The organism is Streptomyces sp. NPDC039736, assembly GCF_055596485.1.
Genome location: NZ_JBVIUQ010000002.1, coordinates 1 through 57,671, shown reverse-complemented (window position 1 = coordinate 57,671; position 57,671 = coordinate 1). Strand labels below are relative to the sequence as shown.

Annotated in this window: 44 protein-coding genes, 8 tRNA genes and 1 riboswitch; of the genes, 26 read left to right on the top strand and 26 right to left on the bottom strand. The window is 72.6% G+C overall.

What is annotated here, in order from left to right; genetic code table 11:
- From ACZ56L_RS05200 to ACZ56L_RS05170, 7 genes are all read right to left on the bottom strand, one after another.
- The gene (locus ACZ56L_RS05200) at positions 1-612 is read right to left on the bottom strand and encodes a response regulator transcription factor (protein WP_345220615.1); all 612 of its coding nucleotides are present in this window, start codon (positions 610-612) and stop codon (positions 1-3) included.
- Entirely contained in the window at positions 609-1,943 is a 1,335-nt protein-coding gene (locus ACZ56L_RS05195; protein WP_471061811.1) for a sensor histidine kinase, read from the bottom strand. Before ACZ56L_RS05195 ends, ACZ56L_RS05200 begins: the two co-directional genes overlap by 4 nt.
- Positions 1,944-2,000: 57 nt before the next feature.
- The gene (locus ACZ56L_RS05190; protein WP_471061808.1) at positions 2,001-2,819 is read right to left on the bottom strand and encodes an ABC transporter permease; all 819 of its coding nucleotides are present in this window, start codon (positions 2,817-2,819) and stop codon (positions 2,001-2,003) included.
- A complete protein-coding gene (locus ACZ56L_RS05185; protein ID WP_471061805.1) occupies positions 2,816-3,784 on the bottom strand; it encodes an ABC transporter ATP-binding protein in 969 nt (322 codons plus the stop codon). The genes ACZ56L_RS05190 and ACZ56L_RS05185 overlap by 4 nt, the downstream gene beginning before the upstream one ends.
- 171 nt (positions 3,785-3,955) lie before the next feature.
- A tRNA-Gly gene (locus tag ACZ56L_RS05180) sits at positions 3,956-4,031 on the bottom strand.
- 77 nt (positions 4,032-4,108) lie between these two features.
- Positions 4,109-4,180: transfer RNA gene (locus ACZ56L_RS05175), tRNA-Gly, on the bottom strand.
- 166 nt (positions 4,181-4,346) lie between these two features.
- On the bottom strand, positions 4,347-4,664 hold the full coding sequence (locus tag ACZ56L_RS05170; protein ID WP_345220606.1) for a histone-like nucleoid-structuring protein Lsr2: 318 nt from the start codon (positions 4,662-4,664) through the stop codon (positions 4,347-4,349).
- Between the two features lie 344 nt (positions 4,665-5,008).
- Here ACZ56L_RS05170 and purS point away from each other — a divergent pair, with 344 nt between their 5' ends.
- The 7 genes from purS (at position 5,009) to purM (ending at position 12,982) form a co-directional block, all read left to right on the top strand.
- Entirely contained in the window at positions 5,009-5,260 is a 252-nt protein-coding gene (gene purS, locus ACZ56L_RS05165) for a phosphoribosylformylglycinamidine synthase subunit PurS (protein WP_266651644.1), read from the top strand.
- On the top strand, positions 5,257-5,961 hold the full coding sequence (gene purQ / locus ACZ56L_RS05160; protein ID WP_345220601.1) for a phosphoribosylformylglycinamidine synthase subunit PurQ: 705 nt from the start codon (positions 5,257-5,259) through the stop codon (positions 5,959-5,961). The genes purS and purQ overlap by 4 nt, the downstream gene beginning before the upstream one ends.
- Entirely contained in the window at positions 5,958-8,231 is a 2,274-nt protein-coding gene (purL, locus tag ACZ56L_RS05155) for a phosphoribosylformylglycinamidine synthase subunit PurL (protein ID WP_471061798.1), read from the top strand. Before purQ ends, purL begins: the two co-directional genes overlap by 4 nt.
- A 116-nt stretch (positions 8,232-8,347) precedes the next feature.
- Positions 8,348-9,199: a sterol carrier family protein gene (locus tag ACZ56L_RS05150; protein WP_471061795.1), complete on the top strand. Its 852-nt coding sequence runs from the start codon at positions 8,348-8,350 to the stop codon at positions 9,197-9,199.
- Positions 9,200-9,347: 148 nt separating this feature from the next.
- The gene (locus tag ACZ56L_RS05145) at positions 9,348-10,211 is read left to right on the top strand and encodes an META domain-containing protein (RefSeq protein WP_468692330.1); all 864 of its coding nucleotides are present in this window, start codon (positions 9,348-9,350) and stop codon (positions 10,209-10,211) included.
- Positions 10,212-10,330: 119 nt separating this feature from the next.
- On the top strand, positions 10,331-11,857 hold the full coding sequence (gene purF / locus ACZ56L_RS05140; RefSeq protein ID WP_345220590.1) for an amidophosphoribosyltransferase: 1,527 nt from the start codon (positions 10,331-10,333) through the stop codon (positions 11,855-11,857).
- Positions 11,858-11,905: 48 nt separating this feature from the next.
- Positions 11,906-12,982 (top strand): phosphoribosylformylglycinamidine cyclo-ligase, encoded by a 1,077-nt coding sequence (gene purM / locus ACZ56L_RS05135; protein WP_345220587.1) that lies wholly within the window; start codon positions 11,906-11,908, stop codon positions 12,980-12,982.
- Positions 12,983-13,177: 195 nt separating this feature from the next.
- Here the strand turns inward: purM and ACZ56L_RS05130 are convergent, their stop codons facing one another.
- Positions 13,178-13,426 (bottom strand): DUF3073 domain-containing protein, encoded by a 249-nt coding sequence (locus ACZ56L_RS05130; RefSeq protein ID WP_345220585.1) that lies wholly within the window; start codon positions 13,424-13,426, stop codon positions 13,178-13,180.
- A 275-nt stretch (positions 13,427-13,701) separates the two neighbouring features.
- Entirely contained in the window at positions 13,702-14,787 is a 1,086-nt protein-coding gene (locus tag ACZ56L_RS05125; RefSeq protein WP_345220583.1) for a Leu/Phe/Val dehydrogenase, read from the bottom strand.
- Between the two features lie 196 nt (positions 14,788-14,983).
- Here ACZ56L_RS05125 and ACZ56L_RS05120 point away from each other — a divergent pair, with 196 nt between their 5' ends.
- Both ACZ56L_RS05120 and bldC read left to right on the top strand, forming a co-directional pair.
- A complete protein-coding gene (locus tag ACZ56L_RS05120) occupies positions 14,984-15,835 on the top strand; it encodes a DUF8083 family protein (protein ID WP_468692323.1) in 852 nt (283 codons plus the stop codon).
- Between the two features lie 622 nt (positions 15,836-16,457).
- Entirely contained in the window at positions 16,458-16,664 is a 207-nt protein-coding gene (bldC, locus tag ACZ56L_RS05115) for a developmental transcriptional regulator BldC (RefSeq protein WP_003949541.1), read from the top strand.
- A 603-nt stretch (positions 16,665-17,267) separates the two neighbouring features.
- On the opposite strand, the gene ACZ56L_RS05110 is transcribed toward bldC, so the two are convergent.
- The 3 genes from ACZ56L_RS05110 to hrpA all read right to left on the bottom strand — a co-directional run bounded on the left by ACZ56L_RS05110 (position 17,268) and on the right by hrpA (position 21,717).
- Positions 17,268-17,501 (bottom strand): DUF6274 family protein, encoded by a 234-nt coding sequence (locus ACZ56L_RS05110; protein WP_471061787.1) that lies wholly within the window; start codon positions 17,499-17,501, stop codon positions 17,268-17,270.
- A 117-nt stretch (positions 17,502-17,618) separates the two neighbouring features.
- Positions 17,619-17,693: transfer RNA gene (locus ACZ56L_RS05105), tRNA-Asp, on the bottom strand.
- Positions 17,694-17,793: 100 nt separating this feature from the next.
- Positions 17,794-21,717: an ATP-dependent RNA helicase HrpA gene (hrpA, locus tag ACZ56L_RS05100; protein WP_345220577.1), complete on the bottom strand. Its 3,924-nt coding sequence runs from the start codon at positions 21,715-21,717 to the stop codon at positions 17,794-17,796.
- A 274-nt stretch (positions 21,718-21,991) separates the two neighbouring features.
- Between hrpA and ACZ56L_RS05095 the strand changes: the two genes are divergently transcribed.
- The 3 genes from ACZ56L_RS05095 to ACZ56L_RS05085 all read left to right on the top strand — a co-directional run bounded on the left by ACZ56L_RS05095 (position 21,992) and on the right by ACZ56L_RS05085 (position 24,093).
- Positions 21,992-22,351: a hypothetical protein gene (locus ACZ56L_RS05095; protein ID WP_468692319.1), complete on the top strand. Its 360-nt coding sequence runs from the start codon at positions 21,992-21,994 to the stop codon at positions 22,349-22,351.
- A 75-nt stretch (positions 22,352-22,426) separates the two neighbouring features.
- Entirely contained in the window at positions 22,427-23,272 is an 846-nt protein-coding gene (locus tag ACZ56L_RS05090) for a DsbA family protein (RefSeq protein ID WP_468692375.1), read from the top strand.
- Entirely contained in the window at positions 23,269-24,093 is an 825-nt protein-coding gene (locus ACZ56L_RS05085) for a cytochrome c biogenesis CcdA family protein (RefSeq protein ID WP_471061782.1), read from the top strand. The genes ACZ56L_RS05090 and ACZ56L_RS05085 overlap by 4 nt, the downstream gene beginning before the upstream one ends.
- 148 nt (positions 24,094-24,241) lie before the next feature.
- Here the strand turns inward: ACZ56L_RS05085 and ACZ56L_RS05080 are convergent, their stop codons facing one another.
- The 6 genes from ACZ56L_RS05080 to ACZ56L_RS05055 all read right to left on the bottom strand — a co-directional run bounded on the left by ACZ56L_RS05080 (position 24,242) and on the right by ACZ56L_RS05055 (position 28,256).
- Positions 24,242-24,778: a TetR/AcrR family transcriptional regulator gene (locus ACZ56L_RS05080; protein ID WP_471062799.1), complete on the bottom strand. Its 537-nt coding sequence runs from the start codon at positions 24,776-24,778 to the stop codon at positions 24,242-24,244.
- A gap of 177 nt (positions 24,779-24,955) precedes the next feature.
- Positions 24,956-26,167 (bottom strand): MFS transporter, encoded by a 1,212-nt coding sequence (locus ACZ56L_RS05075; protein ID WP_471061779.1) that lies wholly within the window; start codon positions 26,165-26,167, stop codon positions 24,956-24,958.
- A gap of 255 nt (positions 26,168-26,422) precedes the next feature.
- Positions 26,423-26,496: transfer RNA gene (locus tag ACZ56L_RS05070), tRNA-Phe, on the bottom strand.
- Positions 26,497-26,516: 20 nt separating this feature from the next.
- Positions 26,517-26,591 (bottom strand) — tRNA-Asp (locus ACZ56L_RS05065).
- 38 nt (positions 26,592-26,629) lie between these two features.
- A tRNA-Glu gene (locus ACZ56L_RS05060) sits at positions 26,630-26,702 on the bottom strand.
- A gap of 81 nt (positions 26,703-26,783) precedes the next feature.
- Positions 26,784-28,256 carry a metallophosphoesterase family protein gene (locus tag ACZ56L_RS05055; protein WP_471061776.1) on the bottom strand — a complete coding sequence of 491 codons (1,473 nt, stop codon included), beginning with the start codon at positions 28,254-28,256 and terminating at the stop codon, positions 26,784-26,786.
- Between the two features lie 504 nt (positions 28,257-28,760).
- Between ACZ56L_RS05055 and ACZ56L_RS05050 the strand changes: the two genes are divergently transcribed.
- The 6 genes from ACZ56L_RS05050 to ACZ56L_RS05025 all read left to right on the top strand — a co-directional run bounded on the left by ACZ56L_RS05050 (position 28,761) and on the right by ACZ56L_RS05025 (position 33,842).
- The gene (locus ACZ56L_RS05050) at positions 28,761-29,111 is read left to right on the top strand and encodes a metallopeptidase family protein (RefSeq protein WP_345220564.1); all 351 of its coding nucleotides are present in this window, start codon (positions 28,761-28,763) and stop codon (positions 29,109-29,111) included.
- Entirely contained in the window at positions 29,108-29,512 is a 405-nt protein-coding gene (locus ACZ56L_RS05045) for a FluC/FEX family fluoride channel (protein WP_471061772.1), read from the top strand. The genes ACZ56L_RS05050 and ACZ56L_RS05045 overlap by 4 nt, the downstream gene beginning before the upstream one ends.
- Positions 29,509-29,883 carry a fluoride efflux transporter CrcB gene (gene crcB, locus ACZ56L_RS05040; RefSeq protein WP_468692309.1) on the top strand — a complete coding sequence of 125 codons (375 nt, stop codon included), beginning with the start codon at positions 29,509-29,511 and terminating at the stop codon, positions 29,881-29,883. Before ACZ56L_RS05045 ends, crcB begins: the two co-directional genes overlap by 4 nt.
- A gap of 192 nt (positions 29,884-30,075) precedes the next feature.
- A complete protein-coding gene (locus ACZ56L_RS05035) occupies positions 30,076-30,678 on the top strand; it encodes a hypothetical protein (RefSeq protein ID WP_468692307.1) in 603 nt (200 codons plus the stop codon).
- A gap of 194 nt (positions 30,679-30,872) precedes the next feature.
- The gene (locus tag ACZ56L_RS05030) at positions 30,873-33,293 is read left to right on the top strand and encodes a DEAD/DEAH box helicase (RefSeq protein WP_471061767.1); all 2,421 of its coding nucleotides are present in this window, start codon (positions 30,873-30,875) and stop codon (positions 33,291-33,293) included.
- A gap of 475 nt (positions 33,294-33,768) precedes the next feature.
- A tRNA-Lys gene (locus tag ACZ56L_RS05025) sits at positions 33,769-33,842 on the top strand.
- 61 nt (positions 33,843-33,903) lie between these two features.
- Here ACZ56L_RS05025 and ACZ56L_RS05020 read toward each other — a convergent pair.
- On the bottom strand, positions 33,904-35,640 hold the full coding sequence (locus ACZ56L_RS05020) for a serine/threonine-protein kinase (protein WP_468692302.1): 1,737 nt from the start codon (positions 35,638-35,640) through the stop codon (positions 33,904-33,906).
- 193 nt (positions 35,641-35,833) lie between these two features.
- On the opposite strand from ACZ56L_RS05020, the gene ACZ56L_RS05015 reads away from it, so the two are divergent.
- The 4 genes from ACZ56L_RS05015 to ACZ56L_RS05000 all read left to right on the top strand — a co-directional run bounded on the left by ACZ56L_RS05015 (position 35,834) and on the right by ACZ56L_RS05000 (position 40,107).
- A tRNA-Met gene (locus ACZ56L_RS05015) sits at positions 35,834-35,907 on the top strand.
- A 152-nt stretch (positions 35,908-36,059) separates the two neighbouring features.
- Complete coding sequence (locus tag ACZ56L_RS05010) at positions 36,060-37,340, top strand: PP2C family protein-serine/threonine phosphatase (RefSeq protein ID WP_471061763.1); 1,281 nt, start codon at positions 36,060-36,062, stop codon at positions 37,338-37,340.
- Positions 37,341-37,572: 232 nt separating this feature from the next.
- Positions 37,573-37,706, top strand: a riboswitch (cyclic di-AMP (ydaO/yuaA leader).
- A gap of 197 nt (positions 37,707-37,903) precedes the next feature.
- Positions 37,904-39,100: a M23 family metallopeptidase gene (locus ACZ56L_RS05005; RefSeq protein WP_471062797.1), complete on the top strand. Its 1,197-nt coding sequence runs from the start codon at positions 37,904-37,906 to the stop codon at positions 39,098-39,100.
- A gap of 53 nt (positions 39,101-39,153) precedes the next feature.
- Positions 39,154-40,107, top strand: a complete 954-nt coding sequence (locus tag ACZ56L_RS05000) for an aldo/keto reductase (protein ID WP_468692296.1) — start codon at positions 39,154-39,156, stop codon at positions 40,105-40,107.
- 18 nt (positions 40,108-40,125) lie between these two features.
- Here the strand turns inward: ACZ56L_RS05000 and ACZ56L_RS04995 are convergent, their stop codons facing one another.
- The 4 genes from ACZ56L_RS04995 to ACZ56L_RS04980 all read right to left on the bottom strand — a co-directional run bounded on the left by ACZ56L_RS04995 (position 40,126) and on the right by ACZ56L_RS04980 (position 45,355).
- On the bottom strand, positions 40,126-41,505 hold the full coding sequence (locus tag ACZ56L_RS04995) for a PrsW family intramembrane metalloprotease (protein WP_471061760.1): 1,380 nt from the start codon (positions 41,503-41,505) through the stop codon (positions 40,126-40,128).
- Positions 41,506-41,575: 70 nt separating this feature from the next.
- On the bottom strand, positions 41,576-42,436 hold the full coding sequence (gene trmB / locus ACZ56L_RS04990; RefSeq protein ID WP_380836807.1) for a tRNA (guanosine(46)-N7)-methyltransferase TrmB: 861 nt from the start codon (positions 42,434-42,436) through the stop codon (positions 41,576-41,578).
- A 150-nt stretch (positions 42,437-42,586) separates the two neighbouring features.
- Positions 42,587-43,795, bottom strand: coding sequence for an L-2-hydroxyglutarate oxidase (gene lhgO / locus ACZ56L_RS04985; protein WP_468692294.1), 1,209 nt, complete (start codon positions 43,793-43,795; stop codon positions 42,587-42,589).
- Between the two features lie 129 nt (positions 43,796-43,924).
- Positions 43,925-45,355 carry an MFS transporter gene (locus ACZ56L_RS04980; RefSeq protein WP_345220539.1) on the bottom strand — a complete coding sequence of 477 codons (1,431 nt, stop codon included), beginning with the start codon at positions 45,353-45,355 and terminating at the stop codon, positions 43,925-43,927.
- 797 nt (positions 45,356-46,152) lie between these two features.
- On the opposite strand from ACZ56L_RS04980, the gene ACZ56L_RS04975 reads away from it, so the two are divergent.
- Positions 46,153-48,273, top strand: coding sequence for an asparagine synthase-related protein (locus ACZ56L_RS04975; protein ID WP_471061756.1), 2,121 nt, complete (start codon positions 46,153-46,155; stop codon positions 48,271-48,273).
- A gap of 111 nt (positions 48,274-48,384) precedes the next feature.
- On the opposite strand, the gene ACZ56L_RS04970 is transcribed toward ACZ56L_RS04975, so the two are convergent.
- Together ACZ56L_RS04970 and ACZ56L_RS04965 are read right to left on the bottom strand one after the other, a co-directional pair.
- Positions 48,385-50,139 (bottom strand): sigma-70 family RNA polymerase sigma factor, encoded by a 1,755-nt coding sequence (locus ACZ56L_RS04970; protein ID WP_471061754.1) that lies wholly within the window; start codon positions 50,137-50,139, stop codon positions 48,385-48,387.
- 534 nt (positions 50,140-50,673) lie between these two features.
- Positions 50,674-51,540 (bottom strand): TetR/AcrR family transcriptional regulator, encoded by an 867-nt coding sequence (locus tag ACZ56L_RS04965; protein WP_471061750.1) that lies wholly within the window; start codon positions 51,538-51,540, stop codon positions 50,674-50,676.
- 356 nt (positions 51,541-51,896) lie between these two features.
- Between ACZ56L_RS04965 and ACZ56L_RS04960 the strand changes: the two genes are divergently transcribed.
- Both ACZ56L_RS04960 and ACZ56L_RS04955 read left to right on the top strand, forming a co-directional pair.
- Positions 51,897-53,261 carry an NAD(P)/FAD-dependent oxidoreductase gene (locus tag ACZ56L_RS04960; RefSeq protein WP_468692286.1) on the top strand — a complete coding sequence of 455 codons (1,365 nt, stop codon included), beginning with the start codon at positions 51,897-51,899 and terminating at the stop codon, positions 53,259-53,261.
- 273 nt (positions 53,262-53,534) lie between these two features.
- Entirely contained in the window at positions 53,535-55,184 is a 1,650-nt protein-coding gene (locus ACZ56L_RS04955) for an ATP-binding SpoIIE family protein phosphatase (protein WP_380836665.1), read from the top strand.
- Positions 55,185-55,188: 4 nt separating this feature from the next.
- Here the strand turns inward: ACZ56L_RS04955 and ACZ56L_RS04950 are convergent, their stop codons facing one another.
- The gene (locus ACZ56L_RS04950; protein ID WP_471061747.1) at positions 55,189-56,484 is read right to left on the bottom strand and encodes an MFS transporter; all 1,296 of its coding nucleotides are present in this window, start codon (positions 56,482-56,484) and stop codon (positions 55,189-55,191) included.
- Between the two features lie 114 nt (positions 56,485-56,598).
- Between ACZ56L_RS04950 and ACZ56L_RS04945 the strand changes: the two genes are divergently transcribed.
- Positions 56,599-57,156 carry a MarR family winged helix-turn-helix transcriptional regulator gene (locus tag ACZ56L_RS04945; protein ID WP_345220525.1) on the top strand — a complete coding sequence of 186 codons (558 nt, stop codon included), beginning with the start codon at positions 56,599-56,601 and terminating at the stop codon, positions 57,154-57,156.
- Positions 57,157-57,671: the final 515 nt, after the last annotated feature.

The window sequence follows — 57,671 nt, the reverse complement described above, 5'->3', positions numbered from 1 at the left end:
CTATACCCAACCCCGCTCGCGTGCGAGACGCACCGCCGCGTGCCGGTTCTCCGCCCCCAGTTTCGACGCCGCCGACGACAGGTAGTTCCGTACGGTCCCCCGGCTCAGCGCGGCCCGTTCGGCGATCTCCGCGACCGGCGCCCCGTGCGCCGCCAGCTCCAGCACCTCGGCCTCCCGCGCGGTCAGCGGCGAGTCCCCGGCCGCGATCGCGTCGGCCGCCAACTCCGGGTCCACATAACGGTTTCCGGCGCACACGGTACGGATGATCTCGGCCAGCCGCTGAGCGCTCACGGTCTTCGGCACGAACCCCCGCACCCCCGCCTCCAGCGCCCTCTTCAGGTGCCCCGGCAGCCCGTGACTGGTCACGATCATGGTCTTGCAGTCGGGCAGTCCGGTGCGCAGCGATGTGGCCACCGCCACACCGTCCAGCCCCGGCATCTGGAGATCCAGCACCGCCACGTCCGGCCGGTGCTGGAGCGCCATGGCCAGCGCCTCGGGCCCGGTCGCCGCCTCCGCGACCACCTCCAGGTCGTCCTCCAGCGCGAGCAGCGCGGCCAGCGCCCCCCGGATCAGGTGCTCGTCGTCGGCGAGCAGTACGCGTACGGCGCTCACGCGGCATCCGCCCCCGCCGCGCCCGAACGCCTGAGGAGCCCCTTTGTGCGGGGTGCCGCTGTTCGCCGGGCCATGCCCTCGCCTTCCTTTCCGGTACGTGCGTCGGTGTCGTCCGGCGCGGACAGCGGAACCTGCGCCCGCACCCGGAACAGGCCGTCCTCGGCGGCCCCCGCGACCAGCGTGCCGCCCACCGCGGCGAGCCGCTCGCGCAGCCCCGCGAGCCCCGATCCGGCGGAGCTCACGGTCGCCCCGGCCGCGGCCCCGTCGTTCTCGACGACCAGCACCGCCCGCACCCCGTCCGAGGTCAGCCGCAGGGTGCAGACCCGGGGGTTCCCGTGCCGCAGGACGTTGGTCGTGGTCTCCCGGACCACCCAGCCGAGCGCCGACTGCACGCCGGGCGGCAGCTCGGCGGCGAGGCCGTCCTCCACGACGCAACTGATCCCGGCGGCGGCCAGCACCCCGCGCGCGCCCTCGATCTCGTTGCGCAGATCGGCCTGACGGTACCCGCGCACGACCGCCCGCACCTCGCGCTGCGACTCCTGCGCGATCCGCTGCACCTCGGCCATCTGCGCCACCGCCTCGGGCCTGCCCCGCTCGGCGAGCTGCACGGCGAGCTCGCTCTTGAGCGCGATGACGGCCAGGTTGCGGCCCATCACGTCGTGCAGGTCCCGTCCGAACCGCAGCCGCTCCTCGGCGACGGCGAGCCGGGCCTCGGTGTCCCGGGCCCGGTCCAGTTGCCAGACCAGCGACATGAACCAGAGCGTGGAGCGGAAGGCGCCCAGCCCGTAGAGGCCGGCCAGGACGATCGTGACCCCGGTGGCCGCGGCGAGGGGGCGGTCCCCCGTCACCGTTCCCACGACGACGCCCGTCAGCACCGCCGACGCGACCGTTCCTACGGTCAGCCGCAGCGCCGTCGACAGGGCGCACAGGGAGACAGCGGTCGTGCTGAGGCCGAACATCACCATCAGGACGTAGTTCGACTCGCTGTCACCGCCCGCACTGAGCCCGCCGGTGGCCTGGAGCGTCACGGCCAGGACGAGGAAGGCGACACCCAGCACCAGGGACACCGCGCCGGTCCGCCACGGGGCCGGCGCGCCGTGCAGCCGGTGGGCGAAACTGCGCCTGACGGCGTGCATGGAGAGCACGGTCTGCACCAGGGCCAGCGCCATTAGCCCCTGCGCCAGTGCGACCGGACCCGGCTCCCGGACGAGATGACCGCCGAAGGGACTCATGACGCCGAGGCACATGAACCACGGCAGCGAGTACATCGTCACCCGCATGTACAGGTCCATCTTCGCGGCCCTGCTGCGCCCCCGCCAGAAGCCCTTCATCCCCGTCTCCGTCCTCGGAACCGGCCCCCGCCCCGGACCGGGACGGTGGCCGATGTCCTACCGCCGCGGCTCCCAGTGGAACCGCTTCTTGGCCGTGTACACCGACAGTACGGTCCAGGCCGCCACGACGACCACGTCGCCCAGCGCCCCGGCCCAGGTCAGCCCGCCCGACCAACCGCCCCGCATCAGCTCCACCACCGGGGAGAACGGCAGCAGTTCGCAGATCCGTGCGGCGGTGTCCGGCAGCGCCTCCAGCGGGAAGAACAGCCCGGAGCCGAACATCGACAGGAACATCACCGGCGCGATGGTGAGCTGCGCCCCCTCCGCGCTCTTCGTGAACGCCGTGGTCGCGATCGCCAGCAGCACCGCGAGCCCGATCCCGAGCACGATGCCCGCCACCACGAAGAGCACGTTGGACGGCGTCTCCGCGTCCAGCAGCAGCACCCCGGCCGCCAGCAGCAGCACGCTCTGCACCAGCCCCGCCACCAGCGCGGCGACGGAGGTGCCCGCCAGGATCTCGATGTCGCCCTGTTCCCCGGTCCGCAGCCGCTTGAGCACCAGCTCCTCGCGCCGGGTGACGTAGGTGCCGACCAGCGTGGTGTAGATGCTGCCGATCATCACGTACGTCAGTGCCGTCGGAATCAGCATCGTGCCGAGCGACAGCCCGTACTTCTCCAGGTCCATGCCCTTGGCGACCGACAGGGAGGAGAGGGTCAGGACGACCGGCATCACCAGGATCATGACCAGGCTGGCCTTGTTCCGTCCCAGCAGGGTGAGTTCGGCCCGCGCCATGGCCTTCATCCGGCCCGCGGCCGTGGTGAGCGTCGCGGCCGCGGCCGTTCCGGGTGCGCCCTGCTTCAGCGTCGTCGTGCTCATCGCGCCGCCACCTCTTCCTTCGTCGTCGTGTCCGCCGTTGCCTTCGCGTCCCGCGCGATGTGCAGGAAGGCCTCCTCCAGCGAGGCCGACCGCACATCGAGACCGCGCAGCTCCACCCCCGCGGTCTCCGCCCAGACCAGCAGCCCGGTGGCCGCCCGTTGCAGGGCCGGCGTCGTCAACTGGACGTTCCGGCCGGTCAGTCGGTGCTCCGTGACGCCCAGATGCCCGAGCGGCGGCAGGTCCCCCATGTGGTACCCGTCCGGCAGCTCGAAGCTGATCCGCGACGGATGCGCGGCCACGACCTCGTCCACCCGCCCCTCGGCGGCGATCCGGCCCCCGTGCATGATCGCCAGCCGGTCGGCCAGCTCCTCGGCCTCCTCCAGGTAGTGCGTCGTCAGCAGCACGGTCGTGCCCTGCTCCCGCAGCTCCCGCACCAACTCCCAGGTCTCCCGCCGCCCTTCGGCGTCCAGACCGGTGGTCGGCTCGTCCAGGAAGAGCACCTCGGGCCGTCCGAGCACCGCCATGGCCAGGTCCAGCCGCCGCCGCTCGCCGCCGGAGAGCTGGACCACGCGTACGGCGTGACGCCTGCCGAGACCCACCAGCTCCAGCGCCTCCTCGACCGGACGCGCCCCGCTCGTGCAGCCCGCCCACATCCGCGCGGTCTCCAGCACCGTCAACTGGGCGGGGAAACCGCCCTCCTGGAGCATCACGCCGACGTACGGGCGCACCTTCGTGCGCTCGGTGTACGGGTCGTGGCCCAGCACCCGGACGGAACCGCCGCTCGGTGCGGCCAGGCCCTCCAGCAGCTCCAGCGTGGAGGTCTTGCCCGCCCCGTTCGTCCCCAGCAGTGCGAAGAGTTCGCCGCGTGCCACGGAGAAGGAGACGGAACGGACGGCCTCGAACCCTCCGGCGTAGGTCCGCCGGAGCCCCTCGACGTCGATGACAAGCTCTGCGTTGGTGGTCATGTCCCAAGGCTCCCGCCGGCCCGGGTCCGGGGGCAGTGCGCGCTGTCACGACTCCCGATGACAAATGTCATGAGCGGATCGGTCATGAGCGGCCGGTCGTGAGCAGCCGGTCGTGAACGGTCGGGGGAACGCAGAAGGCCCCAGTCGTGACGACTGGGACCTTCTGACTTCTGGAGCGGACGACCAGGTTCGAACTGGCGACCTCAACCTTGGCAAGGTTGCGCTCTACCAACTGAGCTACGTCCGCAAGGGGTGGTGCTTGGTGGTGCTTGCTCACCCTACCCGATGCTCCGGGGCTTCCGGAAACCGGTTCAGGCGATGCAGAGCGGGTGACAGGAATTGCACACTGCGCCTTCCCTCTGGAAGAGGGATGTTCTACTACTGAACTACACCCGCACGCTGCGTGAGGCGAGGCCCTGCGGCCTTGCCCTTCGGCGTGCTCCAGACTTTAGCCCAGGTACCGGGGTGTGATGCAAATCGGTTCCCGCGGCCCCGGGCGGACCGCCCGGAGACCTGTCGCTCCGTCAGGACGCCGTCGTGCGCGGCCGATGGCGCGTTCTCGTCAGGACGCCTCGGTGAACGCCTCGTAGACCTTCTTCGGGATGCGGCCCCTGGCCGGCACCTCCATCCGGTGCGACCGGGCCCAGGCGCGCACGGCGGCGGGGTCGGGGGCCACCGCGGTGTGCCGGTACACATTGCCCGACTTCGCGTGCTTTCGCGCCGCCGCCACGTAGGGCTTCAGCGCCGCGCGCAGTTTCTTTGCATTGGCGGGATTGAGGTCGATCTCGTACGACTTCCCGTCGAGGCCGAAGGTCACCGTTTCCGCTGCTTCTCCTCCGTCGATGTCGTCGAAGAGCGTGACCACTGTGCGTTGAGCCACGGATATCGGTCCTTCCTGGCGGACGAGTACCGGCAGGAGACCGATGTCACCGCGCTGACGTGCGGCGATGGTGGCCTTCCTGCGGGTTTGAAGCAAGGTGAACGCAATGCTGCTTTCCCTTGTATTCCTTTGTACAGGGGGAGGCATTGCATTGTGAAGCCCAGTCAATTCCGTCCGCGTGTCCGAGGGCAATGCGGGGCGCTGCTTTTTTCCCTGATTTTTCCTCGCGCAGTCGGCGCCGATACCGGAACGTGATCGTTCGGGATGATATCTACCCGCGTAGAATTTTTGGGCGGGTACGCTGGGGAAACCGCCTTAAGCACCACACCACACCGGGAGTGCCAGTGGCACGCGTCGTAGTCGACGTCATGCTCAAGCCCGAGATTCTCGACCCGCAGGGACAGGCGGTGCAGCGTGCACTGCCCCGTCTCGGCTTCAAGGGAATCGCGGACGTCCGCCAGGGGAAGCGTTTCGAGCTGGAGGTGGAGGGGCCGGTCGACGAGGCCGCCCTCGCCCGCATCCACGAGATGGCCGAAACGTTCCTCGCCAACACCGTCATCGAGGACTTCACCGTGAAGGTGGAGGAGGAGAAGTGACTTCCCGCATCGGCGTCGTCACCTTCCCCGGCACGCTCGACGACCAGGACGCGCTGCGCGCCGTCCGCCTCGCCGGGGCCGAGCCGGTGTCCCTCTGGCACCGCGACAAGGACCTCCACCAGGTCGACGCGGTGGTCCTCGCCGGGGGGTTCTCCTACGGCGACTACCTGCGGGCCGGCGCCATCTCGCGCTTCTCGCCCGTGATGGACACGATCATCGAGCAGGCGAAGGCCGGCCTGCCGGTCCTGGGCATCTGCAACGGCTTCCAGGTCCTCACCGAAGCCCACCTGCTGCCCGGCGCGATGCTCCGGAACAACCACCTCCACTTCATCTGCCGCGACCAGAAGCTGCGGGTGGAGAACGCGGAGACCGCCTGGACCCTCGACTACGAGCAGGGCCAGGAGATCTCCGTACCGCTGAAGAACATGGACGGCCGGTACGTCGCCGACGAGCGCACGCTCGACGAGCTGGAGGCCGAGGGCCGGGTGGCGTTCCGCTACCTGCCCGACGACGGGGCCACCGGCGCGTACGTGAACCCCAACGGCTCGCTCCGGGACATCGCCGGCATCACCAACGCGGCGGGCAACGTCGTCGGTCTGATGCCGCACCCCGAGCACGCCGTCGAGCCCCTGATCGGTACGGGCCGTACCGACGGGCTCGGATTCTTCACCTCGATCCTGAAGAAGCTGGTCACCGCATGAGCCTCGACACCGTCAAGCACGCGGCCGAGACGCCCGACGTCGAGCTGCCCTGGAAGGAACTCGGCCTCAAGGAGGACGAGTACGCCAAGATCCGCGAGATCCTCGGCCGCCGTCCCACCGGCGCCGAGCTCGCCATGTACTCGGTGATGTGGTCCGAGCACTGCTCGTACAAGAGCAGCAAGGTCCACCTCAAGCAGTTCGGCGAGAAGGTCCCGGCCAACGACGCCATGCTCGTCGGGATCGGCGAGAACGCCGGTGTGGTCGACGTCGGCCAGGGCTACGCGGTCACCTTCAAGGTCGAGTCGCACAACCACCCCTCGTACATCGAGCCCTACCAGGGCGCGGCCACCGGCGTCGGCGGCATCGTCCGCGACATCCTCGCGATGGGCGCCCGCCCGATCGCGGTGGTGGACCCGCTGCGCTTCGGCGCGGCCGACCACCCGGACACCAGGCGCGTCCTGCCGGGCGTTGTGGCGGGCATCGGCGGCTACGGCAACTGCCTCGGCCTGCCGAACATCGGCGGCGAGGTCGTCTTCGACGCCTGCTACCAGGGCAACCCGCTGGTCAACGCCGGCTGCATCGGCGTCATGAGGCACGAGGACATCCACCTCGCGCAGGCCTCCGGCCCCGGCAACAAGGTCATCCTGTACGGCGCCCGGACCGGCGGCGACGGCATCGGCGGCGTCTCCGTGCTGGCCTCGGAGACCTTCACGGATGCATCAGCGGCTGACGCCGCGGGCGCCAAGCCCGCCAAGCGGCCCGCGGTCCAGGTCGGCGACCCCTTCCAGGAGAAGCTCCTCATCGAGTGCACCCTGGAGATCTTCCGGGAGAAGCTGGTCGCGGGCATCCAGGACCTGGGCGGCGCCGGTCTCTCCTGCGCCACTTCGGAGCTGGCCTCGGCCGGGTCCGGCGGCATGCGGGTCGAGCTGGACACCGTGCCGCTGCGCGACTCCTCCCTCTCGCCCGAGGAGATCCTCATGAGCGAGTCGCAGGAGCGGATGTGCGCGATCGTCGAGCCGCAGCACGTCGACCGCTTCCTGGAGATCTGCGAGAAGTGGGACGTCATCGCCACCGTCATCGGTGAGGTGACCGACGGCTCGCAGCTCGAGATCTTCTGGCACGGCGAGCAGATCGTGGACGTGCCGCCGCGGTCCGTGGCCCACGAGGGCCCGACGTACCACCGGCCGTACGCCCGTCCCTCCTGGCAGGACGCCCTCCAGGCGGACGACGCGAACAAGCTGGCCCGGCCGTCCGACGGCGCCGAGCTGCGCGAGCAGGTCCTCAAGCTGGTCGCCTCGCCCAACCAGGCCTCCAAGGCGTGGATCACGGAGCAGTACGACCACTTCGTGCAGGGCAACACGGTGCTCGCCATGCCCGAGGACGCGGGCATGGTGCGCATCGACGCCGAGACCGGCCTCGGCGTCACGATGTCGACGGACGGCAACGGGCGCTACGCCAAGCTGGACCCGTACACGGGCGCCCAGCTCGCGCTCGCCGAGTCGTACCGGAACGTCGCGGCGACCGGTGCGAAGCCCCTCGCCATCTCGGACTGCCTCAACTTCGGCTCCCCCGAGGACCCGGACGTGATGTGGCAGTTCGCCGAGGCCACCCGCGGTCTCGCGGACGGCTGCCTGGAACTGGGAACTCCGGTGACCGGCGGCAACGTCTCCCTCTACAACCAGACCGGTGAGACCGCGATCCACCCGACGCCGGTCGTCGCGGTCCTCGGTGTGATCGACGACGTCGCGCGCCGCACGCCGATGGCGTTCGCGCAGGAGGGGCAGTTGCTGTACCTCCTCGGCGACACGCACGAGGAGCTCGGCGGGTCCGCGTGGTCGGAGGTCGTGCACGGCCACCTCGGCGGGATGCCGCCGAAGGTCGACCTGGCGCGCGAGAAGCTGCTCGCCGACATCCTGATCTCGGCCTCGCGCGACGGAATGGTCGACGCCGCCCACGACCTCTCCGACGGCGGGCTGGTCCAGGCCGTCACCGAGTCCTGCCTGCGGGGCGGGAAGGGCGCGCGGCTGGTCGTCCCGGACGGGCTCGACCCGTTCGTCTTCCTGTTCTCGGAGTCGGCGGGCCGTGCGGTCGTGTCGGTCCCGCGCAGCGAGGAGCTCCGCTTCAACGACATGTGCGGGGCGCGCGGTCTGCCCGTGACGCGCATCGGTGTCGTGGACGGCGACGAGATCGAGGTCCAGGGGCAGTTCAGCATCGCGCTGAGCGAGCTGAAGGACGCGCACGAGGCGACGATTCCGGCCCTGCTGGCCTGAGTCCCGCCGGTTCGGCGTTCTCGCGCGTGCGGCCCCGTCCCGGGGTGACCGGGGACGGGGCCGCACCCGTGCGGTGCGCGGGGCCGCTGTCAGTGGCCTCCTCTAACCTCGGGGACATGGCACAGAACGCTCGCTCCACGCCCGGCCGCAAGAAGCCGCGCGCCTACGACCCGGTGAAGATCCGGGCCGCCGTGCTCGCGCAGTTCGGGCTTGTCAGGGAGGTCGTCGAGGGGCTCTCCGAGGAGCAGCTCGCGCGGCCGGGCGGCGTGGGGGAGCGGTCGGTGCGGGAGCTGGCCGCGCGGGTGCCGACGGCGCTGGAGTCGGCCGTGCGGAGCCTGGCGGAGCCGGCGCGGGGCGCCGCCGAAGTGGGCCTGCTGGACTGGCCGTTCGCCATGGCGAAGCACGGCGTCCGGATCTCCGAGGACGGGGCGGGGAGCGCCCAGGACGCGGAGGGGACGGCCGAGGACACCGCGGGGCCCGCCGCGGACGTGCCGGTCGCCGAGCTGTACGCGAGGGCCGCCGCCGCCGTCGCCGAAGCGCTCCCCGGCGCGGACGGCGACCGCGTCGTCCCCACCCGGGTCGGCGCGATGCGCTTCGCGGACTTCCTGGTCACCCGTACCGTCGAGCTGGTCGTGCACAGCGACGACCTGGCGCGGGCCACCGGCGTCGAGGTCCCGTTCGACCGGCAGGCCCTCGCCGCGTGCACCCGGCTGCTCGCCGACGCCCTCGCGGTGAAGGCCCCCGGAGCCTCCACCGAGGTGCGGATCCCGCCGTTCGCGGTGGTGCAGTGCATCGAGGGCCCGAGGCACACCCGGGGCACCCCGCCGAACGTGGTGGAGACCGACCCGCTGACCTGGGTGCGGCTGGCCACAGGACGTGCACAATGGGCCGCCGCCGTCGAGAACGCGCAGGTCAAGGCCAGTGGCGAGCGTGCTGATCTGATGGGGGTGCTGCCGATTCTGGGATGAGGGGGAACGCCTGCCGCGGGGGAAGTGGAACCGGATCCGCCACCCGTTCCGTCACAGCGGCATGCAGAAGACGCCGAAGCTCACGACGCCGAAGCCCAGTACGCCGAAGCCCACGACGCCGAAGCTCACGAGGCTGAAGTCGCTGGGCGTGCCCGTCACCGCCGCGGCCCTCCTCGCGCTGACCGCCTGCGGTACGGAGACCACCCCGGGCGGCGACAGGAAGAGCGCCGGGCAGGGGGCGGGGCAGGGCACCGTGCAGCCGGACCTGGCGCTGACCGGGGTGCGCTGGACGGTCGAGAGCTCGACGGCGGGCGGCCGGAAGGCCGCCGCGCCCGAGAACACCTTCGTGCAGATCGACGACAAGGGCGCGGTCAAGGGCAACTACGGCTGCAACTCCTTCACCGGACGGGCCACGGTGAAGGGCGACACGGTCACCCTCGACAAACTGCTGTCGACCCAGATGGCCTGTGACGTCCAGGACTTCGAGCTGGCGATGCGCAAGGCCTTCAAGGAGCCGCTGAAGGCCGCCGTGGACGGCGACCGGCTCACGCTGACCACCGCCACGGGCGACACCCTCGCCCTGACCTCCCGCCCGAAGAAGGAGCCGGCGGCCCCGCTCGCCGGGACCAGGTGGACCGTCACCTCCTTCTCCGACCGCAAGACCGTCGACGGCGGTGGCGGCGGCGACGGCGGTGGCGGTGACGGCGGAAGCACCGCGTCCACCGTGCCGGCCGACCTCGCCGGGAAGGCCCACCTGACCTTCGGCAAGGACGGTTCGCTGAGCGGCCGCACCGGCTGCAACTCCCTGACCGGCACGGCGAAGGAGAGCGGCGGCAAGCTCGTCCTCGGACGCGTCGCGACGACCCGCAGGATGTGCCAGGGGGCGGCCGGCGAGGTCGAGAAGAAGATCCTGAAGGTGCTGACCGGCACGGTGTCCTACACGGTGGACGGCCGCGCCCTCTCCCTCACCGGCCCCGCCGGAGCAGGTCTGGAGGCCACCGCCGCCCGCTAGGTCCCGCCCCCCTCGCCCCGGCCCTGACCTGGGCCTCAGCAGGACCGTTTCGTCCCGGGTCAGGGCCCTCGCGCATCCCCAATTCGGACCAGTGCTCGGTCTCGCCTACACTCGGTTGCGTGCCTCGTGGTGATGGACGACTCAACCACGACCTGCTCCCCGGTGAGAAAGGCCCCCAGGACGCTTGCGGCGTCTTCGGTGTCTGGGCTCCCGGCGAAGAGGTCGCCAAGCTCACCTATTTCGGACTGTATGCACTGCAGCACCGGGGACAAGAGTCCGCGGGAATCGCAGTAAGCAACGGGTCGCAGATCCTGGTCTTCAAGGACATGGGACTGGTCTCGCAAGTCTTCGACGAAACCTCTCTCGGCTCCCTCCAGGGCCATATCGCGGTCGGTCACGCCCGCTACTCCACCACCGGAGCCTCGGTGTGGGAGAACGCGCAGCCGACGTTCCGTGCCACCGCGCACGGCTCGATCGCGCTGGGCCACAACGGCAACCTGGTCAACACGGCGCACCTCGCCGAACTGGTCGCCGGTCTCCCCAAGGAGAACGGCCGCGCCACCCAGGTGGCGGCCACCAACGACACCGACCTGGTCACGGCCCTCCTCGCGGGCCAGACCGACGACGACGGCAAGCCGCTGACCGTCGAGGAGGCCGCCGCAAAGGTGCTCCCCCAGGTCATGGGCGCCTTCTCCCTCGTCTTCATGGACGAGGGGACCCTCTACGCGGCCCGCGACCCGCAGGGCATCCGCCCGCTGGTGCTGGGCCGCCTGGAGCGCGGCTGGGTGGTGGCCTCCGAGTCCGCCGCCCTCGACATCTGCGGAGCGAGCTACGTCCGCGAGGTCGAGCCGGGCGAGATGCTGGCGATCGACGAGAACGGTCTCCGTACCTCCCGATTCGCAGAAGCGAAGCCCAAGGGCTGTGTCTTCGAGTACGTGTACCTCGCGCGCCCCGACACCGACATCGCGGGCCGCAACGTCTATCTCAGCCGGGTCGAGATGGGACGCAAACTGGCCAAGGAAGCCCCTGCCGAGGCCGATCTCGTCATAGCTACGCCCGAATCCGGCACTCCCGCCGCGATCGGTTACGCCGAGGCCAGCGGAATTCCGTACGGCTCGGGACTCGTCAAGAACGCCTACGTCGGCCGGACCTTCATCCAGCCCTCGCAGACCATCCGCCAGCTCGGCATCCGCCTGAAGCTCAACCCGCTGCGCGAGGTCATCAAGGGCAAGCGCCTGGTCGTGGTGGACGACTCCATCGTCCGCGGCAACACCCAGCGTGCCCTGGTGAAAATGCTCCGCGAGGCGGGCGCGGCGGAGATCCACATCCGGATCTCCTCGCCGCCCGTGAAGTGGCCGTGCTTCTTCGGCATCGACTTCGCGACCCGCGCCGAGCTGATCGCCAACGGGATGACCATCGAGGAGATCGGCACCTCGCTGGGCGCCGACTCGCTCGCGTACATCTCCATCGACGGCATGATCGAGTCGACGACGATCGACAAGCCGAACCTCTGCCGCGCCTGCTTCGACGGCGAGTACCCCATGGAACTCCCCGACCCGGAGCTCCTCGGCAAGCAGCTCCTGGAGACCGAGCTCGCGGCGGGAGTGGCCGGCACGGCCGCCGCCGAAGCGCTCCGTCGCCCGTAGCCGGCCCGCCACACCCTCGCTGTACGACACGAAAGTTCTCACCTCCCCATGTCTGAGAAGACTGAGACCACCGGTGCCAGCTACGCAGCCGCAGGCGTCGACATCGAAGCCGGCGACCGCGCCGTCGAGCTGATGAAGGAGTGGGTGAAGAAGACGAAGCGCCCCGAGGTCCTCGGCGGCCTCGGCGGGTTCGCCGGTCTCTTCGACGCCTCCGCCCTCAAGCGCTACGAGCGTCCGCTCCTCGCCTCCGCCACCGACGGCGTCGGCACGAAGGTCGACATCGCCCGCCAGCTCGGCGTGTACGACACCATCGGCCACGACCTCGTCGGCATGGTCGTGGACGACCTCGTCGTCTGCGGCGCCGAGCCGCTGTTCATGACCGACTACATCTGCGTCGGCAAGGTGCACCCGGACCGCGTCGCCGCCATCGTCAAGGGCATCGCCGAGGGCTGTGTGCTGGCCGGCTGCGCCCTGGTCGGCGGCGAGACGGCGGAGCACCCGGGCCTGCTGGGCCCGGACGACTTCGACGTGGCGGGCGCGGGCACCGGTGTCGTGGAGTACGACCGGCTGCTGGGCGCGGACCGGATCCGGGAGGGCGACGCGGTCATCGCGATGGCCTCCTCCGGTCTTCACTCCAACGGGTACTCGCTCGTACGGCATGTGGTCTTCGACCGCGCCGGCTGGGCCCTCGACCGGGAGGTGCCCGAGTTCGGCCGCACGCTCGGCGAGGAGCTCCTGGTGCCGACCAAGATCTACTCGCTGGACTGCCTGGCCCTCACCCGCACCGCCGAGGTCCACGCGTTCAGCCACATCACCGGCGGCGGCCTGGCCAACAACCTGGCCCGTGTCGTCCCCGACCACCTGCACGCCACGGTCGACCGCTCCACCTGGACCCCCGGCGCCGTCTTCGACGTCGTCGGCCGGGCGGGCAAGGTCGAGCGCCTGGAGCTGGAGAAGACCCTCAACATGGGCGTCGGCATGATCGCCGTCGTTCCGCAGGAGTCGGTCGACGTCGCGCTGGCCACGCTGGCGGACCGGGGCGTCGAGTCCTGGGTGGCCGGAGAGATCCTGGCCCGCGGCGACCACCGCGAAGGCGCCGGGCTGACCGGCGACTACGCGAAGTAGGACACAGTCGCCCGGCCGTGTCCCACCTGGCCGGGCGCCGTGCCCCACCGGCACGGCGACACGACGCACAGAACCCGGCCCGGGACTCTCGTCCCGGACCGGGTCCGGTGGAACTGCTCAAACCTTATGAAAATGTTCGAGGTGTACGAACGCCAGAACTGCCAAAACCGAACCGGCCGCACCGGAACCGAAGCGTCAAGCGCCCCGGCGCCGCGACGAAGGACCCGACTCATCGTCGTCGTCCACGTCGTTGTACTGCGACGCGTACTGTGCGTACGGGTCGTCTTCCTCGTCATCGTCCTCGAACGGCTCGCCATTCGGCGGCTGTTGCGAAGTCGAAGCGCCCAGCTCACTGGCCAGACGCGACAGGTCAGTCCCGCCGCTGCTGTACTTCAGCTGGCGGGCGACCTTCGTCTGCTTGGCCTTTGCCCGGCCGCGCCCCATGGCTCGACCCCCTCGGTGACGGGGCTCGACGGCCCCAGAGTCTTGACACGCGTTCATGGTTGGGAACGGGCTCTCCGTGAAGAGACCGGTCCGCAGGACTTCAACGGTACCTGCTTCTTTGGCCATACGGTACGCCGCCCGCAGGAGACACCTCGAAGCACAGCCCGCGGGGAGCCCCGTCCCCGCTGGTCAACCGCGATTTTAGCCCCTTCCTGACGCCCGACCCGCCGAGGGGGGTGAGCCATGTCTCCCCCACGGCGGGCCGGGCCCCGCCGTCAGCGCCGGGCGCGCGCCTCGGCCATCCGCTGCTCGGCGATCCGGTCGGCCGCCGCGGCCGGCGGAACACCCTCTTCCTTCGCACGTGCGAAGATTTGCAGTGTGGTGTCGAAGATCTTCGCGGCCTTCTTCTTGCACCGGTCGAAGTCGAAGCCGTTCAGCTCATCGGCGACCTGGATGACCCCGCCCGCGTTCACCACGTAGTCGGGCGCGTACAGAATGCCCCGGTCCTGGAGGTCCTTCTCCACCCCCGGGTGCGCGAGCTGGTTGTTGGCCGCGCCGCAGACGACGGAGGCGGTGAGCACCGGCACCGTCGCGTCGTCCAGCGCACCGCCCAGCGCGCAGGGCGCGTAGATGTCCAGGCCCTCGACCCGGATCAGCGCGTCGGTGTCGGCGGCCACCCGCACCTGCGGGTGCCGGTCGGTGATCCGGCGCACCGAGTCCTCGCGCACGTCGGTGATCACGACCTGCGCCCCGTCCTCCAGCAGGTGCTCCACCAGGTAGTGCCCCACCTTGCCGACGCCGGCGACGCCGACCGTACGGCCGCGCAGCGTGGGGTCGCCCCACAGGTGCTGGGCCGAGGCGCGCATGCCCTGGAAGACGCCGAAGGCGGTGAGCACGGACGAGTCGCCCGCGCCGCCGTTCTCGGGGGAGCGGCCGGTGGTCCACCGGCACTCGCGCGCGACGACGTCCATGTCGGCGACGTACGTGCCGACGTCGCACGCCGTCACGTACCGCCCGCCCAGCGAGGCCACGAACCGGCCGTACGCCAGCAGCAGTTCCTCCGTCTTGATCTGCTCCGGGTCGCCGATGATCACGGCCTTGCCGCCGCCGTGGTCGAGCCCGGCCAGGGCGTTCTTGTAACTCATCCCGCGCGAGAGGTTGAGGGCGTCCGCGACGGCCGCCGCCTCGCTCTCGTACGGGTAGAAGCGGGTGCCGCCCAGGCCGGGACCGAGGTCCGTGTTGTGCAGGGCGATGACGGCCTTGAGGCCGGAGGCGCGGTCCTGGCAGAGCACGACGTGTTCGTGGCCTCCCTGCTCCGAGCGGAACAGGGTGTGCAGGACGCCGTCGGAAGATGCGGTCACGGTGGTGACTCCCAAGTACGAGGCGGTGAAGCCCTCTTGCGGGTGGAGAGGGCCGGTGGGCATGAGCGTAGGGCCTGAGGGCCCGTTGCCGAGGGCCGGTGCCCGAGATCACCCCCTTTCCGACTACCCCCGTGGGACGATTTGCTTCCGGTCCGCAGTCGAGCCGTCACGGCGGCCGTAGGTGAGGAGCAGACGCGTGCCCCTGGCGTCATCGGTGATCGTCCCGTACGTGTCGTCCCTGCGGGTGTACGAACCGCTGGCGGCCTTCCCCGAACCCGAGCGCACCCACTGGGCCCGCTACGCGCGTCGCCCCGTCCTGCCCACCGGGCAGGACGAGCTGCGCGCGGCCCTGGCCGACCTGCTGCCCACCCCGCCGGTCGCGGTGCCGGTGCACGAGAGCGGCGACGCGTACGTGGCCGAGGCCGACGGGGTCGTGGTGGTCTGCCCGTGGCGGACCCGGCTGCGCGGCTGGCAGGCGCTGGAGGAACTGCCCGAGCACTACCCGCCGGCCCTCCTGGACGCCGTGCTGCCCCCTCTCGTACGGCGGCAGGCGAGCGCGGACTACGCGCGCTGGCGGGAGCGGAACCCGGACGCGCGGCCGTGGATCAGGACCTCGGTGTGGCAGGTGCCGGTGCGGTGGTTCGTGCTCTTCGGGGACGAGGAGCGGGAGTTCGCCGGGGCGGACGGCGAGCAGGCGGCGCGGCTGCGCTACCGGACGCCGATGGTGCAGGCCAGGCGGCGGGTGGCCCGGGGCCTGCGGACGCTGCGGCAGCAGGAGGGCGAGGGGCGGGAGGGTCCGCTGGTAACGGGTCTGGTGGACGTGGGGCGGTGGCTGGAGGAGTTCCACCCGCGTTCCCTCGTCGAACTGGATTACGGGGGCCTCACCCACGTGCTCGACGAGACGCAGCTCGCCGGGGACCGGTCGGCGGCGGACGTCGCCGAGGGCATAGGGGCGCTGCGGGCCGGTGACGCGGAGGGCGCGGCGGCGGCGTACGAGCGGCTGGCGGAGCGGTGGCGGGCGGTCAGGCACCGGCAGTTCGCCAACTGAGGCCCGCTCCCCTTCCGGAGGGCGGAGTCCCGTTTCCATGGTGCGGGGGGCGACTTTCGGTCGTTCCGGATGGCTGAATGCTGAATACTGCACACGATTTGAGCAAAACCTGAGCTTTATCTGAACCACACCGTGATGTGGTGCGTGTGACATGTGAGGACGGATGGACAGGTGGGTCGGGACCTACGTCCTGATCCGGGCTTTTGTGTCAAGCGTGACGGACCACACTTATCTGCCCCTTGCGCCCATCCCCCGCCCTCGTGTCAAAATAGGACAAGGAGTCCGGAGAGGGCTCCTTCCGTCCAACTAAGGGCGGAATGCTCGGTATTGCTCGCTATGGGGGGTCTGACGACTCCCGATCGCTCTGTGACTGATCGTCACTGTGACGTAACTGTCCGCTATGGCATGGTCCATCGGCTTCCGTCGCGGATGAACACCTCAGAGGGCAATTCCGTCGGTTTGGCCCACACGGCTGGACGGATGGTGTAGTTGTAGTGCCGAGGACAAGCCGTTCGTCCTATAACCGACTCGGCCCGCGTCCGCCATTTCGGGCAACGCGGGTCAAGGTGCAGAATTTAGAGGAAAGAACCGTGAAGGTTCGGTTCTCCCGAGGAGGCCGCTCATGACCGCTCGCACCCCTGACGCCGAGCCGCTGCTGACCCCGGCTGAGGTCGCCACGATGTTCCGCGTGGACCCGAAGACGGTGACCCGCTGGGCAAAGGCAGGGAAGCTCACGTCCATCCGCACGCTGGGTGGGCACAGGCGTTACCGCGAGGCCGAGGTCCGCGCACTGCTCGCGGGTATCCCGCAGCAGCGCAGCGAGGCCTGAGGCATCGCATTACCTGGCACTACCGCTTCACACGCTTTATTGAGTCACAGCATTCGCGTCACCGCTTTACCCGCAGTAACGGCATGACAGGGCAACACCCCGCAATATCAGGGCAATTCGGACCCGAGTCCCCCAACTCGGGCCGTTGGCCCGCCCTTGCACCACCCCGAGTACCTCTCGGCACGCGCCCGCCCCAACGGGTGGCTGCCGATGATCGCGCCGGACTCCGCCGAGTCCGGCGCGATTTTTTTGCGCCCGGGGCGCACCGGACCCCGCCCGGCCCCGGCCGGCCCCTGGAGGGCCGTGGGCGGCCCCTGTGCGCGCCTCGGGCCTCCGGGTGGCTGTGAGCCGCGCTCCGGGGGCCGGGGTGCCGCCTGCGGCCGTGACCCGGGGAGGGCTCGGGAGGTAATCCGCGGGGAGGTCCGGGGAGGCCGGAGCGGGCCTGCCGAAGAGGGTGCAATTGCACATATTAAATTGACGACTTGTAGGGCGGGGATAAGCGCACCCCGTCCCACAAACTGTTTCCGTGACGCCCGTCACACGACGGGACGCCCCTCACGATGGAGCCTGCCACCGGCGGCGGGTCCGATCCCGGGGCGATGGTCATGGAACAGGGGGACTTTCGTCCTGAGCCGTTCCGTCCTCGTCCTCGGCCGGACACCCGGCTCCGTGCCCCGCTCCGTACTCGTACTCCTCGACGTGCTGCTCGGCCATGGCCAGCCGCAGCAGGCGCAGGCAGACCGGGCACCTCCCGGTGCGGTGCCGGTAGTTCTGGGCCGCCGCCAGGTGGGCGCGCAGCAGGGCCCGTGTCTCGTGCTTCTCCGTGGATGCCGCCATGCGCACCTCCGCCCGACCGGGGACCGAAATCCCTTGGTCTCCGGGGTACCGGTGGCAGGTGCCGCCGTCAAGACGCGCGGAAGCCCCGATCCAAAAGGATCGGGGCTTCCATCACTGCGGTCCTGACGGGATTTGAACCCGCGGCCTCCACCTTGACAGGGTGGCGAGCACTCCAAACTGCTCCACAGGACCTTGCTCCGCAGCCGCTCCGCAGGTGTCTGCGTGTTGCTGCGAGTCAGACTGTACAGCAGGTCAGAGGGTGCAGTCGAACCCGCTCGGACCGGGCGGCCCGCTACGGGGCCGCCGCGTCGATCGCCTTCACGATCCGCTTGTCGGAGACCGGATAGGCGGTGCCCAGGGCGTGCGCGAAGTAGCTGACCCGCAGCTCCTCGATCATCCACGGGATCTCCCGCACCTCCGGCGGCACCGGCCGCCCCTGCGGGAGCTGCTCCAGGAGCCAGGCGTACTCGTCCTGCATCTCGTGGACCTTCTCCATGCGCGCGGTGTCGCGCTGGGCGCCGGTCGGCATCTGCTGGAGGCGCCGGTCGGCGGCCACCAGGTAGCGCATCAGGTGCGGCAGCCGCTTCAGGCCGGTCTTCGTGACGAAGCCCGCGGGCATCAGGGCGTCCAGCTGCCTGCGCACGTCGGCGAGGTTGGCCAGCAGCACGGGGCTGCTGGTCGACTTCAGGCGGCGCTCGCAGGCCTGCCATGCGGCCAGCACCTGCTGGACCTGGCCCACGGTCCGTACCGTCGCGTCCACGAGGTCGGCGCGGACCCTGTCGTACAGCTTCCGGAAGGACTCCTCGTCCCAGGCCGGGCCGCCGTGGTCGGCGATCAGCTTGTCCGCGGCGGCCATGGCGCAGTCGTCGAAGAGCGCCTGGACGGAGCCGTGCGGGTTGCTGGACAGGGCCAGCTTCTGCTGGTTGGTGAGCTTGTCGGAGGCGAACTTCGCCGGGTTCACCGGGATGTTGAGCAGGATCAGGCGGCGGGTGCCGGCCCACATCGCCTGCCGCTGCTCGGCCTCGGAGTCAAAGAGCTGCACGGAGACCGAGGCGCCCTTGTCGACCAGCGCCGGGTACGCCTTCACCGGCTGCCCGGCCCGCTTGGTCTCGAAGACCCTGGTGAGCGTGCCGATGGTCCAGTCGGTGAGGCCGGTGCGCTCGATGGTCCCGCCGCCCGAGCGCTCGGCGGTGGCCGCCGCCGCCTTGGAGAGGGCCTGCCGGGCCTTGGGGCGGAGCTTCAGCCGCAGGGCCTCCAGGTCCTTGTCCTCGGCGAGCTTCTTGCGGCGCTCGTCGACGATGCGGAACGTGACGCGCAGGTGGTCCGGGATGCGGGAGAGGTCGAAGTCGGCCGCGGAGACCGGCACCCCGACCATCTTCTGGAGCTCGCGGGCCAGCGTGAAGTGGATCGGCTCCTGCAACGGGACCGCGCGGTCCAGGAACTTCTGCGCGTAGTTCGGCGCGGGCACGTAGTGCCGGCGGACCGGCTTGGGGAGGGAGCGGATCAGCTCGGTCACGACCTCTTCCCGCAGTCCCGGGATCTGCCAGTCGAAGCCCTCGTCGGTGACCTGGTTGAGCACCTGGAGCGGGATGTGGACGGTCACGCCGTCCGCATCCGCGCCGGGCTCGAATTGGTAGGTGACCCTGAACTTCAGCGCGCCCTGCCGCCAGTGGTCCGGATAGTCGTCCTTGGTGACGCCCGCGGCCTTCTCGTTGATGAGCATCTCGCGCTCGAAGTCGAGGAGTTCGGGCTCCTCGCGCTTCTTGTGCTTCCACCACGAGTCGAAGTGCGCGCCGGAGACGACGTGCTCGGGGATGCGCTGGTCGTAGAAGTCGAACAGCGTCTCGTCGTCCACCAGGATGTCGCGGCGGCGGGCCCGGTGCTCCAGCTCCTCGACCTCGGTGAGGAGTCTGCGGTTGTCGGCGAAGAACTTGTGGTGCGTGCGCCAGTCGCCCTCGACCAGCGCGTTGCGGATGAAGAGGTCGCGGGAGACCTCGGCGTCGATGCGCCCGTAGTTCACCTTGCGCTGGGCGACGATCGGGACGCCGTACAGCGTCACCCGCTCGTACGCCATGACGGCCGCCTGGTCCTTCTCCCAGTGCGGCTCGCTGTACGTGCGCTTCAGCAGGTGCTGGGCGAGCGGCTCGATCCACTCGGGCTCGACCCTGGCGTTCACCCGCGCCCACAGGCGGGAGGTCTCGACCAGCTCGGCGGACATGACGAAGCGGGGCTGCTTCTTGAAGAGCGCGGACCCGGGGAAGATCGCGAACTTGGCGTTCCTGGCCCCCAGGTACTCGTTCTTGTCGGTGTCCTTGAGGCCGATGTGGGAGAGCAGGCCCGCGAGCAGTGAGGTGTGGACGGAGGTTTCCGGCGCGTCCTCCTCGTTGAGGTGGATGCCCATCTGCTTGGCGACCGAGCGGAGCTGGGCGTAGATGTCCTGCCACTCCCGGATGCGCAGGAAGTTGAGGTACTCCTGCTTGCACATCCGGCGGAAGCTGGACGAGCCGCGCTCCTTCTGCTGCTCGCGGACGTAGCGCCAGAGGTTGAGGTACGAGAGGAAGTCGGAGGTCTCGTCCTTGAACCGGGCGTGGTTCTGGTCGGCCTGCTGCTGCTTCTCGACGGGCCGCTCGCGCGGGTCCTGGATGGAGAGCGCGGAGGCGATCACCATCACCTCGCGCACGCAGCCGTTCTTGTCGGCCTCCAGGACCATGCGGGCCAGGCGGGGGTCGACGGGCAGCTGGGAGAGCTTGCGGCCCTGCTGGGTGAGCCGCTTCTTGGGGTCCTTCTCGTTCGGGTCGAGGGCCCCGAGCTCCTGGAGGAGCTGGACGCCGTCGCGGATGTTGCGGTGGTCCGGCGGGTCGATGAAGGGGAACTTCTCGATCTCGCCGAGCCCGGCGGCGGTCATCTGGAGGATGACGGAGGCCAGGTTCGTACGGAGGATCTCGGCGTCCGTGAACTCCGGGCGGGTGAGGAAGTCGTCCTCGGAGTACAGGCGGATGCAGATGCCGTCGGACGTACGGCCGCAGCGGCCCTTGCGCTGGTTGGCGCTGGCCTGGGAGATCCGCTCGATCGGGAGCCGCTGCACCTTGGTCCGGTGGCTGTACCGGGAGATGCGGGCGGTGCCGGGATCGATGACGTACTTGATGCCCGGGACGGTGAGGGAGGTCTCGGCGACGTTCGTGGCGAGGACGACGCGGCGGCCGGTATGGCGCTGGAAGACGCGGTTCTGCTCGGCGTGGGAGAGCCGGGCGTACAGCGGGAGCACCTCGGTGAGGCGCAGTTTGCGTTTGTTCAGGGCGTCGGCGGTGTCGCGGATCTCCCGCTCCCCGGAGAGGAAGACCAGGATGTCGCCGGGCCCCTCGGCCTGGAGCTCCTCGACGGCTTCCGCGATGGCGGTGATCTGGTCGCGGTCGGAGTCGTCGCCCTCCTCCTCCAGGAGAGGGCGGTAGCGGACCTCGACGGGATACGTGCGTCCGCTGACCTCGACGATCGGCGCGTCGCCGAAGTGGCGGGAGAAGCGCTCCGGGTCGATCGTCGCGGAGGTGATGACGACCTTGAGGTCGGGGCGCCGGGGGAGGAGCTGGGCGAGGTAGCCGAGCAGGAAGTCGATGTTGAGGCTCCGCTCGTGGGCCTCGTCGATGATGATCGTGTCGTACGCGCGCAGTTCGCGGTCGGTCTGGATCTCGGCGAGCAGGATGCCGTCCGTCATGAGCTTGACGAAGGTCGACTCCTGGTTCACCTGGTCGGTGAAGCGGACCTTCCAGCCGACGGCCTCGCCGAGGGGGGTCTTCAGCTCGTCCGCGATGCGTTCGGCGACCGTGCGGGCGGCGATGCGGCGGGGCTGGGTGTGCCCGATCATGCCCCGGACGCCCCGGCCCAGCTCCATGCAGATCTTGGGGATCTGCGTCGTCTTGCCGGAGCCGGTCTCGCCCGCGACGATCACGACCTGGTGGTCGCGTATCGCGTCGGCGATGTCCTGCTTCTTCTGGCTGACGGGGAGGGTCTCGGGATACGTGACCGGGGGCACCCGCGCGGCGCGGGCGGCCACTTTGGCGGCGGACTTCTCCGCCTCGGCGGCGATCTCGTCCAGGACGGCCTGCCGGGCCTCCGGCTTGCGGATACGACGGGCGCCTTCGAGACGGCGGCCGAGGCGGTGTGCGTCACGGAGCGAGCTCTGGGCGAGGGTGGCCTGGAGGTCGGCGAGGGAAGTAGACATACCTGGTCCAGGATCTCACTCCCGGTCTGTTCATGGCGAACCCATTTCGGTGGGGGACGATGCGGGTCCTCCGCGGCTCCGGTCCTCTCCGGCCCCCTCCGGTCCTCTCCGGCCCCCTCCGGTCCTCTCTGGTCCTCTCCCAGCCCTCCCCGGTCCTCGCGTCCGGGGGCGCGGCCGGGTGCGCCCGGGGGGCGGACGCCGGCGCGTACCCTCGGGGGGTGGGCGCTGTGACGTCCCGGCAGAGCTCGCTCGTACCCGCCCCCGAGAGGCCCCCGTGTTGTCCGTCGCCCCCCTGAGCCGGCTGATCGCCGTCCTGGTGCTGGCGGTCGGGCTGCTGCTGTGCGGTCCGGCCGGCGCGGCGCCGGGGGCGGAGGGCCGGGCGGCGCCGGCGGCCTTCGAGGTCCGGGACGACGCGCCCGGGTGCAAGCCGGTCTCCGGGCACGGCACCGGGCAGCCCTCCTCGCCGCCGCGCAGCTTCCTCTCGTACGAGCTGATGCCCGCCCTCTTCGAAGCCCCGGGCGCGCAGGCCGCCGCCGCCGTCGACCGGCTCCTGGCGGCCCCGGCACCCGGCCGCGCCCCGCCCCGGGCGGCCCCGCCGACCCCCGTGGACCTCGGCGTCCTGCTGCGCGTCTAGGGCGGACACCGGGCACACCCCTGCCCGTTTCCGCCCCTCAGACAGCCCCGTCAGGAGAACAGCACAGCCATGTCCATGAACAAGACCAGCAGCACCAAGAACAACGGCGGCAGGAAGAACAGCAGCAGGACCCGCGGCGTCCTCATCGGCTCCGGCGTCGTCGCCGCCGCGGTGCTCCTCGGCCTCGCCTCCTACTCCGCGACCAAGCCCGACGACCGCGACACGCCCGGTTCGGTCCTGGAGGTCACCGCCTCCCCGGGCGACGGGGCCGAGGCGGCTCCCGAGACCGGTGTCTTCCCCGAGCTGGAGAAGCTGGCCCGCCGCATCGAGGGCGACCCCCTCGCCCAGGGGAAGGCCGACGCGCCCGTCGTCATGGTCGAGTACGCCGACTTCAAGTGCGGCTTCTGCGGCAAGTTCGCCCGCGACACCGAGCCGGAACTGGTGAAGAAGTACGTCGAGGACGGCACCCTGCGCATCGAGTGGCGCAACTACCCGATCCTCAGCGACGAGTCCGACGCCGCCGCCCGCGCCGCCTGGGCCGCCGGGCAGCAGGGCCGCTTCTGGCAGTTCCACGCCGCCGCCTACGCCAAGGACGCCAAGCAGAAGGGCTTCGGCGAGGAGCAGCTCAAGGCGCTCGCGCGGCAGGCCGGGGTGCAGGACCTCGACAGGTTCGCCGCCGACACCGGGAGCGAGGCGGCGAAGACGTCCGTACGGAAGGACAAGGAGGAGGCGTACGCGCTGCGGGCCACCGCCACCCCGTCCTTCCTGATCAACGGCCGCCCGATCTCCGGCGCGCAGCCCGACCAGGTCTTCGTGCAGGCCGTCGAGTCGGCCAAGAAGGCCGCCGCCAAGAAGCCGGCGGGCGGGAAGGGGACCGCGGAGGAGGGCGCGGCCGAGAAGGGCGCGGAGGGCTCGCGGTGACTCCCGACATCGGTTACTTCGCCGCCTTCCTCGGCGGTCTCCTCGCCCTGGTCAGCCCGTGCAGCGCCCTGCTGCTGCCCGCGTTCTTCGCGTACTCGATCGACTCGACGTCCCGGCTGCTGGCCCGCACCGGCCTCTTCTACCTGGGCCTGGCCACCACCCTGGTCCCGCTGGGCGCGGCGGGCTCCTTCGCCGGGCGGTTCTTCTACGGCAACCGGGGGCTGCTGATCACCGCCGCCGGGTGGCTGATCATCGCGCTCGGGGTCGCACAGATCCTGGGCATGGGGTTCGCGTCGAAGAGGATGGCGGAGCTGTCCGGCCGCATCCGCCCGACCACGGCCCTGTCCGTGTACGCCCTGGGCGCGGTCTACGGCCTCGCGGGCTTCTGCGCCGGGCCGATCCTCGGCAGCGTCCTCACCGTCGCGGCCGTCGGCGGCAGCCCGGTCTACGGCGGGCTGCTGCTCGCGGTCTACGCCCTGGGCATGGCCGTGCCCCTCTTCGTCCTCGCCCTGCTCTGGGAGCGCTTCGAGCTGGGGCGGCGGAGGTGGCTGCGCGGCCGGACCCTCGCCCTGGGCCGCTTCGAACTGCACACCACCTCCCTCCTCTCCGGGCTGTTCTTCGTCGCCCTGGGCGTCCTCTTCCTCGCCTTCGACGGCGCCACGGCCCTGCCCGGCCTGCTCGACGTCGACGACTCCTTCGCCGTCGAGCAGTGGGCCTCCCGCCTGGGCGCCGCGGTCCCGGACTGGGCGCTGCTGGCGGGCGTGGTGGGGGCGATGGGGGTGGGTCTGGGGGTGCGCAGTCGGCGCAAGGGGCCCTCGTAGCGGCGGAGGGACATGGGAAAAGCACGCGGCGGCTTCCTCGTACGCCAGGGGGAGGCGTACGAGGAAGCCGCCGGACTGGAGGCGGCCGTCCCGGCTATGAAGGCTGGGCGGAGGAGCGGGCCCGCTGTCAGGACGAGATGCCGGGCCGTCAGCTCCGGGTGTCCCGCGCGAGCGTCAGCACGAGCCGGGCGGTGCTGTCCACCAGTTCCTCGTCCATCGGTTCCCCGGACACCAGGGCGCGGTAGTAGAGCGGGCCGAGCAGCACGTCCACGAGATGGCCGATTCTCCGGTCGTCCTGAACGGGGAGTCCGCCCCGGGCGATCAGCGCGCGCAGACCCTCCACGTCCCGCTGCCGCTGTTCGCGCAGGAACCCCTCGCGCAGGGCGGCCGCGGTGTCCTTGTCCAACTGGGCCTGCCCCAGAAGGGCTCGAAGCACCTGGCCGGGGGGCTCCTGGAAGAAGCCGGCCACCCGGCGCAGGTGGGCCCGGAGGTCCTCCTCGGTCCCGCCCCCTTCCCACGCCAGGGCCTCGCGGGCGTCGTCGACGAGGGTGTCCAGAAGGATGTCGACCTTCGACTTCCACCAGCGGTAGACGGTCTGCTTGGCGACCCCCGCCCGCTGGGCGATGCCCTCGATCGTCAGTCCCGCGAAACCGCGTTCCACCAAGAGGTCGTCGGCGGCGTGCAGGACGGCGAGCCGGACGCTCTCGCTGCGGTGCGGCCCGGTCCGGCTGACGACGGGCTTCGGTCCGCACTTCTCGTCGGACTTGTGCGTAGTACCGATGGCTGCTCACGCTCCACTTCTTCCGGGCACCGATTCTGACACGGCGGTCCCGGCACGCCGGGGCCGTGCCGGGGCCGCCGCTCAGCTGGTCTTCTTCGTACGGAGCAGACTGAGCAGGACGCAGAGCGACAGCGCGGCGACGGCGGCGCTGAAGGTCACGCCCGCCGGGCGCAGGCTGGTCTGACGGATCAGAACACCGACGCCGACGGCCGGGACCGCCAGCATCGTGTAGAGGATCGCGAAGAAGGTCGAGACGGACGCCCCCCGATGCTGCGGGGCGCTGCGGGTGGTGATGCCGCCGATGCCGTGCCCGATGGCCACGCCGGTCGCCAGACCGTTCACGGCGGCGCCCGCGATCAGCGGAGCCAGGGCCTCGGCGGTCATGGCGGTGGCGATGAGCCCGGCGGCGACGATCAGGCCTGCGCACGCGGCGGGCAGGGCGGCCGCGGGGCGGAGCCGCTTGACGAGAAGCTGCCCGAGTGCGGTGCAGGCGAAGGCGAGGAAGACGACGAAGCCGGTCATCGTGTGGCTCCTCACCTCCAGCACGGTGCCGAGGAACAGGCCCGTCACGGCGGTCAGCACGCCGAGCACCGCGAACCCGGAGCCGGCCGCCATGGCCGAGCGCAGGAAGTCGGAGCGGATCTCGGCCGGGACGTGCAGCGGCTGGAACTGGAGGCTGAAGCCGGACCGGTGCCGGGAGCTCTCGCCCTGGAGGGCCACCCCGGCGATTCCGACGACCGCGAGAACGAGCATCACGGCCCACGGCGTACGCAGCGGGGAGGGGGCGACGTCGGCAAGGATCCCGGCGAGCAGGGTGCCGCAGGCGAGGCCGCCCATGTTGGCGAACAGGGCGAGGGTCGCCGGCTTCACGCGGCCGTCGGGCCCGAGACGTTCGGTGAGCGAGGCGGTGGCCGCCCCTGTCACGAGGGCGGCGGAGAACCCCGAGACGACCCGGGCCACGAGCATGACCGTGACGTTCTCGGCCAGCAGGAACACCACGGCCGCGACGGCCGACAGGAGCGTCGCGGCCAGCAGCACCGGGCGGCGGCCGATCTGGTCGGAGAGCCGCCCGAAGACCAGCAGGCCCAGGACGACCCCCAGGGCGTAGACCGCGAAGACGACGGTGACCGTGAAGGGGGAGAAGCCGAAGGATTCGCCGTAGAGCGGGTAGAGCGGGGTCGGCGCCGTCGTGCCCGCCATCACGATCCAGAAGGCGAACGCGACGCTGAACACCGCCGGGCCGCTTCCCCGGACGCGCGTGCCCGAGGGGGCGCTGACTGATGGATTGCCCACGGAAGTCGCCTTTCTTGGCTGTTCGGGCTGTGCGGAGACCACGGGAGGGCAGGGCGGAGGAACTCGGGAACCGCTCTAGACGAGACCATCCGTTGCGTCTAGTCAAAAACCTAGACCACCCGTTGCGTCTCTTCAATGCCGACTGCCGGACGAGCGGCGCGGAGAGCGCGGCATCGGGTGCGGAGGGTGCGCGGCACGGGGACACCGGGCATGCGAAAGCCCCCGACGGGATCCCGTCGGGGGCTTTCAAGGAGGTGGCTGGGGCCGGGATCGAACCGGCGACCTATCGCTTTTCAGGCGATCGCTCGTACCAACTGAGCTACCCAGCCACTGCGACCGAAATCGCAAGCGGTCCTGACGGGATTTGAACCCGCGGCCTCCACCTTGACAGGGTGGCGAGCACTCCAAACTGCTCCACAGGACCAAGCAATGTGCGAGCACGAGTCTCGCACAGGTGTGGCGTGCCCCCAACGGGATTCGAACCCGTGCTACCGCCTTGAAAGGGCGGCGTCCTGGGCCACTAGACGATGAGGGCTAATTGGCCCGCCTTTGCGCTTCGCAGCGCGTCGGGGACGTCAGAAGCATATGGGATGCCGGGGGGTATCGCCAAAACGGTTTAGCGGGAGGGGACGGAGGGGGTCGGAGCGGGGGTCGCCCCGGGGCGGTTGGTTTCCGGGAGGTGGCGGCTGACCTCGGCGGTCGTCAGGCCCAGGCCGCCCAGGGTGATCTCGTCCCAGGCCTGGAGGCGGCGCGTGTCGCGGTCCAGGTAGAGCAGGGAGGCACGGATCTTCTCGGGCTCGCCCTCGCCCTCCACGGCGCGCAGGCCGCCGCCGCCCGTGGAGCCCTCGACCATCAAGCGGGTGCCCCGGGGCAGGATCTCCGTCTTCCGGGAGTGGGTGTGGCCGGCCAGGGCCAGCGGGACCTCGCCGTCGGTCTGCGCCGCGGCGACCGGGTTGTGGGCGACGGCGATGTCGGCCGGGGTGCCGGCGGCCTTCTGGCCGCGCAGGGAGGCGGCGAGCCGGGCGCCCGCGAGGCGCTCGGCGGGGTCGCCCTGGGCGGCGACGGAGCGGTCCGGGGTGAACTGGGGATCGCCCGTGCCCGCCACGCGCAGGCCGCCGGCGACGGTGACGGCACTGCCGTTGTCGAGGACGTGCACGTTCTTGAGGCGTGACAGGTACGCCTGGGTGGCCGCCGAGTCGTGGTTGCCGCGCACCCAGATGTACGGCGCGCCGAGGTCGGGGATCGGGTCCAGGAAGACGTTCTCGGCACTGCTGCCGTGGTCCATGGTGTCGCCCGAGTCGATGATCGCGTCGATGTCGTACTGCTCGACGAGCGAGCCGATGATGCGCCAGGACGCCGGGTTGAGGTGGATGTCCGAGACGTGCAGGACGCGGTACGTGGAGGGGGACGGCTGGTAGGCGGGGAGGGTGGAGGCGGCGTCGTACAGCTTGGTGACGTTGGTGACCAGGCGGGCCAGCTCCTGCTGGTACACGTCGAACTCGGTGACGATGCTGCGGGCGTCACCGACGACCGAGGGCGCGGAGGAGAGCAGCCCCGAGAACTTCGGCTCCAGCACGGACTTCGGGTTCCAGGTGGCGTACGCGGCTCCGCCGGACGCGGTGAGGAGCGCCAGCGCGAGTCCGCCGGCCGCCAGGGCGCGGCGGGGGCTGCGGTAGACGGCGAGGCCGAGGGCGGTGGCGCCGGCGAGGACGGCGCAGCCGGAACGCAGGGCGAGGGCCAGGGTGCCGGACTCGACGTCCCTGGTGATCTCCTCCTGGAGGCCGGAGATCCGTTCGGGGTGGTTGACCAGGGCGGCGGAGCGCTCCGGGTCGAGCTGGTCGATGTCGACGTCGAGGCGGACGGGGGCGGTGTGGGAGTCCAGCTCCAGGGCGCCCAGGGGCGAGACGTTGATCTTGGTGCCGCCGGTGAGGGAGGGGCGCAGGGTCATGGTGGTGTCGACGGGGCCGACGGGGGTGCGTACGTCCCCCGCGGCGAGCAGGCCGAGCCAGGCGCCCAGCAGCACGACGAGGAGCAGGCCGAGGGGGCGGGCCCAGGGGTGCGGGAGGGGTGCGAGGTCGGCGCGGGCCATTGGGGGCGTATGCCCGCCCCTGCACGGGGCTATGCCGCCCCGGGGCGCGGCGATGCGCCCCTCCCAGGGGCGCGGGGAACTGCGCGACCAGCCACGACGCTCCCGCAGTGAACCGGAGGCAGCCGCGCGGCGAGCGCTTTAGGGGAAGGGGCGGGTCCGGGGCCTCTCTGCCTGAGCGGGAGGGGGCTGCCTGGCCCGGTGCTGGGGCTGAGTTCTCGGCCTTGGCGGGTTCGCGCGTCCGGCGCAGGCGCTCACGCAGGGGGCGGCGCCCGGGCGGGCCGGGAGCGGGAGGGGCCGCCCCCTTGCCCGCCCGTTCCGCCCCTTTGGGGCGGCCCCGTCGCCCAAGGGGGCTGGGGTGGAGAAGCGGGAAGGGCGGCCCCGCCGCCCGAAGGGACGGGGGCAGGGCGGCTGCGGCGCCCAAGGGAGCGGGGGCGGGGGTGCGTCGCCCAAGGGGGTGGAGGCGCAGGGGGATGCGGGGGAGGGGGGAGGCCGCAGAATGGGGGTGTGCTGGAGATGACGCGTGAGGAGTTCGAAGAACTGGTCGCCGAGGCCCTGGACCGGATACCGCCCGAACTGACGCGGTTGATGGACAACGTCGCGGTCTTCGTCGAGGACGAACCCGCCCCCGACGACCCCGACCTGCTCGGCCTCTACGAGGGGACCCCGCTCACCGACCGCGGCGAGTGGTACGCGGGCGTGCTCCCCGACCGGATCACCATCTACCGGGGCCCCACGCTGCGCATGTGCGAGGACCGCGAGGACGTGGTGGCCGAGACGGAGATCACCGTGGTCCATGAGATCGCCCACCACTTCGGCATCGACGACGAGCGGCTGCACGCCCTGGGCTACGGGTGAGCGAGCCCTCCGCCCGTGCCGTCCTCGCCGCCGTCTCCCTCGGCGGCGCCCTCGGCGCGGGTGCGCGCTACGCGGTGCTGCTGGTCTGGCCCGTGCCCGCCGCGGGCTTCCCGTGGGCCGTGTTCGGGATCAACGTGCTCGGCTCCGGGCTGATCGGCGTCCTCATGGCGCGGGCGGAGGAGGGCGGCCTGCCGCCGCTGGTGCGGCCGTTCCTCGGGGTGGGCGTCCTCGGGGGCTTCACCTCGTTCTCGACGTACGCCATGGACCTGGGCGGGCTGCTGGAGCACGGCGAGCTGCTCACGGCCGCCGTCTACGCGCTCGGGACGCTCGCCGGGGCGCTCGGCGCGGTGGCGGCGGCCGCCGCCCTGACCCGCCGGGTGCGGCGCGGACGTACGGCGTGAACTGGCTGCTCGTCCTCGTGGGCGGCGCGGTCGGCGCGCCCCTGCGGTATCTGACGGACCGTGCGGTGCGCGCGCGGTACGGCGCCGGCTTCCCCGCCGGGACGCTCGTGGTGAACGCCGCCGGGAGCCTGCTGCTCGGCCTGGTGACGGGGGCGGTCGCGGTCGGGGCGGCGTCCGGGGCCGTGCACCTGCTGGTCGGGACCGGGCTGTGCGGGGCCCTCACGACGTACTCGACGTTCAGCTGGGAGACGCTGCGGCTGGCCGAGACCGGCCGGCGGCTGTTCGCGGCGGCGAACGTGGCGGTGTCCGTGCTGGTCGCGCTGGGCGCGGTGACGGCGGGAGCGGTGCTCGGGCGGGCCCTGGGCGGCTGATGCCGCGGACGTGCGGTGGTACGGGTGTGACGGCGCGGTGGTGGTCGCGTGCCCGCGCGTGTCCCCGGCGGGGCCCCGGGAGTTGAGAGGGGCAGACCCCAACTCGCCGTTACGGCTCCGGGAGTGTCGCAGGGAAGTGTCGCAGACCCGTGCGCCGGCACCCCCGTGCGCCGTCGTCCCGGAGGTGCGCCCGTGCGCCAGTTGCCCGCCCCTGTCCGACTCGCCGCCGCGGTGCTCGCGGTGGCCGCCTCCGCCGGCTGCATGAGCGTCAGCGACGACCAGGGGAAACCGCTTCCCGTGCGCCCCGCCGCCCAGCAGGAGCAGGCCGGGCCGGACGACGGCGGCGCCGCGGTGGACGGCGAGGGCCAGGGGCGCCGGGACGGCGGCCCCGTCCCGGGCGGCGAAGGCGGCGAGGACGGCAAGGGCGCGGACCCCCGGGGCGGCGCCTCCCCGAATCCCAGCGCCTCGCCCGGCCCCGAGGCCACCCGCCCCGGCGCGGGCGGGGCCTCGCCGGGCGCCACGCCGTCCCCGGGGGCCGGAGACGGCCGCGCCACGCCGCCCCCGGGGAAGGCGAAGCCGACCCCTTCCCGGCACACCGAGGAGCCGCCGCGGCCCCAGCCCACGCCCACCGGGCCCCCCGAGCCGACCCCGACGCCGAGCGAGCCCGAGCCGCAGCCCACGCCGCCCTCCGAGACGCCCGCCGCGCAGAACCGCGCAGTGGACTCCCCGGCACCGGTGAAGTTCCGGCAGGTGCGCTCGGGGCCGGTGGTGAAACCGCAGGTCGCGGCGGTGTAGCGGAGCCGATTTGCCAGGTGTGGGGGAGGGTGCGTATGGTTATAGATCGTTTGATCCCATTGCCCGGCGCCGACACAGAAGAGCGCCGTGTGGCGCGTACTCTCCCTTGCCGTGACTGACCGCATCGAGGCGGTTTCACTTGCGATTCACGGAGTTTGGGCGCGTGCCGAGACTCCGAGAGGTTTCGCATCCGCATGTCTGTTTCCAGTTCTGACCGCACCGCCATGCCCGTTGACGAGCGCGTTGACGCCGTCACCGAGGCTGTCGAGTCGGTCTCCCCCGCCACGGAAGCCCCCGCCATGGAGGTCCCCGTGACGGAAGCCTCCGCGACGGAAGCCCCCGTCGTGGACGCCACCGAGGTCGTGGCGGCCGCCACCGAGACCGCCGAGGCCGAGGCCGTCGCCGAGACCGCTTCCGAGCCGGTCGCCGACGAGGCCCCCGCCGCCGAGGCCGACACCGACGCCGAGGCCGACGCTGACGGCGTCGACGCCGAGCCCGGCGTCACCTTCGCCGACCTGGGCCTGCCCGAGGGCATCGTCCGCAAGCTCGCCCAGAACGGCGTCACCGCGCCCTTCCCGATCCAGGCCGCGACCATCCCGGACGCCCTGGCCGGCAAGGACATCCTGGGCCGCGGCCGCACCGGTTCCGGCAAGACCCTCTCCTTCGGCCTGCCGACCCTGGCCTCGCTGGCCGGCGGCACCACCGAGAAGAAGAAGCCCCGCGCGATCATCCTGACCCCGACGCGTGAGCTCGCGATGCAGGTCGCGGACGCCCTCCAGCCGTACGGCGACGTGCTCGGCCTGAAGATGAAGGTCGTCTGCGGCGGCACGTCCATGGGCAACCAGATCTACGCCCTGGAGCGCGGCGTCGACGTCCTCGTCGCCACCCCGGGCCGGCTGCGCGACATCATCAACCGCGGCGCCTGCTCGCTGGAGAACGTGCAGATCGCCGTTCTCGACGAGGCCGACCAGATGTCGGACCTGGGCTTCCTGCCCGAGGTCACCGAGCTGCTCGACCAGATCCCCGGCGGCGGCCAGCGGATGCTCTTCTCCGCCACCATGGAGAACGAGATCGGCACGCTGGTCAAGCGCTACCTGTCCAACCCCGTCACGCACGAGGTCGACAGCGCGCAGGGCAACGTCTCGACCATGACCCACCACGTCCTCGTCGTGAAGCCGAAGGACAAGGCGCCGGTCACGGCCGCGATCGCCGCCCGCAAGGGCCGCACGATCATCTTCGTCCGCACCCAGCTCGGCGCGGACCGCATCGCCGAGCAGCTCCAGGACTCGGGCGTCAAGGCCGACGCCCTGCACGGCGGCATGACCCAGGGTGCCCGTACGCGTGTTCTTGAGGACTTCAAGAAGGGTTACGTCAACGCGCTCGTCGCCACCGACGTCGCCGCGCGCGGCATCCACGTCGACGGCATCGACCTGGTCCTGAACGTGGACCCGGCCGGTGACCACAAGGACTACCTGCACCGCTCCGGCCGTACGGCCCGCGCGGGCAAGTCCGGCGTCGTCGTCTCGCTGTCGCTGCCGCACCAGCGCCGCCAGATCTTCCGGCTGATGGAGGACGCGGGCGTCGACGCCTCGCGCCACATCGTCGGCGGCTCGGGCGCGTTCGACCCGGAGGTCGCCGAGATCACCGGCGCCCGCTCGCTGACCGAGGTCCAGGCCGACTCCGCGACCAACTCGGCCAAGCAGGCCGAGCGCGAGGCCAAGGAGCTCGCCAAGGAGCTGGAGCGCGTCCAGCGCCGGGCGACCGAGCTGCGCGAGGAGGCCGACCGACTGGTCGCCCGTGCCGCCCGTGAGCGGGGCGAGGACCCGGAGACCGCGGTGGCCGAGGCCGCTGCCGCCGCCGAGGCCGAGGCCCTGGAAGAGGCCCAGGCCGAGGCCGCCGCCGCCGCGAAGGCGGCGGAGGAGCAGCGTCAGCGCCGCGACGACCGCGGCAACTTCGAGCGCCGTGACAACGACCGCGGCGGCTACCGGGGCAACAACGACCGCGGCGGCGACCGCGGCGGGTTCCGTGGCGGCGACCGCCGTGACGACCGGGGCGGCGACCGCGGCGGCTTCCGCCGGGACGAGCGTCCGGCCGGTGGCGGCTTCCGCCGGGACAACGACCGTCCGTCCGGCGGTTTCCGTCGCGACGACCGCGGCGACCGTCCCACCGGCGGCGGCTTCCGCGGCAACGACCGTCGTGACGACCGTGGCGGCCGTTCCTTCGAGCGTCGTGACGACCGTGCGTCCGGTGGTTTCCGCGGCGGCGAGCGCAGCGGCAGCGACCGCCCGGCGGCCACCGGCTACCGCGGCAACGACCGCCGTGACGAGCGTCCGGCCGGTGGCGGCTTCCGCCGGGACAACGACCGTCCGTCCGGGGGCTTCCGTCGCGACGACCGCGGCGACCGTCCCGCCGCCGGCGGCTTCCGCGCCGGTGGCAGCGACCGCCCGTTCAACCGCGACCGTCGGGACGAGCGCCCCTCGGGCGGCCGTTCCTTCGGCGGCGGCGACCGCCCGTACGGCCGTCGTGACGACCACCGCGGTGGTTCCGGCACCGGCACCGGCACCGGTTCCTTCGGCCGCCGCGACGACAAGCCGCGCTGGAAGCGCAACGGCTGAGTCGGCCTGAACCCGTAAGAGAGACGGGCCCGTTCTTGACGAACGGGCCCGTCTCTCTTTTCACTTCCGTCACATCCGGAACTGCTGTTGGCATCCGGCGACTTGTGTGGGGAACACAGGCGCGACGCGGCCGGGGGCCCTGGCCGTTCGGCCTCCTCCTGGGCTGCCGGGGGAGGGGCCGGGCGGATGGATCGTCGTACGAGGAGCAGATCGGCGGTGGCGGCAGCCGTCGCCCTGGGCGCGGCCGCGGGGCTGGTGCCGGTGCTGGGCGGTACGGCTGCGGCGGACCCGGCCGGTGCGGGGCCGGAAGGGCTACCGGTCGGTGTGCTGATCCGGGCGTGGTCGCGGGCCCGGATCCGGGCGTGGTTCCCGGCTCTGATCCGGGCGCGGTTCCGGGCCCGGGTCCTGGTCCGGTTCCGGGCTCGGGAACAACGCCGTGGGAGCAGCGGGATCGTGCGGTTATGCTGGGGCGCGCGGGCCGCTAGCTCAATTGGTCAGAGCAGCAGACTTTTAATCTGTTGGTTGTGGGTTCGAGTCCCACGCGGCCTACCGCCCCCGGCCCGACCGGCCTCCCAGCCGGTCGGGCCGTTCTGCGTTCCCCCGCGCGGCGTCAGGACGCGCAGCGGTTGAGTTCGCCGCTGTCCAGCGTGGACTTGTCGGCGATCAGCCAGCCCTCGGTCTTCGTGCCGGAGATGCGGCCGTAGATCCACTTGTTGGCGTACGCGTTGCCGACGTAGCAGTGGTAGTAGATCTTGGTGCCGGACTTGACCGCCGTCACGTACGAGCACTCCGCGTACGGCCCGGTGTAGAGGTGCGTGGTCTTGGCGGCGCGGCCGTAGCCGTCGCTGCGGTTGGAGTGGGCCCAGCCGGTGCACGCCTTCGACACCGGGGTGGGCTCGCGCGGCGGCGCGGCGGCGCTGGACCTCGCCGGGGGCGGCGGGGCGGTGGCCCTGTCGCCGGTGGCGGGCGGGGTGGCTCCGCCCTGCTTTGTCGCGGCGCTCGACGGGCTCTTGCCGGGCGCGCGGGAGGGCGCGCCGTCCGGGGCGGCGGTCGGCAGGGTTCCGGCCGGGGGCGGGGCGTCGGGGAGGGTCCCGGGCTCGGGGGCCCCGGCGTCGGCGGGGGAGCTCGCCGCGGGCGGGGCCGCGGACGGGCCGCCGGTCTTGTCGCCGCCGCCGACCAGGGCGAAGACGGTGCCGCCGCCGATGAGGACGGTCGCGGCGGCCACCGCGACGACCGTGCGGGTGCGGTGGCGGGCGGCGTTCCCGTCGGCTGCCGAGGGGGCCGGGGCAAGCGTGTACGGGGGATGGCTGCCGGACGCGAAACCCGGCGGCGGAGTGCCGTACGCGCCGGGCCGCGGGGTGGCGGGGGCATGACCCTGCGGCGGGAGCGCGGGGCCGAAGCCGGGGGACGGCGTGGGGGGCGATATCGCGCCCGGCGTCGGGGTCGGGGTCGGGGCCGAGGTCGAGGTCGATGCCGGTGCTGGGTCCTGGGCCGGTGCCGGTGCTGGAGCCGAGGCCGATGCCGATGCCGGTGGCGGGGCCAGGTCCGTGCCGCTGCCGCCCGCCACCGCCGCCAGCAGTTCGCGGGCGCGCGCCGCGTCCGGCCGGCGCAGCGGGTCCTTGTCCATCAGCGCCCGCAGCACCGGGGTGAGCGGCCCGGCCCGGGTCGGCTCGGGCAGCGGATCGCCGACGATCGCCGACAGCGTGGACCACACCGACGTACGGCGGAACGGCGAGGCGCCCTCCACGGCCGTGTAGAGCGTCATGCCGAGCGCCCAGATGTCCGACGCGGTGCCCGGCACCTGCCCCTGCGCGCGTTCCGGCGCGAGGTAGTCGAGGGAGCCGACGAGCTGGCCGCTCCGGGTCAGCCGGGACAGCGCCTCGTCGCCGGTGGTCTCCAGGCTGGCGATGCCGAAGTCCGTGAGGACGACCCGGCCGCCGCGCTCCAGCAGGACGTTCCCCGGCTTGACGTCCCGGTGCAGCACCCCGGCGCGGTGCGCCGCGTCGAGCGCGTCCATCAGCCGGGCGCCGATCGCGGCGGCCTCGCGCGGGTCGAGCGTGCCGCGCTCGGCCAGCACGTCGTCCAGGGAGGGCCCGTCGACCAGCTCCATGACGATGACCGGCTGCCCCGCCTCCTCGACCACGTCGTGCACGGTGACGACACCGCTGTGGCGGATGCGGGCGGCGGCCTGCGCCTCCCGCCGCATCCGGACCCGCAGTTCGGCCAGTTCCGCCGCGGAGGCGTCGGTGTACGACCGCAGGACCTTGACGGCGACCTCGCGGTTCAGCAGTTGGTCCACGGCCCGGGCGACCACCCCCATGCCGCCGCGTCCGACGATCTCGGTCACGCGGTAACGACCGCCCAGCACCCTGCCCGTCAGCTCCGCACCGTTCGCCCCCGACACCTGTCACATCCCGTTCGTCGCGCTGTTCGATTCGGTCACGTGCGGGCACCAGGGTAGAGGCAGGGCCGCGAGCGGGTGCGGCGCGGCAAGGTGGTCGCGAGGGGTGCCGGGGATGGCGTAGGCTGGTGTCTACCGACGCGGGGTGGAGCAGCTCGGTAGCTCGCTGGGCTCATAACCCAGAGGTCGCAGGTTCAAATCCTGTCCCCGCTACTCAGTGGTCCGAAGGCCCGGAATCCGTCAAGGATTCCGGGCCTTCGGCATGTCCGCGCGGTACCGCGTCCGTCACCCGTACGGCGGACGCCGATTCGCCGTACGGCGCGGCTCCGGCCAGCCTGGGTGGGGAGCGGTACCGTCCGCACCCGGTGCGGACCTGGGCAGGAGAGCTGACGGTGGCGGGGTACGGGCGCGACGGACGTGGGGACGACGCCGGCGGCGGGCCCGGGGGGAGTGCGTCCAGCGGGCCCGGCACGCCCCGCGCGTCCGGTCCTCCCGGCACGCCCGGCGTCCCTGGTCCGTCCCGGGAGAGCGGCCGCACGACGCGCCGGTTCGTACGGGCGCTGCCCGCGCTGATGATCGTCGGCGGGATCTTCTTCGACGCGCTGACGCCCTCCGACTTCACCGCCTCGCCGCTGTTCGCCGCCGCGCCGCTGGTGGCGGCCCCCTTCTTCTCGCCGGCCAACACCGGGCTCACGGCCCTCGCCTCCGTGCTGGCCGTGATGGGGCTGCGGATCTGCGACGACGCCCTGACGTCCGTGGTGAGCGCGACGGAGCTGGTCACGGTGCTCACCGTGTCCGTGCTGGCGATCCTGATCAACCGGGTCGTGCGGCGCAGCGGGCGGCAGCTCGCCTCGGTGCGGGTCATCGCGGAGGCCGCGCAGCGGGCCGTGGTGCCGGTACCGCCGGCCCGCATCGGCGGTCTGGAGATCGCCGCGCGGTACGAGGCGGCCGAGGCGGACGCCTTCATCGGCGGCGATCTCTTCGCCGTGCAGGACACGCCGTACGGGGTGCGGCTCGTGGTGGGCGACGTGCGGGGCAAGGGACTTGAGGCCGTCGAGGCGGTGGCGGTGGTGGTCGGCGCGTTCCGGGAGGCGGCCGAGACGGAGAGCTGCCTGGAGGGCGTCGCGCGGCGCCTGGAACGGGCCCTGGAGCGCGAGGGCGCCCGGCGCGAGGGGCTGGACGCGCTGGAGGGCTTCACCACGGCGGTGCTCGCCGAGATCCCGCGCGCGGAGGGCGTCGTACGCCTGGTGAACCGGGGGCATCCCGAGCCGCTGCTGCTGTACGCGGACGGGGAGCTGGACGAGCTGGAGCCGGACGAGTTCGCGCTGCCGCTGGGCATGGGGGAGCTGGGGGACTGGCCGGACCGGGCCAAGGAGTTCGCGTACCCGGCGGGTTCGACGCTCGTGTTCTACACCGACGGCCTGTCCGAGGCGCGGGACGGGGCGGGCCGGTTCTACGACCCGGCGGTGCGGCTGCGGCATTCGCTCTTCCCCGGGCCCGATGCCGTGCTGGACGCGCTGACCAGTGACGTACGGGTGCACACCGGCGGCAAGCAGACGGACGACATGGCGCTGCTCGCGGTGGGGCGGCCGGGCGTGGGGCAGCCGGCGCGGCGGCGGACGGTGGGGATCATCAAGCGTCCGTGACGGGGCGCGAGGTGTCGGGCGGGCGGCAGAGGCGATCAGGGCGTTCTGGGGCCGTCGGGGCGGCCGGGACGCTGAGATGGCGTCAGTTCGCTGGTAGATAAGCGGAAATGTCCTGGCCAAAGGTGACTGCGGAGCGTTAAGGATCAAGAGGGACGGCTTGGAATTCCGGTCACATGTCTATTAACGTTCGATAACGCAGCACGGTCGTCCCAGCCGTCGTCAGAGACGGCGCCGTGCGCGTGCGCCGAATTCCGTGAGGAAACCGGGGAACCACCACTTGGGGTGAATCGGGCCCGACCCGGCCCGTAGGAGACCTTCCTGCTCCGAACCCGTCAGCTAACCCGGTAGGCGAGAAGGAAGGAAAGGAGCGCGCCTCCGTGGCGTCCAACAGGCCTGCCCCCGCAGCCCCCGCTTTCTCGGCCCCCGCTTTCTCCTACACGGCTTACGGAGTCCCCGGCGACGAGCACGGGACGGGGACCGGGGCCACCGCCGTCCTCGCTCCGCACGTTCCCGAAGCCGTCGCAGCCGCCGGAGTTCCGCAGGCCGCGCAGGTCACCCAGCCGATGCAGGCCGCAGAGGCCGTGCAGGTCCCGCAGTCTCCGCAGGGCCCGCTGATCCCGCAGCAGCAGGGGCGCGACGGCTTCGACGGCTTCGCCGCGTTCGGGACCCCGGAATCCGCCTCCGCCCCGGGCTCCCCCTTCGCCCCGGACGCCCCTCCGGCCTCCGCCGACGAGTGGAACCCCACCGCCGACTCCGCCGCCCCGCTGCGCGGCAAGCACCGGGTCGCCAAGCAGCGCGGCTCCCTCGCCCGCAGCTCCACGGTCCTCGGCGTCGGCGTGATCGCCGCCGTCGGCGCGGGCGGCATCGCCACCGCGCAGGACAAGCCCGCCGTGTCGATATCCCTGCCGGACCAGCTCGCCGAGTCCCTGGACTCGCTCGCCGACTCGCTGCCGGACGCCACGTCGCTGCCGGGCGTGGGCGCCCTGCTCTCCGACTCCGCCGAAGAGGCTCCCGCGGAGGCGGGCGTGACCGTCGCCGCCGCGCCGGCCGCCGCCGCGACCCCCGCCTCGGCCGGGCAGCAGCCCGCCGGCGCCGGGGAGAGCCTGCGCGCCCGCATCCTCCAGCAGGCCGAGCAGCAGCGCACGGTGGCCGACGAGGCCGTCCGGCAGGAGGCACGCGACAAGGCCGTGCAGGACGCCGCGGCCGAGGCGAAGAAGGCGCAGCAGCAGGCCGACGCCACGGCGCGGCAGGCCGAGAAGGAGAAGGCGGAAAAGGCGGAGAAGGCGGAGAAGGCGGAGAAGGAAGCCCGCGAGAAGGCCGCCGCCGAGGCGGAGGCCGCGCGCCTCGCCAGGCTGGCCGCGAGCTACTCGCTGCCCACCTCCTCGTACACCCTCACCTCGACCTACGGCCAGTCCGGTTCGATGTGGTCCTCCGGACAGCACACCGGGCTCGACTTCGCCGCCCCGACCGGCACCCCGGTCAAGGCCGTGCACGGCGGCACCGTCACGTCGGCCGGCTGGTCCGGGTCGTACGGCTACCGCGTCGTGCTGAAGCTGAAGGACGGCACCGAGATCTGGTACTGCCACCTCTCGCAGATGAACGTCGCGACGGGCACCGGCGTCGCCACCGGCCAGACCATCGGCAACGTGGGCGCCACCGGCAACGTCACCGGACCGCACCTGCACCTCGAAGTCCACACCCCCGGCGGCGCCGGCGTCGACCCGGCGGCCTGGCTGCGCGGCAAGGGCCTCACCGTCTGATCCCTGGCCCGTACACGGAATAGGCCCGGCGGGCCCGGTGGTTGTCGTACGGCATGACTTCCTCCCCTCTCCGCCCGCTGGGCGGCTCCGGTCTCGACGTCTTCCCGCTCGCCCTCGGCGGCAACGTCTTCGGCTGGACCGCCGACCGCGACCAGTCCTTCGCCGTCCTCGACGCGTACGTCGCGGGCGGGGGCAACTTCGTGGACAGCGCCGACTCCTACTCGGCCTGGGCGCCGGGCAACGAGGGCGGCGAGTCCGAGCGCGTCCTCGGCGAGTGGCTGGCCGCCCGGGGCAACCGGGACGAGGTCGTGATCGCCACCAAGGTCGGCGCGCACCCCTCCTACAAGGGCCTGTCCGCCACCACCGTCAAGGCCGCCGCCGAGGCGTCGCTGCGCCGCCTGGGCACCGAGTACATCGACCTCTACTACACGCACTTCGACGACCCGGCCGTGCCGGTCGAGGAGATCGTCACCGCTCTCGACCAGCTCGTACGGGACGGCAAGGTGCGCGCGGTGGGCGCCTCCAACATCGCTCCCGACCGGCTGCGCGAGTCGCTGGACTTCGCCGAGCGCGAGGGCCTGGCGAGGTACAGCGCGCTCCAGCCGCAGTACAACCTGGTCTCCCGCGACACCTACGAGGGCGAGCTCCAGGAGGTCGCCTCGCACGCGGGCCTGGCGGCCGTCCCGTACTACGCGCTGGCGGCCGGCTTCCTCACCGGCAAGTACCGCGTCGGCGGCGAGGCCGTGGACAGCCGGCGTGCCGAGGGTGCGGCCCAGCACCTCCGCACCGAGCGCGGCCGCAAGGTGCTGGCCGCCCTCGACGAGGTGGCGCGGACGCACGACGCCGAGATCGCGTCCGTCGCCCTGGCCTGGCTGGCCTCCCGCCCGACCGTCGTGGCCCCCATCGCCAGCGCCCGCACGGTCGAGCAGCTCCCGGCCCTGCTGGCGGTGGCGGACCTCACCCTCACCGACGCCGACCTGTCGAAGCTGACCGTCGCCTCGGCCTGACCGGCCCGGCCGGCCCGCTCAGTAGGTCTTGTACGGGTTGTACGCGGCCGCGTAGGCCGGGTGGTACGGCGGCGGGAGCAGCCGTATTCGGCCGGTGATCTGCGCCGCGTACACCAGTGCCGGGCCCGCGAGGCGCTTGCGCTCCCACAGGCGGTGCAGCAGCTCCCGCTCGCGGGCCTGGAACCGGGCGGCCAGCTCCGGGGTGGCCGCCCCGCGCCGGGCCCGGTAGCGCAGGAAGGCCAGCGCGGTCGCCGCCTCCTCGTACTCGGCGACCACCTTCGCCGCACCCGGCCCGTGCACCCGGGCGGCCTGCCCCTGGGCGACGGACCGGGCCCGCATCGAGGACAGGGCGAACGGCTCGGCCGGGTCCAGCCAGCCGGCGGCGACGTACGCGGGCAGCTCGGAGCTCAGCAGCCGCAGCTCGCGCTGCCGCGTCCAGATCGACAGCCAGGTCAGGAAGGCGAAGACCGGCACCATGACCAGCCCGTACACCCCGTAGAAGGCCAGCGGGCCGAACGACGCCGAGCCGTTCCACAGCGCGTGCATGCCCATGGCCAGCAGTAGGCCCGCCAGCGGCAGCAGGAAGCGGCGGACGCGCACCCAGGCGCGCCCCCGCACCCGGCGGGTCGGGGTGAGCGCCACCAGCCCGAAGCCGATGCCGGTGAGCACGGTGAACAGGGGGTGCGCGAACGGCGACATGATGACCCGCACGAAGAACGTCCCGGCCGTCACCGACCCCAGCCCCGAGAAGCCGAACTCCTGGTCCTCGCCGAAGGCGTTGCCCAGGTAGAGGATGTTCTCGGTGAAGGCGAAGCCGGTCGCGGTGAAGCCCGCGAAGACCACGCCGTCCACGATGCCGGTGAAGTGCCGCCTGCGGAACAGGAAGATCAACAGGATCGCGGCCGCCTTCGCGCTCTCCTCGACGACCGGGGCCACCAGGGTCGCGCCCAGCGTGTCCGCGTTGTCGGGGTCGGCGGTGGCCACGGCTATCCAGCGCACGGCGAAGCTGTTGGCGGTGATGGCGACCAGGGCCGCGGCGCAGGAGCCCCAGGTGAACGCGAAGACCAGGTTCCGCCAGGGGCCCGGCTCGACCCGGTCCAGCCAGCGGAACGCGAGCAGCAGCAGCGGCACGGGGAAGACGGCGAGGCCCAGGCCCACCAGGAAGCCCCGGGTGCCGGTCTGTTCCCGTACGAGAGCGAGCAGGACCAGGCCGGAGAGGGCCAGCAGGACGATCAGCGCGGTGGCGCGGACCGCCCGGTTCCGCCAGAAGGCGCGGTGCCGCAGGCCCCGCAGGAGGCCGGGCTTGCGGGCATCGCCCGGGGCAGGCCCGGCCGCCGCGGGCGCCGGCTCGGGGGCCGGGGCCGCGGGCGGGGCGGGCGATGCGTACGTCTCGTACATCCGACGACCCTAACGACTGCCACTGACACTCGCGATCGTGTTCGGACAGTCGCTGTGGAGAAACGGTGCGTCAACTCGCGTGCGGGACGCGGCGGAACATCAGGTCGTGGACCTTGTGGCCCTTGTCCAGGCCCTGGCCCTCGAAGCGGGTGAGCGGCCGGAAGCCGGGCCGGGGGGTGTAGCCGCCGTCCGCCTGGGTGTTCTCGAAGTCCGGGTGGGCGCTGAGGACTTCGAGCATCTGCTCGGCGTAGTCCTCCCAGTCGGTCGCGCAGTGCAGCACGGCGCCGGGGGCGAGCCGGGTCGCGGCCAGGGAGAGGAACTCCGGCTGGATCAGACGCCGCTTGTGGTGGCGGGCCTTGGGCCACGGGTCGGGGAAGTAGACGCGCAGGCCCGCCAGGGAGTCGGGGGCGAGCATCTCGCGGAGCAGGATGATCGCGTCGCCGTTGGCGACCCGGACGTTGGAGAGGTCGTTGCGCTCGGCGAGACCGAGCAGATTGCCCTGGCCGGGGGTGTGCACGTCGACGGCGAGGATGCCGGTCCCGGGGTCGTCGGCGGCCATCTGCGCGGTCGCCTCGCCCATGCCGAAGCCGATCTCCAGGACGACCGGGAGCCCGCCGAACATCGCGTCCAGGTCGAGGACGCGCTGCCCGTCGATGTCGATGCCCCGGGTCGGCCACCACTTCTTCAGGGCCTCGCCCTGGCCGGTGGTGACCCGGCTGCGACGGGGCTGGAAGCTGCGGATGCGGCGCTCGAAGTGCGACCCGGCGGGGTCGGGGGAGGGGCCCGTCCCCTCGGGGAACATGCGGAGCGCCCGCGGACGCATCCGCTCGGCCCGCTCGTGCGCGGCGGCGCGGTCGGCGGCGGCGGCCTGGGAGGGGCCGGGGGCGCCGGCCTGCGGCTCGGCGGCCTGCGGCTCGGGGGACTGGGGCATCGTGGGGTTCTCGCTGTTCTCGGACACAGTGCTTCCGATTCTACGGAGCCGGGCACGACGGGGACGCCCCGTCGGGGGCGCGGAGGAGCCCCGCCCCCGCCCCGGCCCCGGCTTGCGGCACACCGTCCCGCGTCCAGCCGTCCAGCCGCCCTACCGTCCCACCCGCTCCCCCGCCAGCACCCCCAGCACCCGCCTCGCCACCTCCCGCCCGATCGGCAGCGAAGCCGTCGCCGCCGGGGAGGGCGCGTTCAGCACGTGCACCGTGCGCGGCGCCTCCCGGATCAGGAAGTCGTCCGCCAGCGTCCCGTCCCGCAGGACGGCCTGTGCCCGCACCCCCGCCGGGGCGGGCGTCAGGTCCGCCTCCGTGACCGCGGGGAGCAGCCGGCGCACCGCCGCCGTGAAGGCCCGCTTCGACAGCGACCGGTGCAGTTCCCCCGCCCCGTACCTCCAGTGCTGCCGGGCTGTCCGCCAGGAACCCGGCCAGGCCAGCGTCCCGGCCAGCTCCCGGGGGCGCACCACGCCCCAGCCGTACCCCTCCCGGGCCAGCGCCGGCACCGCGTTCGGCCCGACGTGCACTCCGCCGTCGACCCCCCGCGTCAGATGGACGCCGAGGAAGGGGAAGGCCGGGTCCGGCACCGGATAGACCAGCCCGCGCACCAGCTCCGGGCGGGCCAGGTCGAAGTACTCGCCCCGGAACGGCACGATCCGCATGCCGGGGGAGTCCCCGGCCAGCCGCGCCACCCGGTCGCAGTGCAGCCCCGCGCAGTTGACCAGGGCCTTCGCCCGTACGACCGTGCCGTCGGCGCAGCGCACCGCGACTCCGGACGCGCGGCGCGCGATGACCCGCACCTCCGCCCCGTACCGCACCTCGGCCCCCGACGAGCGGGCCAGCTCCTCGGTCACCCGGCCGTAGTCGCACACGCCCGTCGAGCCGACGTGGATGGCGGCGAGTCCGCGGACCTCGGGCTCGTACTCCTCGATCTGGGCGGGGCCCAGCTCGCGCACCGGGATGCCGTTGAGCCGTCCCCGCTGGACCAGCGCGTGCAGCCGGGGGAGCTCGTCCCGTTCCGTGGCGACGATCAGCTTGCCCGTCACCTCGTGCGGAATGCCGTGCTCCGAGCAGAACTTGATCATCTCGGCGGCTCCGCGCACCGCGTACCGCGCCTTGAGCGAGCCGGGGCGGTAGTAGATCCCGCTGTGGATCACCCCGCTGTTGCGTCCCGTCTGGTGGCGCGCCGGGCCCGCTTCCTTCTCCAGCACCACGACCCGCGTGCCGGGCGCCGCCCGCGTGACGGCATGCGCGGACGCCATGCCGACGATGCCCCCGCCGATCACCAGCACGTCGCAGTCATGACTCATCGCTGCCACCTCCCACCCCGCATAGTGCACTGGCCCACTGACAATGCCGTCAAACCCCGTGGACAGGAGTTATGGCCAACGCCACTCGGGACCGGGACCGGGTCCGGCTCCGGGCCGGGCGGCCGGGCTCTAGGCGGGCGCCACCAGCAGCGGCCGCGCCCGCTCCCGCAGCTCCGCCACCCGCGGCTCGTCGCCGTACGGCTCCAGACGGTGCAGCAGGTCCCGTACGTACTCCGTGGTGCGCGCCGACGAGATCCGCCCCGCCACCTCCACCGCCCGCGTGCCCGCCGCGCAGGCCGCGTCCAGGTTGCCCGACTCCAGTTCGGCGACCGCGCTCACCACGAGCCGCAGCCCGTGCGAGCGTACGAACTCCTCCGTCGGCCGCGACAGCGCCTGCTCGGTGAACCGGCGCACCTGGCGCGGCAGCTTGAGGTCGCGGTAGCACTCGGCGGCGTCGGCGGCCAGCCGGTCGTACGAGTAGAAGCCCAGCCAGGAGGGGTCGGCGTCGCCGTCCCGGGAGCGCTCCAGCCAGCCCTCGGCCGCCTTGATCGCGGCTCCGGCCGCCACCGGGTCGCCCGCCTTCGCGTGCGCGCGCGCCTCCACCAGGCGGAAGAAGCTCATGGTGCGGGCGGTGGCCAGGCCCCGGTTCCGCTCCACGGCGGCCTGCGCGAGGTCGACGCCCTCGTCGGCGAAGCCCCGGTAGGTGGCCTGGAGGGACATCGACGCCAGTACGTAGCCGCCCAGGGGCACGTCGGCGGCCGCGCGGGCGAGGCGCAGGGCCTGGATGTAGTACCGCTGGGCGGCCTCCTGCTGGCCGGTGTCGAAGGCCATCCAGCCGGCCAGGCGGGTCAGCTCGGCGGTCGCCCCGAACAGCGAGCGGCCCACGTCGTCGCTGTACGAACCGAGCAGCAGGGGGGCCGCGTCCACCCGCAGGCACTCGGGGACCATCGACGAGCGCCAGTCCCCGCCCCCGTACTTGGAGTCCCAGCGCCGCGCGTCCTCGGCGGCCTCGCGCAGCTTGGCCACGTCGCTGTGGCCGACCCGTAACGGCGTGGCGCCGGAGGAGCCGGCGGCGGCCGTGGAGTCCCGCGCCACCGACGAGTCCGCCGGGGTTATCAGCCAGCGCGAAGCGGGCGTCGCGTACGCGCTCACCGCGAAGGAGCCCGCCAGGGACTGCCAGATCCCGCCGCCGCCGGCCCGGCGTCCGGCCAGGTCCAGCCGGTACAGCTCGGTGGCGTGCCGCACCGCGATCCCCACGTCGCGCGGGAAGGCGAGCCCGACCTCGGGGGCCGGATCGGCGTCCGCCAGGCCGATTTCGTGCAGCGGTACGGGACGGCCCAGCTTGGCCCCTATGGCGGCGGCGATGAGGTGCGGGGCGGCCCCCTGCGGAACCATCCCCTTCGACACCCACCGCGCGACCGACGTCTTGTCGTACCGCAGTGTCATCCCGCGTTGCGCCCCGAGGTCGTTGACCCGGCGCGCCAGCCCGGCGTTGCTGATTCCCGCGAGGGCGAGAACCGTGCCGAGCTTGTCGTTCGGCCCGCGTTGCTCCCTGGACATTGCGCCACCCCTCACGCAGACGGCCGCCGCGGGCCCGGCATAGGCACGCGGCATTCGTAAACCCAGCGTAGTTCGCCGCATCCCACGCGTTAAGGGCACCTGTCCCGTATGGCGAGATTGTTGCCCGGACGGTCGGTTTCGGGGCGGGCGGAGAGGAACGTTCCGTCCGATTCGTGCTCCCTGTGTGTGGCCGTGCGCCCGGCCGTGCGCTCTTCTCGGCCTCTCCGGGCGGGGCTTCCATGGAGGTGCGTGGGTCGGCCCGCTGCACTGGACCCAGTGGGCTGGGGGACGCCGCCACCTTCATCCCCGCGGGTGGCGGACCGGTCCGGGAGGCGAACAGCGCCTCCCGGACTGCACGCGCGCGCCCGCAAGTTGGCCGGATGTGGACGCTGCGTCCTGTCCGGTGAGCGGTTCCGGGCGGCCGGTCGCGCCCCGCGGCGGAGCCGCGCGCCGACGCCGCCGCGCGTTCCCGACGGCACGCCCGCCGGGCGGCCGCCCCCCGCCGGCGCCTCCGCCGTCCCCGGGCCCGTGCCGCCCGGCCGCGGGCGCCCACCCCCTTTGCCCGTCAACTCCCCCTTTGCCCCCGCACATTGGACCTTGCCACCGCCCCCCGCGTCCGCGCCCCCACCCCCCAGTCGTGGCAGCATGGTCCCCACGCGCGCGAGCGCACGGCACGGTGCACGCACCGGGGCGCCCGGGCGGGGGAGCGGCACGAGCGCACCCCCTCCCACCAGTTCACCCCCGCAAGCCCCGCCGCGCACCGCGAGCAAAGTTGTCCACAGCCTGTGGAGGCGGCGATGCGTTGGTTGGTGGGATGGAGCAGCGTCGCCGCGAGCTTCGGCACGGTCGGAGCCGTCGGCGCGCCCGGCACCGAGCACGAGGGCGACACCGTCCAGCCCGTCGGCGCCCAGCTCCTGTGGGGCGACCCCGACCCCCTGTGGGCCGTCGGCGACTGGCGCCCCGACGAGGTCCGCACCGTCTCCATCGACGACTTCACCCGCCTCGCCGTCCTCGGCTGCTGCGGCGCGTCCGACGAAGAACTCCGCGTCGGCCTCTTCGCGGCGCGCGGCGGCGCACTGAGGCACCTCACCGCCTGGCCCGGCTCCTACACGGCCGTCGTCCAGTCCGGCAGGCGCGTCACCGTCACCGGTGACCTGGCCGGCGCCCGGCCGGTCTTCTACACGCCCTGGGCCAACGGCACCGCGTACGCCACCGCCGCGCTCCCCCTCGCCGACCTCATCGAGGCCCAGCTCGACATCGGCCACCTCGCCGCGCTGCTGGCTTGCCCCGACGTCCCCGAAGCCCTGCGCGACGGCACCCCGTACACCGGCGTGAAGCGCATACCGCCCGGTCACGCGCTCGTCCTGCGCGAGGGCTCACGCGAGATCACCGGTTACGAACCCGTCGCCTCCCTCGCCGTCGCGGCCCCCCAGCTCGACCCGGAGCGCGCCGTCGACGGTGTCCGGGACGCCCTCGTCGAAGCGGTACGGGCCCGCCTCACCGCCCCCCGCCACGCCCCCGAGACGCCCCTGCCGGACCCCGGCCCGGTCCCCGGCATGGGCCCCGCCGAGCGCCGCGCCCGACGCAGGGGGGCGCCCGTGCCCGGCATCGGCTCCGACCTCTCCGGCGGCAGCGCGTCCGCCACCCTCGCCCTGCTCGCCGCGGGCCTCCCGGGCCTGCCCGGCACGGTCCTCGGCCACGGCACCGGCGCGGGCGAACGCCTCCTCGCCGTCACCTTCAACGACCTGGCCGCCTCCGCCCGGGCCCGCGAGAGCGACCTCACCCCGGAGCTGGAGCGCGCCGGCGCGATCGCCGCCAACCCCCGCCTGCACCACGTCGTGGTCGCCGGCGGCGAGGAAGCGCTCCCGTACGCCGACCTGGAGACCGGCCCCCTCACCGACGAGCCCGGCCCCTCCCTCGTCAGCGCCGAACGCGCCCGCCTGCGCCTCCAGTCGGGCAGCGCCGACCACTTCGTCGGCAACGGCGCCCGCCAGGTCCTGGACGCGCACCCGGCCCGCCTCGCCGACCTGCTCATCGACCGCAGACGCCGCCACATCCTGCGCCCGGCCACCGCTCTGGCCAAGGCGGAAGGAGCGTCCCCCACCTCCCTCCTGGTCCCCCTCACGGTCTACCGCGCGGCCCGTCGCCTCGCCCGTACGCCGTACCGCGCGGGCATCGAGGAGGCCGCCGTCCGCCTGACCCGCCGCGAGCTCACGGACAGCACCCCCACGGGCGCCCTCGACGCCTCCCTCGACGCCCTGACCTGGTCGCGCCCGGGACCCGCGGCCCGCTGGCTCACCGGCGAGGCCCTGGCCGAAGTATCGATCCGCCTCCAGGAGTCGGCCCTGCGCCCGGCCTCCTCCCAACGCCCCGGCGAGGCCCGCGCCCGGGCGTCCCTCGCCCGCCACGCCCACGACCACCGCGTCTTCGAACAAGCCGCGGAAGTCCGCAGCCAGCGCCTTCACGCCCCCTTCCTGGACAACCAGGTCGTACGGGCCTGCCGCGCACTCCCCGAAACCCTGCGGGTCCAGCCCGGCGCCCGCGCGGCGATCCTGCGCGCGGTCCTCTCGGGGGCGGGCATCCACGACCTCCCGGCGGGCTGGGGCGCGGCCACCGCCCACACCACGGCCACCGCCACCGCCCAGGCGGGCATCCGCGCCGCCCTCACCTCGCTCCTCACCCTCTTCGAGGCGCCCCTCCTCGCGGACGCGGGCCTGATCGAGGCCCGGGTGGTCCGCAAGGCCCTGCGCGCGGCGGCCGAGGGCGAGCCCGTCCCCCTCGACGGCCTCGCCGACCTGACCTCCACCGAGCTGTGGCTCCGCCGGCTGATCTCCCGCCGCGGCACCTGCTGGACGGGCTCCGCCGCGCCCCGCCAACGCGCCGTCGCGGCGGGCGTCCCGCACCGCCGCAGCCTCTGACGTCCCCGGGGAGATCGGCCACGAAGGACGTCCCCGGGGAAATCGGCCACGAAGCCCCCGCACGGAAAGCGCGGGCCCGCGCTCAAGCAGGAAGCACCGCCTCGGCCCCCCTCACCGGCACCCGATCCTCGACCCCGCCCAGTCCGCGAACGCCGCGTCGGTGATCCCCCCGCCCACCGACTCCGTCACCAACCGCAAGGTCTTGCGCCCGCCGATGCCCACCTTCACCGGCACCGCCGCGTCGCCGCCCCGCAGCACCGGCGAACGCCACAGCCGCACCCCGTCCCCGTACACGGAGAACCGGACGGCCCCGCTCCCCATCGTCATGTCGTCGACCCCGACCCTCGCGTAGTACGTCGAACACGAGCGGTTCAGGTCGATGACCACCGAGGACGTCGCGGGCACCGAGATTCCGGCCCCCTGCGGCGCGCCCCCGATCGACATCCCCGACCGCTGCCACACCGGGCTGCTCTCCCCGATCCGCACCTCGGGCTCGGTGTGGTCCCCCATCGGCGAGTACGCCAACTCCGCGACGGGATACCCCCGCGGCGGCTTCGGCACGGGAGCGGGCGGCGGCGGGGGAGGCGGCGTCGGCCGCGGTCTCGGCGGCCGGGGCGCGGGCTTCACCGGCGGCTTCGGCGGCACGGGCTTCACCCGGACCGGCACGGGCCCCGGCTCGGCCCGCGGCGGCGGAGGCTGGGACGACTTCGGAGAAGGAGAAGCAGAAGGAGAAGGAGACGGAGAGGGCGGAGGCGGCGCCGGGGCCGACGGAGCCGGCTCCACCGCCGGCGGCTTCGCATCCACCTTCGGCGGAAGCGACGCCTCGTCCCCGGCGAACGCGAACACCAGCCCCGCCGCCACCGCCACGGCCACCGCCGCGCCGATCCCCGCCTTCACCGGAGCCCCCAGCCCCTCCGCCGCGACCCCGCCCGCCCCACCGGCAGCGGCGCCCCCGGCACCGGCCCCGGCGGCCCCCGCCCCGGCGGCGGCCCCCGCCCCGCCCGCCACGATCCCCGCGGCCTTCACCGAATACCCCGCGGCCACCCACCCGATGACCGCCACCGGCAGCAGCGCCGGAATCCCCGCGTTCACGTCACGCAACTCACCCGCGGCCAGCCGGCACTTCGCGCACTCCTCCAGGTGCTTGCGCAGCCCCCGCTCGGCCCGCATCCGCAGCCCGCCCCGCGCATAGGCGCCCAGCCGGTCCGCGTACTGCGCACAGTCCCCGCCGGCCGTCAGCGCCGTACTCACGTGCGCCTGCAAGTACGCCTGCTTCAGGCCCTCCCGCGCCCGCGACGCCAGTACGGCCGTCGCGTTCGCCGTGAGCCCGAACAGCGGAGCCACCTCACTCGGCGACTCCTCCTCGACCGTGGTGTGCCACAGCACCGCCTGCCACCGCTCGGGCAGCGACCGGAAGGCCTGCATGGCGAGCGTCTGCTCCGCCTCGTGCATCGCGCGCACGTCCGCGCCCAGGTCCAGCGTGTCGTCGTCCCGCGCCTCCGCGACCCGCGCCGCCTGGTCGGCGAACACCGCGAAGTCCTCGACGAGCTGCTCGCGCCGCGCCGTCCTCGTCCACGCCGCCGCGACCCGCCGCACCGTCGTCATCAGATACGCGCGTACGGCGTGCTCCGGGCCGGCGCCGCCCCGTACCGCCTGCAGGGTCCTGGCGAAGACCTCGGCGGTCAGGTCGTCGGCGGTGTGCGCGTCCCGGCAGCACGTGCGCGCGTAGCGCCGCACCGCGTCCGAGTGCCGCCGGAAGAGTTCTTCGTACGCGCCGTTGTCCCCGGCCCGCATCCGGTCGACCAGGTCGGCGTCGGAGGGACCGGGTTCGCCGCGCGGGATCCCGCCGCCGCGCTGCTGCGGCACGCTCGTGGGGTCGGGGCCGCGCTCGGCCGCCGGCGCAGGGGTCGCTCCCAGCGGTCCGCCCTGACTGGGCACCTGCCGCGCGGGCACCCCGGCACCGGCCCCGGCGGCCGCAGAGCCACCGTCGTCCGCGGGGCCACCGTCGTCCGCGGGGCCACCGTCGGCGGCAGAGACGCCGTCAACGGAAGGGAGCCCTCCGGCCGGGGAAACCCCGTCACCCGAGGAGAGCCCGTCGGCCGGAAACGCACTATGGGCCTCGGCCGCGCTCTCGTCGGCGCCGGCGTCCTCGCCGTCCCCGGGGAACCCGTCCCGCTCCTCAACACCCATGGCGGAAGCCCCCGTAAACACCCATCGACCGCAACACCGGCCAAGAGTCCCACAGGGCGACGCGCCGAAAGCCGCTCAAGCCCGCCAACCACCCGTCCGGGGAGTTTTCCCGAAACAGAGCGCTAGTCCTCACCCTTTCGGGGAGAAGCCGGCGGGCCCGCGGTACGCCACACCCTCACCGCGGAGGGCTGTTTCGCGCCGTTGTTCACGTCAGGAGGCCGGCCGTGACCGCAGACCCTCCAGCAGGATGTCCAGCAGCCGCGACGACGCCGCCGCCTGCTGCGCCGGGTCCGGCAGCGAAGGAGCCGCCGTGGCGATCACCAGCAGCACGTCCGCCACGGTCACGTCGCCCCGCAGCTCACCCGCCGCCCGCGCCCGGTCCACCAGCCGGCCCACGACCTCCAGGAGCGTCGCCGCCCCCGCGTCGTCCGGACCGTCCTGGACGGACCCGCCCGGCGACCCGCCCAGCGGACCGCCCGTCGAACCGTCCTGCTCGACCAGCCGCAGGTCCGGAGCTTCCCCGGGCTGCCGCTGCTGCGGCACCCGGCCGGGCCCGCGCGCGGCGCCGTCGCGCGGGCCCTCGCGCGGGCCCTCGCCGTCGGCGTCGTGCGCCCCGACCCGCAGCACCTGCGGCGGCAGCAGCCTGCCCGCCCCCGACGCCACCGACGTGCGCAGGAACCGCGACAGCGCAGACCAGGGCTCGTCCTCCTGCCCCAGTGCCGTGCGCGCCTGCTCGGTCAGCCGGGAGGTCTCCTCCTCGGCTATCCGCCGCACCAGTACGTCCTTGCTCGGGAAGCGCCGGTAGACCGTGCCCACCCCGACCCGGGCCCGGCGCGCGACGTCCTCCATCGGCGCCCCGTAGCCGAGCTCCCCGAACACCTCGCGGGCGGCCCGCAGCACGTGTTCGAGATTGCGCTGTGCGTCCACGCGGAGCGGCGCCGACCGGGGCGCCACGGACGAACCGCCCGCACCCACCCGCCCGTTGCCGTCCGCTCCGCCGGCCGTCGGCGCGGCCGACGAAGCGGCCGAACCTGCCGATGACACGGCAGCCTGCCAATGTGAATCCTGAATGTGCATCAGCGTTCCCCCGGTAATGATGTCTCCCCCCGGAGACACTCCCCGCCCTGACTGCCGGAGTTCACGGGTCACACGTGCATCCATCCCGCCACCCCGACGAGATACGAACATAGTTGAGCGCGGGGCGATTCAGAAGGGGGTTGTTCCGCACGGTGCACCCCCCGAACGTCGCGGTTGCCCGGCTCTGCCCGGCCCCGGGCCTCCCGAAATTCCCCCTGGCACCCTCTGACCAGCGCATACCTCAGGCTTATCCACCCCCGACAGCAACTCGGGCACGGTGAAAGGTGACTGGCGTTCCGTCAGGCAATACGACCGGCCCTGTGGACAAAGGCCCGCGCCCGTTGCCTCATGGGACGGTGACAAATCCAGTGCGCATTCTCGTGGTAGGCGGCGGATACGTCGGCATGTACACCGCGCTGCACCTCCAGCGGAAGCTGAAACGACAGCTCCCCCGGGGGACCGGGCAGGGCGGCGCGGAGATCACCGTGGTGACGCCGGACCCCTACATGACGTACCAGCCCTTCCTGCCGGAAGCCGCCGCCGGATCCATCTCGCCGCGCCACGTCGTCGTCCCGCTGCGCCGCGTGCTGCCGCACTGCCGCATCCTCGTCGGCGAGGTGAACGCGATCGACCACGCCCGGCGCACGGCCACCGTCACCACCCTCGCCACCGCCGAGGAGGGCACCGGACCCCGGCAGATGACGTACGACGAACTGGTGCTCGCCCCCGGTTCCGTCTCCCGCACCCTCCCCGTCCCCGGCCTCGCCGACCACGGCATCGGCTTCAAGACCGTCGAGGAGGCCATCGGGCTGCGCAACCACGTCATCGAACAGATGGACATCGCCTCCTCCACCCGCGACCCCGCCGTCCGCGACGCCGCCCTCACCTTCGTCTTCGTCGGCGGCGGCTACGCGGGCGTCGAAGCCCTCGGCGAGCTGGAGGACATGGCCCGCTACGCCTCCCGCTACTACCACAACATCAAGCCCGCCGACCTGAAGTGGATCCTGGTCGAGGCCAGCGACCGGATCCTCCCCGAGGTCGGCGAGAAGATGGGCAAGTACGCCGTGCGGGAGCTGCGCGGCCGGGGCGTCGACATCCGCCTGAACACCCGGCTGACCTCCGTCGACAACCGCGTCGCCGCCCTCGACGACGGGGCCCGCTTCCCCACCCGCACCCTGGTGTGGACCGCCGGCGTCAAACCCCACCCCGTCCTCGCCGCCAGCAGCCTCCCACGCGACGAGAGGGGCCGCCTGCGCTGCACCGCCCAGCTCGCCGTCGAGGGCACGCCGCATGCGTGGGCCGCCGGAGACGCGGCCGCCGTCCCCGACCTGACCTCGCCCGGGAAGGGCGAGGACTGCGCGCCCAACGCCCAGCACGCCGTCCGCCAGGCCAAGGTCCTCGCCGAGAACATCGTGGCCTCCCTGGAGCAGCGCCCCCTCAGCGACTACCGCCACAAGCACGTCGGCTCGGTCGCCTCCCTGGGACTGCACAAGGGGGTGGCGTTCGTCTACGGCCGCCGCCTCAAGGGCCTCCCCGCCTGGGCCATGCACCGCGCCTACCACCTCAGCCGGGTCCCCACCTTCAACCGCAAGGCCCGGGTGCTCGCCGAATGGACCCTCTCCGGCCTCTTCAAACGTGAGATCGTCTCGCTCGGCTCGCTGGAACACCCGCGCGCGGAATTCGAACTCGCGGCGGGCGGCGAACCTCCCGGGCTCCGCTGACGTCCTCTCGATTACCGGCTGTCAGTGCGGTCCGTCACACTGGACGTGTGACGATAGGTTGACCCGCGCCTGCACACAGTGATCACGCACGCCGCCCCGTGCGCGCTCACCGACCGCACGGCCGCCGCACCAGGCGGTCGTACGGGAGTGGCCCGCGCGGACCGGCCACCGCGCACTTCCGCACCTGCCCCACCGAAGCACCGCAGCACCCCGGGCGAGCCCCGGGACCCAGCCGACCTGCACCACCTCTCCGATCATGAGGCAAGTAGTTCAGTGAACTTCACCCGCTGGAGCGCCCGGTTCCCCGGAACGCAGCGCCGCGCGGCAGCCCGGTCCGACCGCGGGTCCGTGCCGGCCGCCCGCGGCGAGGCCGGGCAGCCCGACGAGACCCCGGCCGACGGGACCGCACCGGCCGCCGACGAACCGCGCCCGCCCACCCTCGACGACCTCTCCCTGCGCGAGGTCCTCGGCCACCTCCCGGCCCTGGTCGCCCTGGTCCACGGCCCCGAACACCGTGTCGCGTACGTCAACGACGCCTACGCCGCCGTGTTCGGCGACCGCGCCCCCGGCGTCCCCGCCGCCACCGGGCTGCCCGAACTGGAGGAGCTGGGCCTGCTGCCGCTGATGGACCAGGTCCTGCGCAGCGGCACGCCCCGTACGGTCAAGTCCCGTCGTACGGCCAAGGGCGGCTCGTACACGATCACCTGCACGCCCCTGGACTTCCCCGACGGCGGCGGCGTCCTGGTCTTCGCCGCCGACGTCACCGACCACGCCGACGCCGCCGAAAGGCTGCGCGCCGCCGAACGCCGCCAGCGCGAAACGGCCGTCACCCTCCAGCGCTCACTGCTCCCGCAGGAGCTGGAACAGCCGGACGACCTGCGCATCGCCGCCACCTACCAGCCCGGCGGCAAGGACGCGGCCGTCGGCGGCGACTGGTACGACGTGATCACCCTCGGCGCCGGCCGCACGGCCCTGGTCATCGGCGACGTGATGGGCCGCGGCGTGCGCGCGGCGGCCGTGATGGGCCAGCTCCGCACCGCCGTGCGCGCCTACGCGCGCCTCGACCTCCCGCCGCACGAGGTCCTGCAACTCCTGGACGGCCTCGCCGCCGAGATCGACGCCAGCCAGATCGCCACCTGCGTGTACGCCGTCCACGACCCCAACGAGGGCCGCCTCGTCTACGCCTCCGCCGGCCATCTCCCCATCCTCGTCCGCGAGGAGGACGGCACGGTCCACCGCGCCGAGGACCACACGGGCCCGCCGCTCGGCACGGGCGGCTGGATGCACACGTCCGGCACGATCGCCCTGCCGCCCGGCTCCACCGCCGTCCTCTACACGGACGGCCTGGTCGAGCGCCGTCGGGAGGACATCGACGAGGGCGTCGCCGCCCTCGAACGCGCCCTCTCCGGCGCGACCGGCACCCCGCAGGTCGTCTGCGACCGCCTGATGCGCGCCCTCGGGATCACCACCGACCACGACGACGACGTCGCCGTCCTGGTCGTCCAGCACCCCGCCCGCAAGGGCCACGACGCCGAGCTGTTCCACAACGCCGCCCTGGAACTCCTCGGCGGCATCGAGGCGGCCCCCCGCGCCCGCGCCTTCGCCACCGGAGTCCTCTCCTCCTGGCGCTTCCCGGTCGAACTGTCCGACCTGGGCGTCCTGGCCACCAGCGAACTCGTCGCGAACTCGCTCCAGCACGGCACCCCGCCCATGCGTCTGCGCCTGCGCCGCACGGACCGCCGCCTGATCATCGAGGTCACCGACGGCGACGACCACCTCCCCCGCCGCCGCCGGGCCGAGCCCGCGGACGAAGCAGGACGAGGCATCTCGATCGTCGCGACGATCGCCTCGTCCTGGGGTTCGCGCCGCACACCGGGCGGCGGGAAAGCGGTCTGGTGCGAGTTCGCCCTGCCCGATTCCTGAGCGGTTACGCGGCAGTCTTCACGGCGCTCTCGCCCTCGGCCGGCACGTTCTTGGCGACCACGACGGACGCCACCGGGACCGGCAGGTCCTGCGCGGGCGTGAGCCGCTTGCCCATCCGCAGCGCCAGCACGCTGATGCCGAGCGAGAACAGGATGAAGGTCACGATGTACGGCATGTGGAGCGAGGCCCCCATGGGCCCGCCCACGGCCGGTCCGACCGCCAGCGCGAGCTGCTTCACCAGCGCGAAGGCCGAGTTGTACGTCCCCACCATGGACTCCGGCGCCAGGTCGGCCACCAGCGGCGCGACGGTCGGCGACAGCATCGCCTCACCGAGCCCGAAGAGCGCGTACGTCGAGATGAACGCGGCGGTGGCCATCGTCTGGCTGCCGTGCCCGAGGCCCGCGTACCCGGCCGCGATCCACGCCACGGTCCAGATCAGCCCGACCAGCGCGATCATCCGCGAGCGCTTCCGGCGCTCGACGAACTTCAGCACCAGGAACTGCGCCACCACGATCATCGCCGTGTTGGCGGCGAGCGCGATGCCGAGCGTCGACGGGTCGATTCCGGCGGCCTCGGTGCCGTACGCGGCGAGCCCGGACTCGAACTGTCCGTAGCACGCGAAGAAGATGACGAACCCGAGCCCGCAGAGCTGCATCATCGCCTTGTGCCGGGCCATCGTCCTGATCCCGGCGAAGAAGCCCCGCCCGGCGGCAGCGCCCTCGACGAGGGGGATGTGCGGCATCCGCACGGTCATCGCGATCCCGGCGAGCACCAGGAACATCACCGCCTCGATCCCGAACAGCAGCGTGAAGGTGGTCGGGTCGTTCTTGTCGACGATCTGACCGCCGATGAGCCCGCCGATGCCCAGGCCGAGGTTGGCCAGGAAGAACTGCATGGCGAAGGCACGCGTCCGGGTCTCCGGCAGCGAGCACCGCACGATCATCGTCGCGAGCGCCGGCTGCATGACCGCCGTCCCCACGCCGAGCACGGCCGCCGACGCCACGGTCGTCACCAGGCTCGCCGCACTGCCGAGCGCGACCGCGCCGACGGCCGCCGACAGCGCGGCCCCGATCAGCACGGGCACGGGCCCGCGCCGGTCGATCAGCGCCCCCACGAAGGGGAGCGCCACCAGAGCCGCCATGGCGAAGGCGCCAAGAACGATGCCCGCCGACGTCGGTCCAAGATCCCGCACCTGAGCCACGTACACGTACAGATACGGAACCGTGAATCCGAGCCCGAACGCACTCAGCGCGTTGCCTGCCTGAATCCGCCGCATCGCCGAGCCCATCGCCTTGGTCATACTCACCTCAACCCTGAAGACCTGAAGTCCGAAGACTTCAACAGTAAAGTTCGAAGCTCAACAGTACACAGAGAAGGACTTCAATGCCAACGCGCCCCATGCCATACTTCGCGGATGCCAGACACGCCAGAGACGCCCGGCCCTCATGAGCCGAGCCTCGACGAGCAGATCGCCGCATACCAACGCGAATTCCGCGACCTCGACCCCCAGGTGGAGAAGGTCGTCTCGGCCCTCGGCCGGCTGAACCGCCGGATGAACGTCGCGTACGGCCGCCAGGTCGCCGCGCTCGGCATCAGCAACGCGGAGTGGGAAGTCCTCAAGACCCTCGTGGTCTCCGGCGCCCCCTACCGCCTGGGCCCCGGCGAGCTCGCCAAGCGTCTGGGCCTGACCCCGGCCGCGATGACCCACCGCATCGACCGCATGGCAGGCGAGGGCCTGGTCACCCGCGACCGCGACGAGAACAACCGCGTCCGCGTCATCGTCGAGCTGACGGACGAGGGCCGTACGAAGTGGCTGGAGGCGATGCGGATGGCCTCCTCCTTCGAGGAGGACCTTCTTCAGGACCTCGCCGCGGAGGAACGGGCCGGCCTCGGCGAGATGCTGACCCGCCTCCTGCGCCGCGTCGAGGACGCCCAGCCGGACGCCGGCGGCCGCCTCACCGACCTGGACTGACACCTCTCATACGGAACGCTCCGCACACCGTTTCCGACGCCCGTTCGGGGGCAGGGTGGAGGGGTTGACACCCCTCACCGGGATCCGTAAGGTTCTCCGAGTTGCCGCAGCCGTAACGGTTCTGCGGCATCACCTCCCGCCGCGAAAGCGGCAACCAAACTCCGCACGATCTCCCGCCAGGGTCAATTTCGGCATGCCGAATTCCGACACTGGGAGCCGATTTCGGTTCACCGGGAAAATCCACTAGAGTTTGGGACGTCGAAACGGCCCAACAGCCGCAAAGACAACCTCCCGCTGACTGGGAATCAGGCCCGAAAGGATCTGATAGAGTCGGAGCCGCCGGAAAGGGAAATCGCGAAAGCGAAGAACCTGGAAAGCAGCGAGCGGAATCCGAGGAAATCGGCACTGGAAACAGTCTGGTAGAGTCGGAGACGCAAGAACAACAGAAACACCGAACGAAAACGTCCGGAGGAAAGCCCGCAGGGGTGAGTACGAAGGAAGCGTCCGTTCCTTGA

Excerpts from the sequence above, each read along its gene's own strand:
- ACZ56L_RS04980 (WP_345220539.1), bottom strand. The coding sequence starts at position 45,355 with ATGTCCAGGGAGCAACGCGGGCCGAACGACAAGCTCGGCACGGTTCTC.
- ACZ56L_RS05000 (WP_468692296.1), top strand. The coding sequence starts at position 39,154 with ATGACTTCCTCCCCTCTCCGCCCGCTGGGCGGCTCCGGTCTCGACGTC.
- ACZ56L_RS04995 (WP_471061760.1), bottom strand. The coding sequence starts at position 41,505 with ATGTACGAGACGTACGCATCGCCCGCCCCGCCCGCGGCCCCGGCCCCC.
- ACZ56L_RS05005 (WP_471062797.1), top strand. The coding sequence starts at position 37,904 with ATGCAGGCCGCAGAGGCCGTGCAGGTCCCGCAGTCTCCGCAGGGCCCG.
- ACZ56L_RS04950 (WP_471061747.1), bottom strand. The coding sequence starts at position 56,484 with ATGACCAAGGCGATGGGCTCGGCGATGCGGCGGATTCAGGCAGGCAAC.
- ACZ56L_RS05130 (WP_345220585.1), bottom strand. The coding sequence starts at position 13,426 with ATGGGGCGCGGCCGGGCAAAGGCCAAGCAGACGAAGGTCGCCCGCCAG.
- ACZ56L_RS05110 (WP_471061787.1), bottom strand. The coding sequence starts at position 17,501 with ATGGCGGCATCCACGGAGAAGCACGAGACACGGGCCCTGCTGCGCGCC.
- ACZ56L_RS05090 (WP_468692375.1), top strand. The coding sequence starts at position 22,427 with ATGAACAAGACCAGCAGCACCAAGAACAACGGCGGCAGGAAGAACAGC.
- ACZ56L_RS05150 (WP_471061795.1), top strand. The coding sequence starts at position 8,348 with ATGGCACAGAACGCTCGCTCCACGCCCGGCCGCAAGAAGCCGCGCGCC.
- purM (WP_345220587.1), top strand. The coding sequence starts at position 11,906 with ATGTCTGAGAAGACTGAGACCACCGGTGCCAGCTACGCAGCCGCAGGC.
- ACZ56L_RS04945 (WP_345220525.1), top strand. The coding sequence starts at position 56,599 with ATGCCAGACACGCCAGAGACGCCCGGCCCTCATGAGCCGAGCCTCGAC.
- trmB (WP_380836807.1), bottom strand. The coding sequence starts at position 42,436 with ATGCCCCAGTCCCCCGAGCCGCAGGCCGCCGAGCCGCAGGCCGGCGCC.
- bldC (WP_003949541.1), top strand. The coding sequence starts at position 16,458 with ATGACCGCTCGCACCCCTGACGCCGAGCCGCTGCTGACCCCGGCTGAG.
- lhgO (WP_468692294.1), bottom strand. The coding sequence starts at position 43,795 with ATGAGTCATGACTGCGACGTGCTGGTGATCGGCGGGGGCATCGTCGGC.
- purL (WP_471061798.1), top strand. The coding sequence starts at position 5,958 with ATGAGCCTCGACACCGTCAAGCACGCGGCCGAGACGCCCGACGTCGAG.
- ACZ56L_RS05030 (WP_471061767.1), top strand. The coding sequence starts at position 30,873 with ATGTCTGTTTCCAGTTCTGACCGCACCGCCATGCCCGTTGACGAGCGC.
- ACZ56L_RS04975 (WP_471061756.1), top strand. The coding sequence starts at position 46,153 with ATGCGTTGGTTGGTGGGATGGAGCAGCGTCGCCGCGAGCTTCGGCACG.
- ACZ56L_RS05195 (WP_471061811.1), bottom strand. The coding sequence starts at position 1,943 with ATGAAGGGCTTCTGGCGGGGGCGCAGCAGGGCCGCGAAGATGGACCTG.
- ACZ56L_RS05185 (WP_471061805.1), bottom strand. The coding sequence starts at position 3,784 with ATGACCACCAACGCAGAGCTTGTCATCGACGTCGAGGGGCTCCGGCGG.
- ACZ56L_RS04965 (WP_471061750.1), bottom strand. The coding sequence starts at position 51,540 with ATGCACATTCAGGATTCACATTGGCAGGCTGCCGTGTCATCGGCAGGT.
- ACZ56L_RS05055 (WP_471061776.1), bottom strand. The coding sequence starts at position 28,256 with ATGGCCCGCGCCGACCTCGCACCCCTCCCGCACCCCTGGGCCCGCCCC.
- ACZ56L_RS05190 (WP_471061808.1), bottom strand. The coding sequence starts at position 2,819 with ATGAGCACGACGACGCTGAAGCAGGGCGCACCCGGAACGGCCGCGGCC.
- hrpA (WP_345220577.1), bottom strand. The coding sequence starts at position 21,717 with ATGTCTACTTCCCTCGCCGACCTCCAGGCCACCCTCGCCCAGAGCTCG.